The 56,937-nt window shown below is 63.7% G+C and carries 51 protein-coding genes (1 of these 51 only partly in view); 37 read left to right on the top strand and 14 right to left on the bottom strand.

All coding sequences use genetic code 11. The features are described 5' to 3' along the window. Window positions 1-1,067, bottom strand: the 5' portion of a protein-coding gene (locus tag C1H69_RS17350) for a TonB-dependent siderophore receptor (RefSeq protein WP_102654638.1). 1,036 nt of this gene lie to the left of the window's left edge; 1,067 of the gene's 2,103 nt are visible here — the first part of the coding sequence; the start codon lies at window positions 1,065-1,067; its stop codon lies off the left edge, out of view. 101 nt (window positions 1,068-1,168) lie between these two features. Then, window positions 1,169-2,107 (bottom strand): helix-turn-helix transcriptional regulator, encoded by a 939-nt coding sequence (locus tag C1H69_RS17345; protein ID WP_102654637.1) that lies wholly within the window; start codon window positions 2,105-2,107, stop codon window positions 1,169-1,171. Window positions 2,108-2,245: 138 nt separating this feature from the next. Here C1H69_RS17345 and ubiM point away from each other — a divergent pair, with 138 nt between their 5' ends. The 5 genes from ubiM (at window position 2,246) to nrdF (ending at window position 7,761) form a co-directional block, all read left to right on the top strand. Further along, complete coding sequence (gene ubiM, locus C1H69_RS17340) at window positions 2,246-3,457, top strand: 5-demethoxyubiquinol-8 5-hydroxylase UbiM (protein ID WP_205738532.1); 1,212 nt, start codon at window positions 2,246-2,248, stop codon at window positions 3,455-3,457. 229 nt (window positions 3,458-3,686) lie between these two features. Then, complete coding sequence (gene nrdH, locus C1H69_RS17335) at window positions 3,687-3,926, top strand: glutaredoxin-like protein NrdH (RefSeq protein WP_102654636.1); 240 nt, start codon at window positions 3,687-3,689, stop codon at window positions 3,924-3,926. Between the two features lie 15 nt (window positions 3,927-3,941). Continuing rightward, window positions 3,942-4,421, top strand: coding sequence for a class Ib ribonucleoside-diphosphate reductase assembly flavoprotein NrdI (gene nrdI, locus C1H69_RS17330; protein ID WP_102654635.1), 480 nt, complete (start codon window positions 3,942-3,944; stop codon window positions 4,419-4,421). Beyond that, a complete protein-coding gene (nrdE, locus tag C1H69_RS17325) occupies window positions 4,403-6,571 on the top strand; it encodes a class 1b ribonucleoside-diphosphate reductase subunit alpha (RefSeq protein WP_102654652.1) in 2,169 nt (722 codons plus the stop codon). The genes nrdI and nrdE overlap by 19 nt, the downstream gene beginning before the upstream one ends. 197 nt (window positions 6,572-6,768) lie before the next feature. Further along, complete coding sequence (gene nrdF, locus C1H69_RS17320) at window positions 6,769-7,761, top strand: class 1b ribonucleoside-diphosphate reductase subunit beta (protein ID WP_240609986.1); 993 nt, start codon at window positions 6,769-6,771, stop codon at window positions 7,759-7,761. A gap of 65 nt (window positions 7,762-7,826) precedes the next feature. Here nrdF and C1H69_RS17315 read toward each other — a convergent pair whose 3' ends face one another. After that, window positions 7,827-8,234, bottom strand: coding sequence for a hypothetical protein (locus C1H69_RS17315; RefSeq protein ID WP_102654633.1), 408 nt, complete (start codon window positions 8,232-8,234; stop codon window positions 7,827-7,829). A 315-nt stretch (window positions 8,235-8,549) separates the two neighbouring features. On the opposite strand from C1H69_RS17315, the gene C1H69_RS17310 reads away from it, so the two are divergent. The 6 genes from C1H69_RS17310 to C1H69_RS17285 are packed head-to-tail and all read left to right on the top strand — an operon-like array spanning window position 8,550 to window position 13,501. Next, window positions 8,550-9,335: a DUF3450 domain-containing protein gene (locus C1H69_RS17310; RefSeq protein WP_240609985.1), complete on the top strand. Its 786-nt coding sequence runs from the start codon at window positions 8,550-8,552 to the stop codon at window positions 9,333-9,335. Beyond that, window positions 9,332-10,705 carry a MotA/TolQ/ExbB proton channel family protein gene (locus C1H69_RS17305; RefSeq protein WP_102654631.1) on the top strand — a complete coding sequence of 458 codons (1,374 nt, stop codon included), beginning with the start codon at window positions 9,332-9,334 and terminating at the stop codon, window positions 10,703-10,705. Before C1H69_RS17310 ends, C1H69_RS17305 begins: the two co-directional genes overlap by 4 nt. Beyond that, entirely contained in the window at window positions 10,689-11,222 is a 534-nt protein-coding gene (locus C1H69_RS17300) for a MotA/TolQ/ExbB proton channel family protein (protein ID WP_102654651.1), read from the top strand. The genes C1H69_RS17305 and C1H69_RS17300 overlap by 17 nt, the downstream gene beginning before the upstream one ends. After that, complete coding sequence (locus tag C1H69_RS17295) at window positions 11,215-11,622, top strand: ExbD/TolR family protein (RefSeq protein WP_102654630.1); 408 nt, start codon at window positions 11,215-11,217, stop codon at window positions 11,620-11,622. Before C1H69_RS17300 ends, C1H69_RS17295 begins: the two co-directional genes overlap by 8 nt. Then, a complete protein-coding gene (locus tag C1H69_RS17290; RefSeq protein WP_102654629.1) occupies window positions 11,619-12,389 on the top strand; it encodes an energy transducer TonB in 771 nt (256 codons plus the stop codon). Before C1H69_RS17295 ends, C1H69_RS17290 begins: the two co-directional genes overlap by 4 nt. Before the next feature lie 5 nt (window positions 12,390-12,394). Further along, window positions 12,395-13,501, top strand: a complete 1,107-nt coding sequence (locus C1H69_RS17285) for a tetratricopeptide repeat protein (protein WP_240609984.1) — start codon at window positions 12,395-12,397, stop codon at window positions 13,499-13,501. Between the two features lie 5 nt (window positions 13,502-13,506). Here C1H69_RS17285 and xthA read toward each other — a convergent pair whose 3' ends face one another. Both xthA and C1H69_RS17275 read right to left on the bottom strand, forming a co-directional pair. Continuing rightward, on the bottom strand, window positions 13,507-14,337 hold the full coding sequence (xthA, locus tag C1H69_RS17280) for an exodeoxyribonuclease III (protein ID WP_102654628.1): 831 nt from the start codon (window positions 14,335-14,337) through the stop codon (window positions 13,507-13,509). Continuing rightward, entirely contained in the window at window positions 14,337-14,573 is a 237-nt protein-coding gene (locus C1H69_RS17275) for a hypothetical protein (RefSeq protein WP_102654627.1), read from the bottom strand. The genes xthA and C1H69_RS17275 overlap by 1 nt, the downstream gene beginning before the upstream one ends. Before the next feature lie 148 nt (window positions 14,574-14,721). Here C1H69_RS17275 and rhlB point away from each other — a divergent pair, with 148 nt between their 5' ends. Both rhlB and dinG read left to right on the top strand, forming a co-directional pair. After that, window positions 14,722-15,996 (top strand): ATP-dependent RNA helicase RhlB, encoded by a 1,275-nt coding sequence (gene rhlB, locus C1H69_RS17270; RefSeq protein ID WP_102654626.1) that lies wholly within the window; start codon window positions 14,722-14,724, stop codon window positions 15,994-15,996. 219 nt (window positions 15,997-16,215) lie between these two features. Next, window positions 16,216-18,360 carry an ATP-dependent DNA helicase DinG gene (dinG, locus tag C1H69_RS17265; protein WP_102654625.1) on the top strand — a complete coding sequence of 715 codons (2,145 nt, stop codon included), beginning with the start codon at window positions 16,216-16,218 and terminating at the stop codon, window positions 18,358-18,360. A gap of 111 nt (window positions 18,361-18,471) precedes the next feature. Here the strand turns inward: dinG and C1H69_RS17260 are convergent, their stop codons facing one another. Next, a complete protein-coding gene (locus C1H69_RS17260) occupies window positions 18,472-19,551 on the bottom strand; it encodes a 3-deoxy-7-phosphoheptulonate synthase (RefSeq protein WP_102654624.1) in 1,080 nt (359 codons plus the stop codon). A gap of 305 nt (window positions 19,552-19,856) precedes the next feature. Between C1H69_RS17260 and rpoE the strand changes: the two genes are divergently transcribed. The 11 genes from rpoE to acpS all read left to right on the top strand — a co-directional run bounded on the left by rpoE (window position 19,857) and on the right by acpS (window position 30,318). Next, the gene (gene rpoE, locus C1H69_RS17255) at window positions 19,857-20,462 is read left to right on the top strand and encodes an RNA polymerase sigma factor RpoE (protein ID WP_102654623.1); all 606 of its coding nucleotides are present in this window, start codon (window positions 19,857-19,859) and stop codon (window positions 20,460-20,462) included. Between the two features lie 190 nt (window positions 20,463-20,652). After that, window positions 20,653-21,351 (top strand): sigma-E factor negative regulatory protein, encoded by a 699-nt coding sequence (locus C1H69_RS17250; RefSeq protein WP_102654622.1) that lies wholly within the window; start codon window positions 20,653-20,655, stop codon window positions 21,349-21,351. Then, the gene (locus C1H69_RS17245) at window positions 21,348-22,364 is read left to right on the top strand and encodes a MucB/RseB C-terminal domain-containing protein (protein ID WP_240609983.1); all 1,017 of its coding nucleotides are present in this window, start codon (window positions 21,348-21,350) and stop codon (window positions 22,362-22,364) included. The genes C1H69_RS17250 and C1H69_RS17245 overlap by 4 nt, the downstream gene beginning before the upstream one ends. A gap of 76 nt (window positions 22,365-22,440) precedes the next feature. Next, window positions 22,441-23,865, top strand: a complete 1,425-nt coding sequence (locus C1H69_RS17240) for a DegQ family serine endoprotease (RefSeq protein WP_102654621.1) — start codon at window positions 22,441-22,443, stop codon at window positions 23,863-23,865. A gap of 209 nt (window positions 23,866-24,074) precedes the next feature. Further along, complete coding sequence (lepA, locus tag C1H69_RS17235; RefSeq protein WP_102654620.1) at window positions 24,075-25,892, top strand: translation elongation factor 4; 1,818 nt, start codon at window positions 24,075-24,077, stop codon at window positions 25,890-25,892. 14 nt (window positions 25,893-25,906) lie between these two features. Then, window positions 25,907-26,710: a signal peptidase I gene (lepB, locus tag C1H69_RS17230; protein WP_102654619.1), complete on the top strand. Its 804-nt coding sequence runs from the start codon at window positions 25,907-25,909 to the stop codon at window positions 26,708-26,710. A 57-nt stretch (window positions 26,711-26,767) separates the two neighbouring features. Continuing rightward, window positions 26,768-27,460: a ribonuclease III gene (rnc, locus tag C1H69_RS17225; RefSeq protein ID WP_102654618.1), complete on the top strand. Its 693-nt coding sequence runs from the start codon at window positions 26,768-26,770 to the stop codon at window positions 27,458-27,460. Beyond that, window positions 27,457-28,356, top strand: coding sequence for a GTPase Era (era, locus tag C1H69_RS17220; RefSeq protein WP_102654617.1), 900 nt, complete (start codon window positions 27,457-27,459; stop codon window positions 28,354-28,356). The genes rnc and era overlap by 4 nt, the downstream gene beginning before the upstream one ends. 54 nt (window positions 28,357-28,410) lie before the next feature. Beyond that, complete coding sequence (recO, locus tag C1H69_RS17215) at window positions 28,411-29,112, top strand: DNA repair protein RecO (protein ID WP_102654616.1); 702 nt, start codon at window positions 28,411-28,413, stop codon at window positions 29,110-29,112. 31 nt (window positions 29,113-29,143) lie between these two features. Next, the gene (gene pdxJ / locus C1H69_RS17210) at window positions 29,144-29,944 is read left to right on the top strand and encodes a pyridoxine 5'-phosphate synthase (protein WP_102654615.1); all 801 of its coding nucleotides are present in this window, start codon (window positions 29,144-29,146) and stop codon (window positions 29,942-29,944) included. Further along, window positions 29,941-30,318, top strand: a complete 378-nt coding sequence (gene acpS / locus C1H69_RS17205) for a holo-ACP synthase (RefSeq protein WP_102654614.1) — start codon at window positions 29,941-29,943, stop codon at window positions 30,316-30,318. Before pdxJ ends, acpS begins: the two co-directional genes overlap by 4 nt. Here acpS and C1H69_RS17200 read toward each other — a convergent pair. After that, a complete protein-coding gene (locus tag C1H69_RS17200) occupies window positions 30,258-32,966 on the bottom strand; it encodes a response regulator (protein WP_338066184.1) in 2,709 nt (902 codons plus the stop codon). The genes acpS and C1H69_RS17200 overlap by 61 nt on opposite strands. Window positions 32,967-33,102: 136 nt before the next feature. Between C1H69_RS17200 and cysM the strand changes: the two genes are divergently transcribed. Genes cysM through ppc form a run of 5 tightly spaced genes read left to right on the top strand, consistent with a single transcriptional unit; the run spans window position 33,103 to window position 41,217 of the window. Further along, on the top strand, window positions 33,103-33,999 hold the full coding sequence (gene cysM / locus C1H69_RS17195; protein WP_102654612.1) for a cysteine synthase CysM: 897 nt from the start codon (window positions 33,103-33,105) through the stop codon (window positions 33,997-33,999). Window position 34,000: 1 nt separating this feature from the next. Then, complete coding sequence (locus C1H69_RS17190) at window positions 34,001-35,398, top strand: TRAM domain-containing protein (protein WP_102654611.1); 1,398 nt, start codon at window positions 34,001-34,003, stop codon at window positions 35,396-35,398. Window positions 35,399-35,423: 25 nt separating this feature from the next. After that, the gene (gene relA / locus C1H69_RS17185) at window positions 35,424-37,700 is read left to right on the top strand and encodes a GTP diphosphokinase (protein ID WP_102654610.1); all 2,277 of its coding nucleotides are present in this window, start codon (window positions 35,424-35,426) and stop codon (window positions 37,698-37,700) included. After that, a complete protein-coding gene (gene mazG, locus C1H69_RS17180) occupies window positions 37,697-38,572 on the top strand; it encodes a nucleoside triphosphate pyrophosphohydrolase (protein WP_102654609.1) in 876 nt (291 codons plus the stop codon). Before relA ends, mazG begins: the two co-directional genes overlap by 4 nt. Then, window positions 38,569-41,217, top strand: a complete 2,649-nt coding sequence (gene ppc, locus C1H69_RS17175; protein WP_102654608.1) for a phosphoenolpyruvate carboxylase — start codon at window positions 38,569-38,571, stop codon at window positions 41,215-41,217. Before mazG ends, ppc begins: the two co-directional genes overlap by 4 nt. A gap of 89 nt (window positions 41,218-41,306) precedes the next feature. Here ppc and C1H69_RS17170 read toward each other — a convergent pair whose 3' ends face one another. The 4 genes from C1H69_RS17170 to C1H69_RS17155 form a co-directional block, all read right to left on the bottom strand. Then, complete coding sequence (locus tag C1H69_RS17170; protein WP_102654607.1) at window positions 41,307-41,966, bottom strand: peroxiredoxin; 660 nt, start codon at window positions 41,964-41,966, stop codon at window positions 41,307-41,309. A gap of 184 nt (window positions 41,967-42,150) precedes the next feature. After that, window positions 42,151-42,762, bottom strand: coding sequence for a hypothetical protein (locus C1H69_RS17165; RefSeq protein WP_102654606.1), 612 nt, complete (start codon window positions 42,760-42,762; stop codon window positions 42,151-42,153). Window positions 42,763-42,885: 123 nt separating this feature from the next. Next, window positions 42,886-43,776: a ketopantoate reductase family protein gene (locus C1H69_RS17160; protein ID WP_102654605.1), complete on the bottom strand. Its 891-nt coding sequence runs from the start codon at window positions 43,774-43,776 to the stop codon at window positions 42,886-42,888. After that, window positions 43,773-45,695, bottom strand: a complete 1,923-nt coding sequence (locus tag C1H69_RS17155) for a DNA topoisomerase III (RefSeq protein WP_102654604.1) — start codon at window positions 45,693-45,695, stop codon at window positions 43,773-43,775. Before C1H69_RS17155 ends, C1H69_RS17160 begins: the two co-directional genes overlap by 4 nt. Window positions 45,696-45,881: 186 nt before the next feature. Between C1H69_RS17155 and C1H69_RS17150 the strand changes: the two genes are divergently transcribed. Further along, window positions 45,882-47,126 (top strand): ABC1 kinase family protein, encoded by a 1,245-nt coding sequence (locus tag C1H69_RS17150; protein ID WP_102654603.1) that lies wholly within the window; start codon window positions 45,882-45,884, stop codon window positions 47,124-47,126. Between the two features lie 109 nt (window positions 47,127-47,235). After that, window positions 47,236-49,053, top strand: a complete 1,818-nt coding sequence (locus C1H69_RS17145) for an SEC-C domain-containing protein (RefSeq protein WP_102654602.1) — start codon at window positions 47,236-47,238, stop codon at window positions 49,051-49,053. 72 nt (window positions 49,054-49,125) lie between these two features. Here the strand turns inward: C1H69_RS17145 and C1H69_RS17140 are convergent, their stop codons facing one another. Beyond that, on the bottom strand, window positions 49,126-50,493 hold the full coding sequence (locus C1H69_RS17140) for an AmpG family muropeptide MFS transporter (RefSeq protein WP_102654601.1): 1,368 nt from the start codon (window positions 50,491-50,493) through the stop codon (window positions 49,126-49,128). Between the two features lie 184 nt (window positions 50,494-50,677). Here C1H69_RS17140 and rfaH point away from each other — a divergent pair, with 184 nt between their 5' ends. The 5 genes from rfaH (at window position 50,678) to C1H69_RS17120 (ending at window position 53,795) form a co-directional block, all read left to right on the top strand. Beyond that, a complete protein-coding gene (rfaH, locus tag C1H69_RS17135) occupies window positions 50,678-51,217 on the top strand; it encodes a transcription/translation regulatory transformer protein RfaH (protein WP_102654600.1) in 540 nt (179 codons plus the stop codon). Between the two features lie 11 nt (window positions 51,218-51,228). Beyond that, a complete protein-coding gene (locus tag C1H69_RS17130) occupies window positions 51,229-51,735 on the top strand; it encodes an FKBP-type peptidyl-prolyl cis-trans isomerase (RefSeq protein ID WP_102654599.1) in 507 nt (168 codons plus the stop codon). A 145-nt stretch (window positions 51,736-51,880) separates the two neighbouring features. Next, entirely contained in the window at window positions 51,881-51,994 is a 114-nt protein-coding gene (gene ccoM / locus C1H69_RS24465; protein WP_276308777.1) for a cytochrome c oxidase subunit CcoM, read from the top strand. A gap of 146 nt (window positions 51,995-52,140) precedes the next feature. Next, window positions 52,141-52,650, top strand: a complete 510-nt coding sequence (locus tag C1H69_RS24240; protein ID WP_240609981.1) for a hypothetical protein — start codon at window positions 52,141-52,143, stop codon at window positions 52,648-52,650. Then, window positions 52,617-53,795: a GGDEF domain-containing protein gene (locus C1H69_RS17120; protein ID WP_240609980.1), complete on the top strand. Its 1,179-nt coding sequence runs from the start codon at window positions 52,617-52,619 to the stop codon at window positions 53,793-53,795. Before C1H69_RS24240 ends, C1H69_RS17120 begins: the two co-directional genes overlap by 34 nt. Before the next feature lie 41 nt (window positions 53,796-53,836). On the opposite strand, the gene C1H69_RS17115 is transcribed toward C1H69_RS17120, so the two are convergent. Further along, window positions 53,837-55,558 carry a proline--tRNA ligase gene (locus tag C1H69_RS17115; RefSeq protein ID WP_102654597.1) on the bottom strand — a complete coding sequence of 574 codons (1,722 nt, stop codon included), beginning with the start codon at window positions 55,556-55,558 and terminating at the stop codon, window positions 53,837-53,839. A 128-nt stretch (window positions 55,559-55,686) separates the two neighbouring features. Then, window positions 55,687-56,280 carry a GNAT family N-acetyltransferase gene (locus tag C1H69_RS17110; protein WP_102654596.1) on the bottom strand — a complete coding sequence of 198 codons (594 nt, stop codon included), beginning with the start codon at window positions 56,278-56,280 and terminating at the stop codon, window positions 55,687-55,689. Between the two features lie 143 nt (window positions 56,281-56,423). Between C1H69_RS17110 and C1H69_RS17105 the strand changes: the two genes are divergently transcribed. After that, the gene (locus tag C1H69_RS17105) at window positions 56,424-56,858 is read left to right on the top strand and encodes a hypothetical protein (protein WP_102654595.1); all 435 of its coding nucleotides are present in this window, start codon (window positions 56,424-56,426) and stop codon (window positions 56,856-56,858) included. Window positions 56,859-56,937: the final 79 nt, after the last annotated feature.

Here is a 56,937-nt window from a genome sequence, read left to right as displayed (position 1 = left end):
TCGAGCTGGTTGTCGAGGGTCCAGGCCTCGAGTGACTCGTCGGCACCCGAGTAGTAGCGGGTCAGTTCGCTGTCGCTGCCGGGTGCCCAGCCGTAGGCATAGACCTGATTCAGCACCACGTCGGAATTGAGATAGTTCAGCCGCTGACGCCCCGTCCAGGCCTCGCTGAAGCGATGCTCCAGCTCGTAGCCCAGCATGCGCTGGGTGCGTTCGTAGCGGTCGTACTCGTCCTCGCCTTCGAAGAAATCGTTGGATATGCGCCGGCCGTTGCGGTCCACCACGGTGCCTTCATAGGGTAGCCCGGCATGATAGCCACCTTCCGGATCCTGCTGCAGGTAGGCCTTGAGCGTCAGGCTGGTGGCATCGTTGATGTCCCAGGTCAGCGAAGGGGCAATGGCGTAACGTTCTTCCTCGACGGGGCCGAACTGGGTGTCGGCGGCGCTGGCCAGGCCAACGAGTCGGTAGGCGACGCGCTGTTGCTCGCCCAGCGGACCGGTCAGGTCGAAGGCGACGCTGCGCTGGGCGTTGTTGCCCGCGGAGAGGCGCAGCTCGCCGCCTTGCTGGAACTGCGGACGCTTGCTGGTGAGCGCGACGACGCCGCCTGGTGAAGCCTGGCCATAGAGTACCGACGCCGGTCCGCGCACCACCTCGATGCTGTCGAGAAACCAGGGGTCGACGGTCATCGAGCTGTGCGAGTTGGTATCCCCCATCAGCTTGAGGCCATCGAGGAAGGTATTGCTCAGGCTGCCGTCGGAGAAGCCGCGCAGCACCAGGTAGTCGAAACGGTTGGAGGCGCCGATCTGGTTGGTGAAGACGCCCGGGCTATAATCCAGGGCGCGCTGAACCGTCCGTGCACCGCGGCTCTCCCACTCTTCACGCTCGATGGTGGAAGTCGATTGCGGCGTTTCGACGAACGGCGTCTCGGTCTTGGTCGCGGCCTGCCCGGTAATGGTCAGGCCCTCCAGGGTTTCGGCCTGTGTCTCCACAGGCTGTTGAGCCTGAGCATGGATTGTGACGAGGGCGGATACAAGCGAGATGCTCAGTGCCAGTGGGCGGGGTGTCGGCATGACGGTTCCTCTGCGGAATGATATCTCATCGGTAATGAGAATTATTCCTTCGCTGGGCGTTGCCGTCCTCTGCCGCCTGCTCAGCTTTCTCTGCGCGGCGCTCAGTCTGCGCGGCGCAGAGAACTTGGTGGGCAGCCGTAGCGCTGGCGGAAGGCCGTGGTGAAGTTGTTGGCATGCCGATAGCCGGCGCACTGGGCGGCGCGTTCGATACCGTGACCTTGCAGCAGCAGCTCGCGGGCGCGTTCGAGGCGCCGTTCGCGCAGAAAATCGAAGATGGAGCTGCCGTATGCCGCCTGGAACTTACGGCGCAGGGTGGCGGGGCTCATGGCGGCCAGTTCGGCCAGCGCTGACAGGCGATGCGAGCGTGCCGGACAGCGTTGAAGCTGTTCGCGGACACGCTCCAGGCGCTGCCACTCCCCGGGGGAAAGCCGGGCGGAGGATATGTCCAGCTCTGGTGGCAGGCCATGAGCCAACAGTTGAAGCGCCAGCCCTTCCCATTGCAAGCGCGATGCCATGCCGGCCAGAGGGGAATTCAGGGCCTGGTCCAGCAGTTGCTGCAAGCCGGGGGGCAACGTCCAGGCATGCAGGCTCGAGCCTGGCGGTTGCCGTCTGCCGCCAAGCGCATCGGCCAGGCGTGGCGTGTCCAGCGCCAGGGTCAGGGCGCGTATGCGTTGGTTGGGGAGCTGCATGGCCTGCAGGCCTTCGTGCTCGTCCAGCCGCACGCTCAGCGCCATGCCGGAGGTGAGCGCAAGGCGCTTTTCACCCAGTCCAATCTCCGCATGCCCCTCCAGCATGACGATGATCGACAGCGGGGCAGGGCGGTGCGAACGTGAATCGTAGCGCTGCAATACCTCGATGTCCGAAGCGACCAGCTGCATGCCGGCTGCCGGGGCGAGTTCGAGAATGCGCCCGCGCAGAACGGCCTGCCCAGCCGCTCCAGGGGGCTGCAGGGGAAAGCGGTAGTCGATACCGTAGCGCTCTCCATAGAGGGCAAGATCGCGCGGCGTGTGCTGACGGGCAGGGGCGAGGCTGACGTTCATGCGGTTTTCGGACGCGCTCTCGGTGAAGGACGCTTGCGTGCCACGCTGTGGCAGGAGGGATTTTCGAATAATAGAGATTGATTCGCAATCGTTTTTAGGTAAAGGTCGTCCCAAATTGCCGGTTGTCAGGAGGGAGTCTTGGAAGTAGGCGTGGAGGAGGGCGGAACGCGTGTTCAGGTGGCCATCATCGGTGCCGGGCCGGTGGGGCTGTGCTTCGCCCGGGCATTGGCCATGCACGGCGTGAAGGTGGCGCTGGTGGACAAACAGCCGCGCGAAGCGTTGCGTGAGGCGGCCTTCGATGGCCGCGAGATCGCGCTGTCGCATCCTTCTCAGGCGATTCTTGAACGCCTCGACATATGGCGGCGCATTTCCGCCGAGGAGCGCTCGCCGCTGCGTGACGCTCGCGTGTTCAACGGCGCTTCGCGCTTCGCCATGACCATCGCCAGCGGCCGCCATGAGCGACGCAAGCCCCTCGGGGTGTTGGTGCCCAATCACGCCATTCGCCGGGCTGCCTATCGAGCGGCGGAAGAGTGCGCGAACATCCACTGGTATCAGGCCGCCCTCGAACGCATCGAAAGCGCCGCCGATGGCGTGCGGCTGGCTCTCGACGACGGCAGCCGTATCGAAGCCGAGCTGGCGGTGGCCGCCGACAGCCGATTTTCCCAGACCCGGCGCCACCTGGGCATCGCCGCCGAGATGCGTGACAACGGCAGGACGATGCTGGTGTGTCGCATGCAGCACGACATGCCCAATGATCAGACCGCCTGGGAGTGGTTCGGCCACGGCCAGACCTTGGCCCTGCTGCCGCTGGATACGCACCTCTCCTCGGTGGTGCTGACCCTCCCAGCGCGCGAGATGGATAGTGTGCTGGCGCTGGACGAGGCGGCCTTCGCCACCGAGATGGAGCGGCGCTTCTCGCACCGTCTGGGAGCGATGGAGAAGCGCAGCAAGGCGCATCGCTATCCGTTGGTGAGCGTTTACGCCGAGCGCTTCGTCGCCCATCGTTTCGCCTTGATCGGTGATGCCGCCGTTGGCATGCATCCGGTCACCGCACATGGTTTCAACATCGGGTTGCAGGGACAGCAGCGCCTGGCGGAACGGCTTCTCGCCGCTCGACGCCGGGGGCAGGACATTGCCGCGCCCAATGTGCTGGAGAGCTACCAGCGCGACCACCGTCTGGCGACCCGCCCTCTCTATCTGGCGACTCAGGCCATCGTGTCGCTGTATACCGATGATCGCCTACCGGCGCGGCTCCTGCGTCATGTCGGTTTGAGGGTCGCTGAGCGAGCCGCACCCTTGAAAGGCGCCATTGCCCATCATTTGCTTCAGCGTCACTCACGTCTCCCCTGAGCGCCGGCGTGCATCCAGGGCTGGTTCACGGCTCTTCAACGTGTGCGTGGATGCGGCGCCTTGTCTCGGCCTTTACCATATGTAGATATTTCATTGGCCGACATCACCATATATGGTGTATCTTGCACGAAGCTCTTCGGCTACCTGCCGCTGCGAATGGCAGGGCTCGGAGGGCTTCTTCAGGTGACCATGAGCCATAACGGTCCATCTCTTTAGAGGAATGATAATCATGAAGATTGAGATTTACAGCAAGCCGTCATGCGTGCAGTGCACTGCCACTTACCGTGCCCTGGACAAGCAGGGTATTGCCTATACGGTCATCGATCTCACTGAAGATTCTGCTGCGCGCCAGACCGTGGAAGGGCTCGGGTATCGCCAGTTGCCGGTGGTGGTGGCCGGCGAAGAGCACTGGTCGGGCTTTCGTCCGGACCGGATCCAGGCGCTGGCCGCGCTGGCCGATCCGGCATAACAGGGAGGGCCGCTCATGTTGGCCACCCATCTGCATGAAGCCGATTCGGAAGTCCCATGCAAGGAGGGCGCCGCGAGTGGAGAGATCGTCTATTTCTCCACCAAGTCCGGCAATACCCATCGCTTCGTGGAAAAACTGGGGTTGCCGGCCACACGCATCCCCTTGAGCCGCGATGAGCCGCTGCTGAAGGTGGACGCGCCCTATATTCTGGTGGTGCCCACCTACGGAGGTGGCGGCGTCGAGGGAGCGGTGCCGGGCCAGGTGATCCGCTTTCTCAACGACGAGCACAACCGCAGCCTGATCCGTGGGGTGATCGCCTCCGGCAACACCAACTTCGGCACGGCCTACTGTCTCGGCGGACGCATCGTCGCCGACAAGTGCCGGGTGCCGCTACTGTATCGATTCGAATTGCTTGGTACCGCCGACGACGTGGCCAAGGTCCGCAAGGGAGTGAACACGTTTTGGAAACACGAAGCCTGGAAACGACAAGCGTAGCCGCGCCGTCGCGACATGCCGGAGGCGACTCCGCCGCCCGCGTCCTGGATTACCATGCGCTCAACGCCATGCTCAATCTCTATGGACCCGATGGCGAGCTGCAGCTCGGCCGCGACCGTGAGGCGGCACGCCAGTACTTCCTGCAGCACGTCAACCAGAACACCGTGTTCTTCCATTCGCTGGAGGAGAAACTCGGCTATCTGGTCGAAGAGGGCTACTACGAGACGGAAGTGCTCGAGCAGTACGATGCCGGTTTCATCAAGTCGCTCTTCGAGCAGGCCTATGCCTACAGGTTCCGCTTCCCGAGCTTCCTGGGCGCCTTCAAGTACTACACCAGCTACACGCTGAAGACCTTCGACGGCAAGCGCTATCTGGAGCGCTACGAGGATCGCGTGTGCATGGTGGCCCTGGCCCTGGCCCGCGGCGACGAGACCCTGGCCCGCTCGCTGGTGGACGAGATCGTCAGCGGTCGCTTCCAGCCGGCCACGCCGACCTTCCTCAACTGTGGCAAGCGTCAGCGCGGCGAGCTGGTGTCGTGCTTCCTGCTGCGTATCGAGGACAACATGGAGTCCATCGGCCGGGCGATCAACTCGGCGCTGCAGCTCTCCAAGCGCGGCGGCGGGGTGGCCTTCCTGCTCAGCAACATCCGCGAGTTCGGCGCGCCGATCAAGCGCATCGCGAACCAGTCCTCGGGCATCATCCCGATCATGAAGCTGCTCGAGGACGCCTTCTCCTACGCCAATCAGCTGGGTGCCCGCCAGGGGGCCGGGGCGGTCTATCTCAACGCCCACCATCCGGACATCCTGCGCTTCCTCGACACCAAGCGCGAGAACGCCGACGAGAAGATCCGCATCAAGACGCTGTCGCTCGGCGTGACGATTCCCGACATCACCTTCGAGCTGGCCAAGCGCAACGAGGACATGTACCTGTTCTCGCCCTATGACGTCGAGCGCGTCTACGGCGTGCCGTTCGGCGATATCAGCGTCACCGAGAAGTACCATGAGATGGTCGCCGATGGACGCATCCGCAAGAGCAAGATCAAGGCCCGCGAATTCTTCCAGATCCTGGCCGAGATCCAGTTCGAGTCCGGCTACCCTTACCTGATGTTCGAGGACACGGTGAATCGCGCCAATCCGATCAAGGGCCGCATCAACATGAGCAACCTCTGCTCGGAGATCCTGCAGGTCAATACCCCCACCGAGTATGACGAGGATCTCGGTTACCGGCACATGGGGGAGGATATCTCCTGCAACCTGGGCTCGATGAACATCGCCAAGGTCATGGATGCCGGCGACATCGGCACCAGCGTGGATATCGCCGTGCGTGGTCTGACCGCGGTCTCCGAGATGAGCGACCTGCGCTCGGTGCCGTCCGTCGCCCATGGCAATGCCCGCTCTCACGCCATTGGCCTGGGACAGATGAACCTGCATGGCTACCTGGCGCGGGAGAAAATCTTCTACGGCTCCGACGAGGGGCTGGACTTCACCAATATCTACTTCTATTGCGTGGTCTATCATGCGCTGCGCGCCTCGAACCGCCTGGCCATCGAACGCGGAACGAGCTTCGCCTGGTTCGAGAAGTCCAAGTACGCCAGCGGCGAGTTCTTCGACAAGTACACCGAGCGTGAATGGGCGCCGCGTACCGACAAGGTTCGCGGGCTGTTCGATCGCGCCGGTATCGCCATTCCCGGCCAGGACGACTGGCGCACGCTGAAGGCGTCGGTGATGAGCCAAGGGCTCTACAACCGCAACCTGCAGGCGGTGCCGCCAACCGGCTCGATCTCCTATATCAACCACTCCACCTCGAGCATTCACCCGGTGGCGGCCAAGATCGAGATCCGCAAGGAAGGCAAGCTGGGTCGTGTCTACTATCCGGCGCCCTACCTGAACGACGACAGCATCGAGTACTACCAGGATGCCTACGAGATCGGTGCCGAGAAGATCATCGATACCTATGCGGAAGCCTCTCAGCATGTCGATCAGGGGCTGTCGTTGACGCTGTTCTTTCCCGATACCGCGACGACGCGGGACATCAACCGCGCCCAGATCCATGCCTGGCGCAAGGGCATCAAGACGATCTACTACATTCGCCTGCGCCAGAGCGCCCTGGAAGGCACGGAGGTAGAGGGCTGCGTCTCCTGCAGCCTGTAAGGGGAGAGCACCCGGCTTAATGAGCGAGATGAGTGCCGGGGACAAGACGCAGCGAGGGTCTTTTGCCATGGATGGCAAAAGTAGCGCCCAGGGACGGGCTTACAGCGCCCTCGCGGAGGCTTGTTGCCGGGGTAGCTCATCGCCTGCAGACATGTGGGACGCCCCAGGCCTTGCCCCTTCCAACACGAGATTGAGATATGACTACCGCACAAACGATGCAAGACAAGGCGCCGCGCCTATCACGGGTCGATGCCATCAACTGGAACCGTCTCCAGGACGACAAGGACCTCGAAGTCTGGAACCGGCTGACCAGCAACTTCTGGCTGCCGGAAAAGGTCCCGCTGTCCAACGACATTCCTTCCTGGAATACATTGACGGCCCAGGAGCAGCAGTTGACCATTCGCGTCTTCACCGGCCTGACCCTGCTCGACACCATCCAGAGTAGCGTTGGTGCGCCGGTCTTGATGGAGGATGCGCGCACGCCTCATGAAGAGGCGGTCTATGCCAATATCGCCTTCATGGAAGCGGTGCATGCGCGCTCCTACAGCTCGATCTTTTCGACGCTGTGCGCCACGCGAGACGTGGACGATGCCTTCCGCTGGAGCGAGGAGAACCCGCCGCTGCAGGCAAAGGCCGAGCTGATCCTCGATCGCTATCGTGGCGACGATCCGCTGATGCGCAAGGTCGCCAGCGTGTTCCTGGAGTCATTCCTGTTCTATTCCGGCTTCTATCTGCCGATGTACTGGTCGAGCCACGCCAAGTTGACCAACACCGCCGACCTGATCCGCCTGATCATCCGCGATGAGGCAGTGCACGGCTACTACATCGGCTACAAGTTCCAGCAGGCCCTGGCCGAGGCGTCTTCGGAACGCCAGCAGGCGGTCAAGGACTACGCCTATGAACTGCTGCATGAGCTCTACGACAACGAAGTGAAGTACACCGAGTCACTCTACGATGCGGTGGGGTTGACCGAGGACGTCAAGAAGTTCCTGCATTACAACGCCAACAAGGCGTTGATGAACCTTGGCTTCGAAGCGCTGTTCCCCAGCAGTGTCACCGATGTCGACCCAACGATCATGGCCGCGTTGTCGCCGAGTGCCGATGAGAATCACGATTTCTTCTCGGGTTCCGGCTCTTCCTACGTGATCGGCAAGGCGGTTGCCACCGAAGACGAGGACTGGGCGTTCTGAGGCTTTCCGCCGCTACCGTTCCTGGACATTGGATCGAGAAGCGGTGGCCGCGTCGCAGGGGTGCATCAACTGTTCCGCCAGCCTTTGAATAGTTTGCGGGCGTAGGTCTGTAAAGTACCGGATGGCTGTGAATTCGGGGCCGGCGGCGCGAGGACGGCGATGGCGTCCTTGAGCGGTGTCATGATCGCATCGAGGTGATGGCGGCACAGCTGGCTGTTGAGCGCGCCGGGGCACTGGGCGAGCAGCAGGCCGCAGTGATAGATGGCGGTATCCAGTGCCTGCTTGACATCGCCGAAAGGCCGGGCGCTCATGCTGCACTCCTGCAACTCACGCGACAGCATCATGATCAGGTTGGTATCCAGCCAGCAGGGCATGGAATTCTCCTCCTTGCCGGCCATGGAGTGCTTGATGGCCTGGAAGGAGACATGCAGGAAGACGGTGGTGTAATACAGCTGGGATCGCTCGGTATTCATGGCGGCGAGACTCGAAGGTAGGGGAGCAATCAAATCTAAATGAAAGTCATTATCGAATATAGGCGGTGCCTTTGACCACTGTCAAATTCCGCCGACAGGCGACGTGAGAGCATTGCCATGGGTGATGATACGCCATGCTGATGCAAATGATAGGTATTGTCATTTGCTTTCTTGATGTTACCCTATACGGGTCTTGTTGAAGGCAAGGGTCATTCTCGTAGCTGGGGCGGCGGGTGCCTCTGGTTTGGCTCGCTCCCGTTATCCGAAGACCGTTAACCAATTTGGCAAACTGCTGGAATGTGCTGGAGAAGCCACGTGTGTAACAACTTCACCTACTCCTCCGCGTGTTGGCGCTGCCTGCTGTTCGGCGCTGCACTGCTGGCGTTGCCGGCTTCCGCCGAAACCCAGCTGCACCAGGAGGCTCGAGATTCGCAGCGCCAGCAGGCAGAGCTGCAGGCACATATCGATGAGGCCGATGACGAGGCGCGCGAGATGCTGCGTGAACTGCGCGCCCTGGAAGCGGAGACCCGTTACCTGGATGGCTACAGCGATGCGCTCGAGCCGCGGCTGGAGCGACAGGCGGAGAGCCTGGCGCGCCGCGAACAGGCGCTGGACAGCCTGGCAGCCACGCGAGATGCCCTGCCCGTGCTGGCCGAAGGAATGGTTGAGCGGCTTGCCCGCTGGGTGTCTCAGGATCTGCCCTTTCTGGTGGAAGAGCGTGAGGCCAGGATCGAGAGCCTCGGTGCATCGGACCTGCCTCCCCCGGAGCGTCTGGAACGCGCGCTGTCGGCCTGGCGGGCCGAGCTGGACTACGGCCGTGAGCTGGATGCCTGGCGCGGCTATCTGGACACGGAAGATTCACGTCGTGAAGTCGACTATCTCCGCGTAGGGCGGATCGGGCTTTACTTCCTGTCGCCGAACGGCCATGCGGGTGGCGTCTGGCTGGCGGATGAAGGGCGGTGGCAAGCGCTGGACGAGGCCGAACGCAGCGAAGTGCGCAAGGGATTGCGTATTTCTCGTGACCAGCGGGCCCCGGAGCTGCTGACGCTGCCGCTTTCCCGGCCGCTGGAGCAGGTCGCCGAGAGGGAGGTAAGCTCATGAAACGGAGTGGATGGCTGATGGGGTGGTTGCTGTGTGCCCTCGTGGCGGCGGTGCCGCTGGCTCAGGCTCAGCCGGAGCCGTTGACCACCCTGCGCACCGATCGCGAAAGCGCTGAAGCCCGTGACCAGGCACGGCTGATGGAGCTGCTGGATGATCGGGCGGCCCTCGAAGCGGCGCTGGAGGACGCGCGAGAGGTGCACGAAGCGGCCGAGCAGCGGCGTCAGGTGTTGGAGGCGCGTCAACAGGCGCTGGAGGAGGACAAGACCGAACTCGATGCACGACAGCAGGAGCAGGGCGATGACCTGACGGCACTGCTCGCGACGGTCGCGCGCCACAGCGGGGAGCTGCGTGATGCGTTGGGAGAAAGCTGGGTCGTGGTCGGCGGTGCCGGCCTTCCGCCGCGGCTCGATGACGTGGAGGTGCTGGAACTGGGGCAACTGGAAGCCTTCGCCGATACCCTGATGGCGCTGACGGCGGAAACCGGCCGGGTGATTCGATTTGAAACCCCCGTGGCTGATGCCGATGGGGAGGTTGCGCCACGCCAGGTGGTACGCCTGGGCGATCTGGCGGCTTTCAGCGGCGGGGAGTTGCTGCGTCGCGGTGCCGATGACAGCGCTCTGGCGGTGGTCGAGCGTACGCCACGGTCGGTGTCGGCGACCTTGAGAGCCTTCCATGAAGGCGACTCCCGCGTCATGGTGCTGGACCCGACCGGGGGGCAGGTTCTGGCGGCACTTGCCCAGAACCCCAGCCTGGTGGAGCGCTTCCATCAGGGAGGGGCGGTGGGCTATGTGATCGTGGCACTCGGCGTTGCAGGCTTGCTGGTGGCGCTGCTGCAGTATGGCTACCTGCTACGCGTGAGCTGGGCGGTGCGCCGGCAGCTCCAGGGCTTGGACCAGCTGCGCGGCGACAACCCCCTTGGCCGGGTACTGGCTCGTTTCCGTTCCCTGGAAGGCCAGCAGGTGCCCGAGGCGCTGGAGGCCCGCCTAGACGAGGCGGTGCTGGCTGAAATGCCGAAGCTGGAGCGTGGCCAGCCGCTGGTCAAGCTGATTGCGGCCATTGCGCCATTGTTGGGGCTGCTGGGCACCGTGACCGGCATGATCGTCACCTTCCAGGCGATTACCGTTTTCGGGACAGGTGACCCGCAATTGATGGCGGGTGGCATCAGCCAGGCGTTGGTGACCACGGTACTGGGCCTGATTGCCGCGGTACCCTTGCTCTTCGCCCACACGGCCTTGGCCGGACGCAGCCGCCATCTGGCAGGTGTGGTGGAAGGGCAGGCGAGTGCCGCCCTGGCCGAGCATCTCGAGCAGGGCCCGACAGCGCCAGGTTCCACAGCGGAGAGCCACGCTCGTGCTGCCGCTCTGGCTTGAGCCGCTCGAGCGGCTTGTCGAGGCGGGTGGTGTCATTCTGGTGGTCATTGCCGCGGTGGCGATGGTCCTGTTCAGCCTGGCGCTGGAGCGAGTGTGGTACTTCCGTATCACCTATCGCCGGGCTCGACGCGCCCTGGTCCGCCGCTGGGTCTTGCGCCAGGACCACCTGAGCTGGAGCGCCCGTACCCTGCGTGAGGTCTGGACCCGTGAACTCATCGCCCGGCTGCGCCGGCCGCTGCCCTGGTTGAAGCTGCTGGTGGCGCTCTGCCCCCTGCTGGGCCTGTTGGGTACCGTCACCGGCATGATCACCGTCTTCGATGGCCTGGCCATGAGCGAAACCAGCCAGGCCCGTGCCATGGCCGATGGCGTGGCCAGGGCCACGTTGCCTACCCTCACCGGCATGGCGGTGGCGGCGGTGGGAATGCTCTTCACCAGTCGCCTGGAACACATCATTCGGCGCGAGGATCAGCGGCTGCATGACCGCCTGGCCCGCGCCGTGGAGGATACCGATGCGTAGACGCCGGCTCAGCGCCGAGGATGGCGATGCCAACGAGGTCAACCTGACCCCCATGCTGGACGTGGTTTTCATCATGCTGATCTTCTTCATCGTCACCACCAGCTTCATCAAGGAGAGTGGGGTGGAGATCGAGCGCCCCGAGTCCAGCGCGGCGAGTCCACAACCGGAGGCACAGGTCATGGTGGCCCTGACCCCGGAAGGAGCCGTCTGGGTGGGGGGAGAGGCGGTTGACGCCCACCGCGTGGGCGAGCGGGTGGCATCCCTGGTCAGCGGCGACGGTTCGGTGGTGATCCAGGCCGACCGTGGTGCCACCACGGGGCTGCTGATCGAGGTCATGGACCGTATTCGTGAAGCCGGCGTGGAGCAGGTGGCGGTGGCCGCTAGCCGGAGAGCGCCATGAGTCGAATGCCGTTTTCGGTACTTGGGGGCTGCGCCCTGGCGTTGCTGCTGTTCTGGTTGTTGGCGCTATTGGTATCGCCACCCGAGGAGGAGTTCGACCTCCTCGATGCGGCCATGACCCTGACGATGGTGGAAGCTCCCGAACCGATCGAGGAAGAGCCCGCCGAGGCTCCGGCAGAGGCGCCACTGCCGCCGCCGACCGAAGCCGTCCAGCCACCGCTCCCCGAGCCGACGCCTCCCATGGAAAGCTCCATTACGCTACCGGAGCCGGAGTTGCCGCCGGAAGAGCGGGAGCCGGTGGAGCTCGATGAGTCCCTGCCGGAGCTGACAGAAGCGGTGGCCGAACCCGAGCCCGAACCAGAACCTCAACCGGAACCACAGCCTGAGCCAGCGCCTGCGCCCCAGCCGGATCCCCGCCCGGCCCCGGAGGCTCCGCCAGTCGAGTCGTCGGCACCTGCCGCACCCTCGCAGGCCGCGACAGAGCCGGCTCCTCAGGGTCCCGTGGATGTGGGGGAGGTTACGCCGACCAATCGCGTGCCGCCCGATTATCCCGCCCGGGCGCAGCGCCGTGGCATGGAAGGGCATGTGGAACTGCAGTTCGTGATTCGCCCCGATGGCAGCGTCGACCCCTCTTCCATACGAATCATCGACGCCCAGCCTCGCAGTGTCTTCGATACGGCGGCACAGCAGGCGGTGGCGCGCTGGCAGTTCGAGCCGGCCAACCAGCTGCGTCGTGCCCGGCAGCGCCTGGAATTTCAGCTGAGGTGATGGCCATGTCCACGAAGCATAGCGTGTTGACCGTCTGTCTTTGCATGATGCTGCTATCGGCCCCCGCCCTGGCCGCTACGCCAGCCTTGACCGGCGATATCATTGCCGACCTGCAGTCGCTGCAACAGCGCCTGCAGCAGGGTGATGCCGATGGGGTGAAGACACGGTCGCGGGCCCAGGCAGAGCGTCTGGCCGGGGGCAATGCGGCCGACCGTTGGGCAAGGGCACTCTATCTTCAACTGGCCGCGAATGCCGAAGCCCGTGGCGGTGATCGAGTGGCTGCCGCCGCTCTGTTGCGCGAGGCCCGGCAGATAGATGTCGTCGACCCTGCGCAGAGTGACCGCTGGTTGCGCGAAGAGGCCGGGCTGAGACTCTCGGCCGGTGAGGTCGAGCGAGGTGCCGAGCTGTTGGCCGACTGGTTCGAGCGCCATGGCGGTGAGGCGAGGGATCACTGGAGGATGGCCAGGGCAATGGCCGAACTCGAGCGCTGGCAGCAGGCGGCCACCTGGATCTCTCGTGCCCTGGCAGAGAACGATGTGATGGATGCTGGGCAGCGAAGGCTGGCGGAAACGGTTTACCAGCGTGCGGGGCGTGGCGACGAGGCCTTGGCCCTGCTGAGAAGCGGCCTGGATGGCGCCAGCGATCCCGCCGCCTGGAAGCGGACGGCGGCGCTTGCCCAGCAGCTTGGCGATCATGGACAGGCCGCCGCCATCTGGGAGGCAGGGTGGCGGCTGGGGGCGCTCTCCGGCGAGGAGGAACTGCTGCAGCTGGTACGCCTGCACCTGGCCGGCGGTACCCCGGCGCGAGCGGCAGAGAGGCTGCGCGATGCGCTGGAACAGGAGGTGGTTGCCGATACCACAGAGCATGGGCGCCTGCTGGCCCAGGCCTGGGAGGCCGCCCGGGATCGTGAGCTGGCGCTGGCCGCCTGGCAGGCGGTGGCACTCAAGAGCGATGAAGGTGAGGATTGGTTGAGGCTTGGCCAGCTCGCCCATGCCTGGGGCAGGGACGAGGAGGCCGTGGCGGCGCTGGAAAGAGCCCGGGAGCTTGGCGCCGAGCAGGCCGAACGCTGGCTGGCGCTGACCTTGGCCGATGATGCCGAGGTCGCGCGCTGAATGGGCTACAGGTCCAGCTCGGTCCACACAGGGGCATGGTCCGAAGGCCTTTCCATGCCGCGCAGCTCATAGTCGATACCGGCTTCCCTCACCTTGTCGGCCAAGGGCTTGGTGACCAGGATATAGTCGATGCGCAGGCCGCGCTTCGGCTCGCGCTCGAAACCGCGTGAGCGATAGTCGAACCAACTGAAGCGGTCGTTCACCTCGGGGTAGCGCAGCCGGTAGCTGTCGGCCAGCCCCCATCCCTTGACGCCCTCGAGCCACTCCCGCTCCACCGGCTGGAAACTGGTCTTGCCTTCACGCAGCCAGCGCTTGCGATTGGTCTCGCCTATGCCGATATCGATATCCTCGGGCGAGATGTTGAAATCGCCCATTATTGCCAGGTAGTCGTCGGGACGATGTTCTTCCTTCAATAGCCGCGTGAGCTGTTCATAGAATTGACGCTTGAGGGGGAACTTGGTGGGGTGGGCCATGTTCTCGCCCTGCGGGAAGTAGCCATTCCAGACGGTCAGATGTTCGCCTTCACCGATGCGCAGACGGACACCGATCATGCGGCGCTGGGATTCCTCGCCATCGTCGGGAAAGCCGTAATGCACGGCTTCGGGTATGCCGGGGCACAGTTCCTTGTGACACAGCAGTGCCACGCCATAGTGCCCCTTCTGGCCATGGAAATAGACGCGATAACCCATCGCCTCTATCGCCTCGCGAGGAAACTCGCTGTCCTGCACCTTGGTTTCCTGCAGGCCGATCACGGCCGGGCGGTGAGACTCGATCAGCGCCTCGAGCTGGTGTAGCCTGGCGCGCAATCCATTGATGTTGAAAGATACCAGGCGCATCAGTCCGGCGACTCCCCGCGGCTCTCGGGATGAATGGTGATGCCCTGGCCGGATTCCTGGCGGGCCTGCTTGCGAGCCGCCTGCAGCTTGCGCTGCTGGCGCTTCTTCTGGGTGAAGCGGCGCGACGAGGTCACCTGATCGGGATTCTCGTGGCGCCATTTCTTGAAATCCTTGCGCTTGCCGGTGCGGATAGTCACCTTGTCGGCCAGCGAGCGGGTCTTCTTGCGGCGTGTCATCAGGCCAGACTCCATTGGGTGTCGGTTGGCAGCGTGGATGGCTATTCTATCAGTCCAATGCAGCAGACGCGCCCTCATCGCCCGAGACTGGTACAATGCCTGCCTTACGAGGCTTCCCATCCACTGCTACGGAAAAACTACATAGCCTATGAGCGAGTCGGAACAGACCACAGCCCCGGCCGAGAACCGCAAGCCCAAGCGTCGTCGTCGCAAGCCGCGCCGCCGCCAGTCGAACTGGGATCTTCGCCAGTTTCAGGTGCCTGTCGAAGCGGGCAAGTGGCGCTTTCACGACTTCGACCTGCCGCTGCCGCTGATGCGTGCCATCCACGCCCTGGGATTCGAGTATTGCACCCCGATCCAGGCGGAGGCCCTTGGCCAGACCCTGCTGGGCGGCGATATCGTCGGCAAGGCCCAGACCGGTACCGGCAAGACAGCCGCCTTCCTGATCTCGATCCTGGCTTACTTCCTGGAGGAAGAAGAGCCGGACGGTCAGAAGGCCGGCGCTCCGCGTGCGCTGATCGTGGCGCCAACGCGTGAATTGGCGTTGCAGATAGAGAAGGATGCGAAGGCGCTGGCACGCTTCACGTCACTGAACGTGGCAAGCGTAGTGGGCGGCATGGATTACCAGAAACAGCGCGATGCCCTGGGGCGCAAGGTCGATCTCCTGGTGGCAACGCCGGGTCGTCTGCTGGACTTCCACGAGAAGCGCGATGTCGACCTGACCGAGGTCGAGGTTCTGGTGCTCGATGAAGCGGATCGAATGCTGTCGATGGGGTTCATCCCCGACGTCAAGCGCATCATTCGCCATACGCCGAAGAAGGAGGAGCGTCAGACCTTCCTGTTCTCCGCCACCTTCTCCCCGGACATCCTTGGCCTGGCCAGCCAGTGGACCCATGAGCCCGCTCATGTGGAGATCGAGGTGACGGTGGAAAACGCCGCCAATATCGATCAGCGCGTCTACATGGTCAGCGACGATGACAAGCAGCGGCTGCTGATCAACCTGCTGAAGCAGGAGAGCTTCGACCGGGTGATGGTGTTCGGCAATCGACGCGACCTGGTGCGCAAGCTCGATGAACTGCTGAAGAAGGCAGGGATCAACGCCGCCATGCTGTCTGGCGATGTGCCCCAGAATCAGCGCATCAAGACGCTGGAGCGGTTCCGTGAGGGTGAGATCCAGGTGCTGGTTGCCACCGATGTGGCTGGCCGCGGCATTCACATCGAGGATGTCAGCCATGTGATCAACTATACCCTGCCGGAAGATCCCGAAGATTACGTGCACCGTATCGGCCGTACGGGTCGTGCCGGAGCCAACGGGGTATCGATCAGCTTCGTCGGCGAAGAGGATGCCTTCTCGCTGCCGGAGATCGAGCGCTACATCAACGACAAGCTGCCCTGCGAGCATCCGCCCGAGGGGCTGCTGTAAACGCCTTGTTTTTCCACCGCGAGGCAGCCGGGGACAGGTTGGAGAGGAGGTCTTTTGCCAGGGATGGCAAAAGTAGCGCCCAGGGAAGGGTTTACAGCGCCTCCTCGTAAACCTGTCGACGGCGCCGAAGCCGCCGCCGCCACTAGGCGTTTCCCAGGCAGTCGCTGAAGGGCCGATGCGCTCAAGCCATTCCCCACAAGTTCTCTAGAGAGTGAGGCCATGCTGGACGAGGCCCTCAGGGGCGAGATACAGGGCGCCTACCGCCGGGTGCTGGAGGCTCAGGGGCTGACGCCACGCTACGGCCAGCGGCTGATGATCGCCGAGATCGCCCGCACGCTGGGTGGCATCGAGGCCGATGAGTCGGGCAAGCGCACCTCCGACGAGCACGTTTGCGTACTCGAGGCTGGCACGGGCACCGGCAAGACCCTGGCCTACCTGCTGGCTGCATTGCCGGTGGCCAAGGCGCGTGACAAGCGGCTGGTCATCGCCACCGCCACCGTGGCCCTGCAGGAGCAGGTGCTGCACCAGGACCTCCCGGCGCTCAAGGCCCATAGCGGTCTGGACTTTCACTACGCCCTGGCCAAGGGGCGTGGCCGCTACCTGTGCGTGGCTCGCCTGGAGCAGTCGATGGACGGCGTGGCCGACAATCCCACGCTATCCCTGTTCGAGCAGAGCCTGGTGCAGGAAAGCGGTGACAACTTCCAGGCGCTGGTTCAGGAGATGGCCGACGCCTATGGCAGCGGCCGTTGGGAAGGGGATCGTGAGAGCTGGTCCGACTCCATCGACGACACCGACTGGCGCCGCCTCACCATCGATCATCGACAGTGCACCAATCGGCGGTGCGGGCACTTTGCCGCCTGTGCTTTCTTTCGTGCCCGTCGCGACCTGGAAAGCGCCGATGTCATCGTGGCCAACCATGACCTGGTGCTGGCCGATCTCTCGCTGGGTGGCGGTGTGGTATTGCCGCCACCGGCTGACTGCATCTACGTCTTCGACGAGGGCCATCACCTGCCGGACAAGGCGCTCACGCACTTTGCCCATCGTGTCGGCGTGGGTGGGGCACTGCGCTGGCTGGGCAGCCTGAAGAAGTCTCTCACCGAATTGAACCAGGCCTTGGCGGTACAGCCCACCGTCGCCAGGTTGCTGGCGACCCTCCCGGAAGCCATTGCGGCGCTGGAACCGAGACTGGGCGAGGCCTTTGCCCTGGGCCACCAGTTGGCGGGCCGTCCCCGGGGGCTCGGCGACGACGAGGAGAATCACCAGTATCGGTTCGAGATGGGCCGAGTCCCCGATGGGCTGCGTGAGCATGCCGGGACGCTACTGGTCGCGTTTGCCGAGTTGACGCGAACTCTGGAAACCATGAGCGACATCCTGCGCGAGAGTCTCGACCCGGACAAGCACACGGGCCTCGCCCGTGAGCAGGCCGAGGCCTGGCTGCCGCTGCTGGCACTGCTTCACGGCCGTGCCCTCGAGGCTCACGGGCTATGGCAGGCCTATGCCGACGTCGATACCGAGGGTGAGCCGCCATACGCCCGCTGGATGACCCTCGAGCGTTTCGGCGGTGATGCCGAGCTGGTCTTTTCGGCCAGCCCGGTCTCCGCCGCGCCCACCCTGGCCAGGACCCTGTGGGGCAGCTGCTATGGGGCCGTGGTGACCTCGGCAACCCTGACGGCGCTGGGGCGTTTCGAGCGCTTGCAGGAGCGTGCCGGGCTGGCCAATCGCTATCGCTATCAGCGCTTGCCGAGCCCCTTCGATTACTCTCGTGCGGTCTTGAGTGTGCCCCGGGAGGCCGTCGACCCTGCCGACCGCGAGGCCCACGAGCGAGCCATCGTCGAGTTCGTCGGTGGGCTGGGGGAGCGGGAGGCGGTGCTGATGCTGTTCTCCTCCCGGATGCAGCTGCGGGCCGTCGAGAAGGCGCTGCCGGCGACGCAGCGCGAACGGGTTCTGGCACAGGATCGGCTTCCAAAGCGTGAACTGATCGAGCGGCATCGTGCCCGGGTGGACGCAGGCAAGGGCAGTATCATCTTTGGCCTGGCGAGCTTTGCCGAAGGCATCGACCTGCCCGGAGACTACCTGACCCATGTGGTCATTACCCGGCTGCCGTTCGCTGTCCCCGACGACCCGGTCGGCGCGACGCTGGCGGAGTGGATCGAGAGCCAGGGGGGGAACCCGTTCATGCGTATCAGCGTTCCGGATGCGTCGATCAAGCTGGTGCAGGCCTGCGGGCGTTTGATTCGCAAGGAGGCCGACCAGGGGCGCATCACACTGCTGGATCGCCGTGTGTTGACACGTCGTTATGGGCGGGCGCTGCTCGATGCCTTACCACCCTTCGTGCGTGAGATAGATGGCATGGTGGCCGGCTAGCCTAAGTCGTACAAGCCGATAGCGTAACGCATCGGGCCCGCCTGCATGAACCGCCCAGTTCTTGGGTCGGTTCAAGAATGACGGGCCCGATTTTCTGTCCACGACGACGGGTCACTCCGCGGCAGCACGCTTGCCGAGCACCGGTTCCAGTTTCTCCGCCATGCGGGTCATGGCTTCCTCGGTGGTTTTCCAATCGATGCAGGCATCGGTGACGGAAACGCCATATTGCATCTGGCGGTGGTCATCGAGGATCTTCTGGCTGCCCCAGCCGATATGGGATTCCACCATCAGCCCCATGATCGAGCGGTTGCCCTCGAGAATCTGATTGGTGACGTTGTCCATGACCAGCGGCTGCAGCGCCGGATCCTTGTTGGAGTTGGCATGCGAGCAGTCGATCATGATATTGGGCTTGATACTGGCCTTGCGCAGTTCCTGCTCGGCCAGCGCCACGCTGACACTGTCATAGTTCGGCTTGCCGTTGCCGCCACGCAGTACCACGTGGGCATAGGCGTTCCCGCGGGTACGGATGATCGCCACCTGGCCCGCCTGGTTGATTCCCAGGAAGTTGTGCGGGTGTGCCACGGACTGCAGGGCATTGACTGCCACGTCCAGGCTGCCATCGGTGCCATTCTTGAATCCGACGGGGCTGGATAGGCCGGAAGACATCTCGCGGTGGGTCTGGGACTCGGTGGTGCGCGCCCCGATCGCCGACCAGCTGATACAGTCCTGAAGGTACTGGGGCGAAATGGGGTCCAGCGCCTCGGTGGCCAGCGGAAGCCCGATTTCGGAGAGCTCGACCAGGAGCTTGCGGGCAATATGCAGTCCTTCCTCGATCTCGAAAGAGCCGTTGAGATGCGGGTCGTTGATCAGTCCCTTCCAGCCCACCGTCGTGCGAGGCTTCTCGAAGTAGACGCGCATCACCACGAACAGGGTATCCTTTACCTCGTCGGCCAGGCGACGGAGCCGCCGAGCATAATCCAGGGCGGCATCGATATCATGGATCGAGCAGGGGCCGATCACTACCAGCAACCGCGGGTCGGTGCCATCCAGGATATTCTGAATGGTCCGGCGCCCTTCGATCACCGTGCGCTCCGCGGTTTCGCTCAGGGGAATGTTGCTCTTGAGGGCTTCCGGCGTGATCAGGACGTCCTGTGAAAGAACGTTGAGGTTGCTGACCTGCTGATCTGACATGTTGCTACCTGTGTCGTGATGCGTTGAAGGCGAGGAGGATGATCTACTATACACCCGCGGGCGAGGAAAAAATCAATTGCGAGGGGAACCCGGGCCCCGTTTGTCGTGTCTCAGGCCCGGCGCCATGGCAGTCGGCTTGATGCGGGGCCAAGAAACAGGAACACTTGTCGCTTCGACAGGGACCAACATCTCCAGGGACACTCAGTTGCCACAGGCACCAGGTTGACACCATGCATGCAGAATTCGTTTCCACGCTTCGCTTATTCGCCAGTCAGCAGGGTCTCTCCCGGTCGGGGGGGGCGTGAATGGGCAACCGAGAAACCGATCAACAGCTCGTGGAGCGCGCCCAGAATGGTGACTCCCGTGCTTTTGATCTGCTGGTAAAGAAATACCAGCACAAGATCATCGGTTTGATAGGACGCTACGTTCAGGATCATGCCGAAGTGCAGGACGTGGCTCAGGAGGCTTTCATCAAGGCTTACCGGGCTCTGGGGAAGTTTCGTGCGGAAAGCGCCTTCTATACCTGGATGTACCGGATTGCCATCAATACGGCCAAGAACTACCTGGTTTCGAAGGGGCGGCGCCCGCCTGGCAGTGATCTCGATATCGCCGATGCCGAGATCCTCGACCACAGCGGACGCCTGGCCGATATCGAGACACCCGAGGCCGCCATGGCCCGCGATCAGCTCGAGGCGGCGGTGTTCGAGGCCATCGAGAACCTGCCCGACGACCTGCGCACGGCCATCACCCTGCGTGAGCTCGACGGGCTTTCCTACGAGGACATTGCCAACATCATGCAGTGTCCGGTAGGTACGGTGCGGTCACGAATATTTCGCGCGCGTGAAGCCGTGGACCAGCACATACAGCCGCTGGTGACCACCGCCCGAACTCGGGAGTCGATAACGGAATGAGCCGGCGAAGAAAGGTTTTTACGTTGGCGCTGAACTGTCTGCCGTCAATGGCGTCAGATGCAGTGATCGCAGTGTGCCAGCGTAACAGCGCGCAGGAATGGCTTATCGGTATTTCCGGTGTGGTGCGACAGGGAATGCCGGATTTCATTGGATGCAAGGCAGGGCGTCTTGCCAATGTGGGGGTGTGAGAATGAGTCAGAATGCACGGGAATCGCTTTCTGCCCTGATGGACAACGAAGGTGATGATCTCGAGCTGCGTCGGGTGCTGAAGTCCATAGAGGACGACCCCGGCGCCGCTGATGCATGGCGGCGCTATCATCTGATGCGCAGCATGTTGCATCGGGATCATGATGTCGATGTCAGCACGGACCTTTCCGCGGGCATTATGGCGCGGCTCGAGAACGAGCCGGTACCTGTCATGGAAGAGGCCCCTGTCGCACCGCGTCGCTCCCTGCCGTTTGCCCGAAGCGCTGGCATTGCAGCTGCCGTTTCGCTGATGGTAATCACCGGCGTACAGTTCTATAACGGCAGCGACTTTACCAGTGGTGGCGGTGCTCAGGTGGCAGACAGTGAGCCGCGGTCTCCTGCCGGCCAGCCACAGCGCAGCTTTGCCACGGTGTCCGGCGGCCAGGCTTCGCCCGTTGGAATGCCGCTGTTTTCTCCCACGGCTTCCGGTGGGCAATCGGGTATCATGCCGGTCAGCAACAGCTTCGAGAATCCGCTTTTCATGGCACCGAACCCGCGTCAGTCGCAAAGCACCGATCAGGAACAGGCCAGACTGCTGCAGTCCTACCTCGATAGGCATGCCGAGGGTGCCACCTATCGAAGTGGCGATGCCTGGATGCCGCTGTTGCGTGCTTCCGGCAGCGAGACACTGGGGCAGCGATGATGAGAGCGGGGCGCACGCTGAGTCGCCTGGTCGTACTGTGCGGTTTCGGTAGCCTGATGTACCTGACACCCGCTCTCGCCGAGACACAGCCTGGTTCCGATACCCAGGTCGATCGGTTCGATTGCCGCCAGGTAGCCGATTGGGAGGCCCCTGATTCAGCGCTGTCGTGGTTCGAACGCAGCCTGTGGGCCAGTCATTGCTACATCTTTCAGGCAAGGGCCGTACGCATCGGCGTCGATGGTGTACGGACCCTGGCGCTCTCCCATGACATCCAGGATGGGGTGGAACGAGAAGTGGCACGCTTTCTCGACGGCCCACCGGTATTTTTCGAGCGTCGCGGTCGCATCGGACGCTTGAGCTGGTCCGAAAATGCGAATGACATTCCTGCCTCTCCGGCTGGGATCGCACAGCATATCGACCGGTTCTACCGGTTGTCGCTGGGTGGTGGCGATCGCATTGCCAACCGTCGTGCGGTTCGCCTCGACATAGAACCACTGGATGGACTGCGCTTTGGGCAACGCATGTGGCTCGACGTGCAGACGGCCCTGCCGCTCAAGCGAGAGCTGCTCGACGACCGAGGCAGGGTGGTCGAGACGTTTCAGTTCACGGAGCTGCACCCACCCCGGCTGCATCAAGGCAGCGTATCCCTCGATACCCAGCGTGCTCCGCCACGGCAGCCGTGGAGCCCCGGCTGGCTGCCTGAGGGCTTCATCGACCAGCCGGTGGACACGCAGAGTGGCCAGCATGGTTCAGAGGTGGGGCATCGTATCTACAGCGACGGCCTTTCCACCCTGAGCCTGTTCGTCGAACCGATCCAGGAGGGACGGGAGCGTCTTATACCAGGCCTGCATCGTTTAGGCATCTCGCTTGCCGTCGTGCGTCATCTGACGGTGGAAGGGAGCCCCTATCAGGTGGTGGTCATGGGTGAATTGCCGCCCCGCGTACTGGCGGAGGTGGCGGAGAACCTGACTTGGACAGCGTCTCAGGGTGAGGCACCCGCTCCAGCCGAATGATCGGAATCCAGGGCCTTCCTTGTTGGCAAGAAACTCAATTGGCATGTAACACAGCAAGATGACGCAGGAGCTTTCCATGAAGCCAATGACCCGACACCTTTTTCTCTGGACTCTCATGTTCGCATTCTTGCTGCCTTGGCAAGGTGCCATGGCACGCGAGTTGCCGGACTTTACCGAATTGGTGGAACAGGCGGCGCCGGGGGTCGTCAATATTTCCACGACAAGGGTGGTGCCGGGTCGAAGCCAATCGTTCGAAGGCTTCGGTGGGCAGGAGATTCCCGATATCTTCCGTCACTTCTTCGGTGATCGCTTCCCCCCTCCCCAGGGCGGAGAGCCGGGGCGCGGGCAGGAGCGCCAGTCTCTGGGCTCCGGCTTCATCATCAGTCCGGATGGCTACATCTTGACCAACGCCCACGTGGTGGACGGTGCCGACGAGATCCTGGTACGACTGGCAGACCGGCGCGAACTGGAGGCCGAACTCGTGGGGTCGGATCCTCAGACCGATGTGGCGCTGCTCAAGGTGGCAGCCGAAGATCTCCCCATACTGCGTCTGGGTGATTCCGACGGTCTTCGGGTCGGCGAGTGGGTGGCGGCCATTGGCTCTCCTTTCGGTTTCGAGCATTCAGTGACGGCTGGGATCATCAGTGCGATCAATCGCACCTTGCCCCGGGACGCCTACGTGCCCTTCATCCAGACCGACGTGGCCATCAACCCGGGTAATTCCGGCGGGCCGTTGTTCAACCTCGATGGTGAAGTGGTGGGCATCAATGCGCAGATATTCACCCGTAGCGGCGGATTCATGGGCGTCTCCTTTGCCATCCCCATCAACGTGGCCATGGACGTGGCCGATCAGATTCGTGACGAGGGGCGTGTGCGCCGTGGCTGGCTTGGGGTGATGATCCAGCCGGTGTCCCGGGATCTGGCCGAGTCGTTCGGCATGGATAGCGCCAGCGGCGCCCTGATCGCCGACCTGGATCCGGAAGGCCCGGCGGCCCACGCCGGTCTCCGGGCGGGTGACATCGTGCTCGAGGTCGACGGCGAAGAGGTCGAGCGCTCGCGCAACCTGCCGCGGCTGATTGGCCGCGTGGCGCCGGGCAATGAAGCCGAATTGACGGTCATGCGTGACGGCGAACGCACCACGCAGTCCGTCACCATTGGCGACTGGCCGGATGCCGAGGGGGAGCAGCGTGCCGAGCGTCGTGAGGCCCCGAGTGGGCAGGCGCGCCTGGGCATCACGGTCAGTGAACTCGATGAGGCGGAGCGTCAGCGCCTGGGAATCGAAGCCGGCGTCCAGGTACGAGAGATCGATCCCCAGGGAGTTGCCGCCGACGCCGGCATCCGCCCGGGTGATGTCATCGTCAGTATCGACCACCATACCGTGGAGAGCCCGGAGCAGCTATCCGAAATGGCGCAGACACTGCCCGATGACCGAGCCATACCGGTACGCCTGTACCGTGAGGGCAGGTCCCTGTTCGTGGCGTTGAGGCTGGCCAGGGACTGACTCCTTCGGCAATATCTGAGCAACACGACTGTCGATGGCACCTCCCGCCCAGTAGCGGGAGGTGCCATTCTGCTATCGGCTCCTTGGCGACCGCGCTGTCCAACCCTCCGCCATGCCGGTACAATACCCGCTATCGAATTCATATGACGTGAACGGATGCGGACGACTTCGCCCCATCCGCGCTCGTGACGAACACCGGACTGGGCTAGATGAGCAACGACGCAAGCAACGAAAAGCTGAAGCATATTCGGAATTTCTCGATCATCGCCCATATCGACCATGGCAAGTCGACACTCGCAGACCGTTTGATCCAGAGCTGTGGTGGGCTCATGGAGCGGGAGTTGAAAGAGCAGGTGCTTGACTCGATGGACCTCGAGCGGGAACGGGGCATCACCATCAAGGCTCAGTCGGTGACGCTGGATTACCAGGCGAAGGACGGTAATACCTACCAGCTCAACTTTATCGATACGCCCGGACACGTGGACTTCTCCTACGAAGTTTCCCGGTCGCTCTATGCCTGTGAGGGTGCGCTGCTGGTGGTGGATGCCGCCCAGGGAGTCGAGGCGCAGTCGGTGGCCAACTGCTACACCGCCATCGAGCAGGGCCTCGAGGTCCTGCCGGTACTCAACAAGATGGATCTGCCCCAGGCCGACCCCGACAAGGTGGCCCACGAAATCGAGGAGATCATCGGTCTCGACGCCACCGATGCCTGTCAGGTTTCGGCCAAGAGCGGCCTTGGCATCGATGAATTGCTGGAACGCCTGGTGCGGGACATTCCGCATCCCAAGGGTGACCCGGCGGCCCCGCTGCAGGCGCTGATCATCGACTCCTGGTTCGACAATTACCTGGGCGTGGTGTCGCTGGTCAGGCTCTTCGACGGCACCCTGAAGAAGGGCGAGAAGATCCGCATCAAGTCCACCGGGCGTGACTGGCAGGCCAACGAAGTGGGCATCTTCACGCCGCTGCGCAAGGAGACCGGGGTCCTGCGTGCCGGTGAGGTAGGGTTCATCGTTGCGGGTATCAAGGAGATCCAGGGCGCGCCGGTAGGGGACACCATTACTCACGCCAAGACGCCGGATGTCGAACGCCTGCCGGGGTTCCAGCGGGTCAAGCCCCAGGTCTATGCCGGCATGTTCCCGGTCAGTGCCGACGATTACGAGGACTTCCGCGACGCCCTGGAGAAGCTGGCGCTCAACGACGCCTCCCTGGAATACGAGCCCGAGAATTCCGATGCCCTGGGCTTCGGCTTCCGGGTCGGCTTCCTCGGCACCCTCCATATGGAAATCGTCCAGGAGCGTCTCGAGCGCGAGTACAATCTGGATCTGCTCACCACGGCGCCCACCGTAGTCTACGAACTGGCGATGAAGAACGGTGAGCTCAGATATGTCTCGAACCCTTCCAAGCTGCCGGACATGGCCGATGTGGAGGAAATGCGCGAACCCATCGTACGTGCCAGTATCCTGGTTCCTCAGGAATTCGTCGGCAACGTCATCACCGAGTGTGAGGGACGTCGTGGCACCCAGCGTGACATGCAGTTCCTCGGCAGCCAGATTCAACTCGTCTATGAGCTGCCCATGAGCGAGGTGGTCATGGACTTCTTCGACCGACTGAAGTCGATCTCGAAGGGGTACGCCTCGCTGGACTACAGCTTCGAGCGTTTCCAGTCGGCAAAGCTGGTGCGTCTGGACGTATTGATCAATGGTGACAAGGTCGATGCGCTGGCCGTCATCATCCACCGCGATCATGCCCATGGGCGTGGGCGCCTGCTGGTGGAGAAAATGAAGGAATTGATTCCCCGTCAGATGTTCGACGTGGCGATTCAGGCTGCCATTGGTGGCCAGGTGGTGGCGCGTTCCACCGTCAAGGCGTTGCGCAAGAACGTCACCGCCAAATGCTATGGTGGCGACGTGTCCCGCAAGAAGAAACTGCTGGAAAAGCAGAAGGCGGGCAAGAAGCGCATGAAACAGGTCGGTCGGGTGGAAATTCCCCAGGATGCTTTCCTGGCCGTACTCAAGGTGAATGACTAGGGACCGACAACTATATGGATTTCTCTCTTTTGCTGGTGATTGCAGTGGCGATCACCGGTCTGATATGGCTGCTGGATCTTGTCTGGTTACGCCCGGGGCGGCGCAGGAACCTGGCCAACGCCGAAGCCGGAACGACCGAAGGGCTTGATGAGACGGCCCGCGCCAAGGTGCTCAAGGAGCCCTGGCCGGTGGATTACGCCCGCTCCTTCTTCCCGGTGCTGCTGGTGGTACTGCTGCTGAGGAGCTTTCTGGTCGAGCCATTCCAGATTCCTTCCGGCTCCATGCGTCCCACCCTGGAAGTCGGCGATTTCATCCTGGTCAACAAGTTCGCCTATGGATTGCGCTTGCCCGTGACGCATACCCGTTTCGTCGAGATTGACGATCCGCAGCGCGGTGATGTCATGGTGTTTCGTTTTCCCAACGAGCCGTCGGTGAATTTCATCAAGCGAGTGGTGGGTCTGCCGGGCGATACCGTGCGTTATGAAGACAAGCAGCTTTATGTCAACGGTGAGCCGGTACCCAAGCAACTGGTCGAGGAAGGGCCGGCCAGCGCACCCAACGAATGGCTGATGGAAGAGCGGTTGGGAGAGGTCAACCACCACATCTATAATAATCCACGCGACCCCGGCCCGCGGGTACGTGAACTGGTGGTGCCGGAAGGCCATTACTTCACGTTGGGCGACAACCGCGATCACTCCAACGACAGTCGTTATTGGGGCTTCGTACCCGAGGAGAACATCGTGGGGCGTGCCTTTGCCGTGTGGATGCATTGGGATGGCGGCTTGCCCAGCTTTACCAGCGTGCGCCGCATCCAATAACGATTTTTTTCGTTTTCCGACAGTCACCTTCATCCGTCAGTACATAGCAGGAGCTTCGTGAGCAACTCCCTCAATGCCTTCAGCCGACGCATCGGCCATACCTTCGGGGATAGCGCCCTGCTGGAGCTGGCCATGACCCATCGCAGCTTCGGAGGCCAGAACAACGAGCGTCTCGAATTTCTCGGTGATTCCATCGTCAATTTTGTGATTGCCGAAGCGCTCTATGAGCGCTTCCCTCAGGCACGCGAAGGTCAGCTGTCCCGCCTGCGTGCCCGGCTGGTGCGCGGCCAGACCTTGGCCGAACTGGCCCGGGAAATGTCCTTTGGTGAATGCTTGCGACTGGGCTCCGGTGAAATGAAGAGTGGTGGTCATCGCCGCGACTCGATCCTGGCCGATGCGGTGGAGGCCGTGCTGGGAGCAATCTATCTCGACGCCGGCATGGATACCGCCCGTACCCGGGTATTGGCATGGTATGCCGAGCGGCTCGAAGCGATCGACCTGCAGGACACCCAGAAGGATCCCAAGACCCGGCTCCAGGAATTCCTGCAGTCGCGTCAGGTATCACTGCCACGTTACGAAGTGGTGTCGGTGGAAGGCGAAGCCCACGAGCAGACCTTCACGATCGAGTGCCACGTTGAGCTGCTGGAGGCGTGCACCCTGGGTACCGGATCCAGCCGGCGCCATGCCGAACAGCAGGCTGCTGAAGAGGCCCTGTCCCAGCTCGAAACCCGGGGAGGGAAAAGCAAATGAGCCAGACCTGCGGCTTCGTGGCCATCGTTGGTCGACCCAACGTAGGCAAGTCCACCCTGATGAACCGTATTCTCGGCCAGAAGATCTCGATCACCTCGCGGCGTCCGCAAACGACCCGACACCAGGTGGTGGGGATCAAGACGGAAGGCGAGGCGCAGTTCATCTACGTCGACACTCCCGGCATTCATATCCTGTCGAAGGATCGCAACAAGGCGATCAATCGTTTCATGAACCAGGCGGCCACCCAGGCGCTGCGTGACGTGGACTGTGTGGTCTTCATCATCGACCGCACTCGCTGGAGCGACGAGGACCAGGTCGTACTGCAGCGTCTGGAGCACGTGCAGGCGCCGGTCATCCTCGCCGTCAACAAGGTCGACCGGATCGAGGACAAGAGCTCCCTGCTGCCGTGGCTTGGCGAGGTGGGGGCTCGGCGTGAGTTCGCCGCGATCATCCCGATTTCCGCCAAGCATGGGACCAACGTGCCGGAACTGGAGGCCGAGGTGGCCAAGCACTTGTCGGAAGGCGTGCACCATTTCCCCGATGACCAGGTCACTGACAAAAGTCAGCGTTTCCTCGCCGCCGAGCTTGTGCGCGAGAAAATCATGCGCCAGCTCGGTGACGAACTGCCTTACCAGGTGACGGTGGAAATAGAGGAGTTTCGCGACGAGGGGCGTGTGGTGCATATCAGCGCCCTGATCCTGGTCGAGCGCCCGGGCCAGAAGAAGATCCTGATCGGCGAGAACGGCGAACGCATCAAGAACATTGGCCGCGAGGCGCGCCTGGACATGGAGCGGGCATTCGATGCCAAGGTGATGCTCAATCTCTGGGTCAAGGTGAAGCGTGGCTGGTCCGACGATGAGCGGGCGCTGAAGAGCCTCGGCTACAACCTCGATTGATGGAGAAGCCATGCCATCGCTCGACGTGGCTCCCGCGAATGTCAGGTGCCTGACATGCTGCCGCAGCCGGCGTTCCTCCTGCACAAGCGTCCCTACCGGGAAACCAGTGCCCTGGTCGAGCTGCTGACGCTCGATCATGGCAGGGTGCGGGCCGTGGCACAGGGTGTGCAGCGCCCCGGCTCCCGCTCCCGGGGACGTCTGCAGCCGTTCGGCCCCTTGCATTTGACCTGGGTGGGAGAGGGGGAGCTCAAGCGGTTGCGCCTGATGGAAAGTCGTGGTGCAACGGCCCTGCTGGCGGGTGAGGGGCTGCTATGCGGGCTCTATGCCAACGAATTGCTGACCCGGACGCTGCCGGTGGAATTGCCGGTCCCCGACGTCTTTGCCTTCTATGCGGCTCTCATGGAGGCGCTGCCCCGTCCGGCTGGCCGTGCTGAAGCCTTGCGTTGCCTGGAAAGGGCGCTGCTCGAGGCACTCGATGCGGCGCCGCGCTTCACGGAAGCCGATGGTCGTGAGCTCGATCCCCAGTGCCGCTATCGCTTTGATGCCTCATCGCGGGCTTTCGTGCCCAGTGAGTCGGGAATCGACGGTCGCACCCTGCGCCTGCTGGCCAGCGGCGACTGGTCGACGCCAGGTCTCGGTGGGCCCGCCAAGGCGGTGATGCGTGCGGCCATGGCACCGCTGCTGGGCAGCCGGCCGCTGCGCTCGCGTGAGTTGATGCGCCAGCTTGCCGAACGACGGCGTATCGCCCCACACTGACCCCTTTCTTGTCCGCTACTGGAGAGAGACCATGCATCCCCCGCGCATACTGCTTGGCGTCAATATCGATCATATCGCCACGCTGCGACAGGCTCGTGGTACACGATATCCCGACCCGCTCCAGGCGGCGTTGCTGGCGGAAGAGGCAGGTGCCGACGGGATTACCGTACACCTGCGTGAGGACCGCCGTCATATCCAGGAGCGCGATGTCCGTCTGTTGGCCGAAGTGCTCAATACACGCATGAACCTGGAAATGGCGGTAGCGGATGAGATGCTGACCCTGGCTGGCGAGATACGGCCGGCTCATGTCTGCCTGGTGCCGGAAAAGCGCGAGGAACTCACCACCGAGGGCGGGCTCGACGTGGTCGGCGGCTTCGAGGCCGTGGAAGCTGCCTGTCGGCACCTCGCCTCGGCCGGCTGCGAGGTCTCGCTGTTCATCGATCCTGATCCGGCGCAGATCGAGGCGGCGGCAAGGGCGGGTGCCCCGGCGATCGAACTGCATACCGGTGCCTATGCCGAGCTGAGTGGCGCGGCGGCGCGGGTCGAGCACACGCGGCTTGCCGCCGCTGCCGACATGGCGCTTGAGCTCGGCTTGATCGTCAATGCCGGCCACGGGTTGCACTATCACAATGTCGAAGCGATTGCGGCGATTCCCGGCCTGAACGAGTTGAACATCGGCCACTCCATCATTGCCCGGGCGCTGTTCGTGGGCCTTCGGGAGGCCGTGGCCGAGATGAAACGATTGATCATCGCCGGCCAGGAGGCGGGGCTGCTGGCCGCCATCGAAGAACATGACCACCACCATCACGAGGACGACGGTGTCGCCGGATGATCATCGGCATTGGCACGGACATCGCCCGGGTAGCCCGGTTCGAAGCTGCCGTGGTGCGTCATGGCGAGCGGTTCGCCGAGCGCTTGCTCGGCGAACTGGAGCGTGAGCGCCTGGCCGGGCGCGCCGAAAAGGCCCCTTTCCTGGCCAAGCGATTCGCTGCCAAGGAGGCCTTCGTCAAGGCGCTGGGTGTTGGCCTGCGTCATGGCATGCGCTGGACCGACATCCAGGTGGTCAATGACGCCCTGGGCCGACCGTCCCTGTTACTGGCTGGGAAGGCTCAAGAGCTTGCCGATGCGGTGGGCGTCAAGACGATTCATTTGTCGTTGAGCGACGAGAACGAGTTGGCGCTGGCAATGGTGGTGCTCGAGGGCTGACCCTGTTGCTGGGCGTGCCATGCCTGGAGCCGGTCCATGGCCCGGAACAGTTCATCGACCAACGAGGCAATGTCGGTCGTGCCCCGGGAGCGTATCCGGGTTTCCAGCGTTTCTGCCACCAGGGCCAGTTCCGGTGCCCCGCAGTAGCGGCAAGCGCCATTCAGTGAATGCACGGCATCCAGCAGGGGCCCTTCCTCACCAGTTGCCAGGGCGGATCGCAACTCCGAGGCGCTGCTCGTCAGCGAGTTGGCGAGTTCTCCCAGCAGCTCCCGGGCCAATGATTCGTTGCCGTTGGCCAGCCGGGTGCCCAGCGCCATATCCACGACCGCCAGTTCACCGCTGGCCGCCGGTTCACTCCCTTTGGGGGCATCGGATTCCAACCTGGGAGGAGGAGCGATACGCAGGTGTCTCTGAAGAATGGCTTCCAGTTCGATGCTATCCACCGGCTTGATCAGGACTTCCTGCAGCCCTGAATCCAGCAGTTGCTGTCGGTCGTCCTCCAGGGCATGAGCCGTTACCGCAATGATCGGGCAGTGCGCCCAGTGTTTGCCCAGGCTGCGCAGCGCCCGAGTGGTTTCCACCCCATCCATGCCCGGCATGCGGATATCCATCAATACCAGGTCGAAGGGCTCGCTCTCGGCCAGCGCCATGGCTTCCTGTCCGCTCCCCGCCTCCTCGATGGAAAGGCCCGGACGCTGCAGCAGCTCTCTGAGCAGGCGGCGATTGCTGGCATTGTCATCCACGATGAGCAGTCGTGTGCCACTTCGTGGCTTTCTGCTCGCTGCCTGAGGCGAGCCACAGCGGCGTAGTGAGTCAGCCAGAAGCTGGCGTGACAGGGGCTTGCAGAGTATTTCCCCGCCCATTGGCAACGTCAGGTTCGGTAGTTCAAGAGGCGTTGCGTTCACCAGCAGCAGAGCGGGGCAGGGGCAGGTGTCAAGTCGAGTCTGCCACTCCTCGATGACCGTTTCCGACAGCACGGTTGGAAGGCCCGCCACCAGCAGGTTGGGAGGAGGCGCCGGCACCTCGGGGTGGGGAACCTCGAGCACCTGGGCACCCCAGCGGGTCAGCAGGTGGTTCAGGGCGTGCCGGGTAGGCGCATGGGGTTCATAGAGCGCTACACGTTCACCGTCCAGGATACGTTGCGGAGCCATCTCCACACCGCCGACCACGTCCAGGGGCAGCGTGAAGGAAAAGGTGGAGCCCTGGCTGGGCGCGCTTTCGACGCTCAGACGGCCACCCATCTGTTCCACCAGTTGACGGCTGATGGCCAGCCCCAGGCCGGAGCCGCCATACTGGCGTGGGTGCCCCGGCGTGGCTTGTCGAAATGCCTGAAACAATTCGTTCTGCTCCTGGGGGGTCAAGCCAACACCGGTATCACTGATGCTGATGCGAAGCAGTACCTGGCCATGGCCGGCGACTTCGTCGACCATCACCCGTACGATCACATCGCCCTGATCGGTGAACTTCAAGGCGTTGTGGATCAGGTTGGTCAGTACCTGTCGGATACGCAGTGGGTCCCCGCGCAGGGGGGAGGGAACGTCGTCATAGACCAGGCCCAGCAGATGCAGGCCCTTCTGATGGGCAAGCGGGGCCTGGAGTCCCAGGGCTTCATCGATCAGTGCCACCATGTCCAGCTCGGCACGGTCCAGCTCCAGCCGGCCGGCTTCCATGCGTGAGAAATCCAGTACGTCGTTCACCAATGCCAGAAGGTTGTCACAGGCGACCTGGACCTGGTCGAGCCATTCGCGTTGGCGTGGTTCCAGCCTGGATCGGCCAAGCAGGCGGCAGAAGCCGACGATGCCATTGAGCGGCGTGCGAATCTCGTGGCTCATGCTGGCCAGGAACTCCGACTTGACCCGGTTGGCTTCCAGCGCGCGGCGGTGAGCCAGGTCAAGTTCGATGTTCTTGATCTCGATGGTTTCCATCGATTCCTGCAGGTCAGCGGTAGTCTGCTCGATCTGACGCTGCATATTGTCCCGGGAGTGCTCCAGCTCGTCACCAAGGGCATTGACGTGCCAGGCGAGCCGTCTGAGCTCAGGGGGGCCATTCTCGGCCAGCCGAGCATGCAAGTCCCCATTTCTCAGCCGGCGCAGCGCTTCGGCGGCATCGTTCAGGTTGGCGTCGAGCCGTCGCCCCAGTGAAGAGGCCAGTACGAACAGCAGCAGTCCCAGGATCAGCAGTCCCAGGCCGGCGCTGGCCAGGCGCCGATAGTGACCCAAGGTCAATGCTCGGGTATCGATGTCGATTTCCAGCCAGACCTGACCCGCTGTTGCGTCGTTGTTCTCGCCCAGTCCCAGCGGTACCAGCAGACGCCACAGGTCCCCGCGGGTATCCAGCCGGGTCTCCTGTGGTGGTGCCAAGGCCACCTGGGCCCGGGCACGTCCCAGTTCCAGAATCGTCATGCCGGTGTCGGTATAGAGGCCGACTCCACGGGCCTCCTCGATGTTCAGAAGACGATGGGCGGTGCTCTCCAGGCGCTGCCCTTCTTCCTCCATGAGCGCGTGGGCCAGTACTGGCGCCTGTAGTTCGGCAGCTATTGTCAGGCGGTCACGCAGTGCCGATTTGCGCCACTCTGTATCCTGATACAGAGCGAGCACCGCCGCCGCCATGAGCACCAGTAGCGGCAGACACAGAATCCACAGTGTCAAGCGATTTCCGAGCGACATCGACAGTCCTTCATCACGACGAAACATGGCCCAGTATGCCACAGCAGAACGCGATGCCTGTCCAGTGGGTGGCGGCACGGATATAATGTTGAAAAGACGTTACCCTAAGGACGGTTACATGTATTTTCCCACCATCGAGGACGTCATCGGCAATACACCGCTGGTGCGCCTGAAGCGTATCGCGGCGGGTCGGAACAACACCCTGCTGGCCAAGCTGGAGGGGAACAACCCCGCCGGTTCCGTGAAGGATCGTCCGGCATTGTCGATGCTTGAACAGGCCGAGGCCAGGGGGGATATCTCACCGGGCGACACGCTGGTCGAAGCGACGTCGGGCAATACGGGCATCGCACTGGCCATGGCGGCAGCCATCAAGGGCTACCGAATGGTGTTGACGATGCCCGAGAGTGCCTCGAGCGAGCGCAAGCAGGCCATGGCGGCCTTCGGCGCCAAACTGATTACCGTCAGCAAGGAAGGCGGCATGGAAGAGGCCCGTGATCTGGCCGAAGCGATGATTGCCAGGGGGGAGGGCAAGCCGCTCAATCAGTTCGCCAACCCGGACAACCCCCTGGCCCACTACCGTGGTACCGGCCCGGAGATCTGGGAACAGACCGGCGGCTCCATCACTCATTTCGTCAGCTCCATGGGCACGACGGGCACCATCATGGGTGTGTCGCGCTACCTCAAGGAGCGCAACCCCGATGTGCAGATCGTGGGCCTGCAGCCGGAAGACGGGGCGAGTATTGCCGGCATTCGCCGCTGGCCCAGGGAGTACCTGCCGAGCATCTTCGATGCCACGCGGGTCGACCGGGTGCTCGATATCGGCCAGCACGAGGCCGAGGAGCATATGCGTCGCCTGGCCCGGGAGGAAGGCATCCTGGCCGGCGTGTCATCCGGTGGCGCCATGGCGGGCGCTCTGCGCATCGCCGAAGACGTGGAAAATGCCGTTATCGTGTTCATCGTCTGCGACCGTGGCGACCGTTATCTTTCCACCGGCCTCTTTGCCCCGGAGATGTGATGTGGCAATGCTTGGCAAACGCCGCCCACCGCGGCAGCGTTCCGGCGTTTCAGGCCTCCAGGGCCGCACGGCGGGAATGCCGGCCCATTCCCCCGGTCGTGACGGAGAGGCGGTCACGATCCAGCGCCTGGCCCATGATGGCCGCGGCGTGGCGCGGCTGACGAACGGCAAGGCACTATTCGTCGACGGCGCGCTGCCGGGTGAGCGGCTCGAAGTGGCCGTGCATCGCTCACGCAAGCGCTATGACGAAGCCCACGTGCGGGAGCTGCTGGAGGCCTCACCGGGTCGGGTCGTGCCCCCGTGTCCTCACTATGCACAGTGCGGGGGGTGTGATCTTCAGCACCTGGCGATACCGGGCCAGCGTGAACACAAGCAAGCCGTACTGGTCGACCTGCTGGGCCGGGAGGGTATTGTACTGCCTTCCCCACCGGAGCTTCTGGCGGGTGATTCGTTGCGATATCGCCGTCGAGCCCGGCTTGGCGTCAAGGTGGATGCCGAGGGCCAGGTACATCTGGGGTTTCGTGCCCGCCATGCAAGCCGCCTGGTGGACCTGGAAACCTGCACCGTTTTGGTGCTTCCTCTGTCCCGCTTGCTGGGTCCCCTGCGCGAGCTGCTGATGAGCCTGGATGCGCCGCGCCAGGTTGGTCACCTGGAGCTCGCCCATGGTGACGGAAGCGCGGTGGTGGTTGTCCGGCAACTGCGCGGGAACCCCGCCGACAGGCAGCGCTGGCAGGCCTTCGCCCAGTCTCACGATGTGGCGGTTGGGCATTTGTCAGGCCGCGATGCCCCGACCTTCGAATGGCTGTCCGACGAGCCGTTGCTCGCCTATCGCCTGCCGGGCGCCACGGGTGAGCTGCAGCTACGCTTCGCCCCCGGCGATTTCCTCCAGGTCAACGAGGAGGTCAATCGCACCATGGTGTCGATGGTGTGCGAGTGGCTGGCGCCGCTTCAGGAGCGGCGCGTACTGGATCTCTTCGCCGGGATCGGCAACTTCAGCCTGTCGCTGGCGGATGCGGGAGCCCGGGTCACGGCGGTCGAGGGAAGCCCCGGCATGGTCGGGCGGCTGAACGCCAATGCAGGACTCAATGGTCTGGCGGTGGAAGCCCGCCAGGCAGATCTGAACCATGAGACGGACGTGGCGGCGCTGCTGGCGAGACATGCGCCCGATGCCGTGGTTCTCGACCCGCCCCGTGACGGAGCAGATGCCGTCAGTCGCGCCCTGGTGGAACACCCCGTGGCGCGCCTGGTCTACATCGCTTGCGATCCTGCAACTCTGGCTCGTGATACGGCACGACTTGTGCATGGAGGTTATCGCATTACGCGGGCTGCGGTAGCCGACATGTTCGTGCACACCTCGCACCTGGAATCCATCCTGTTGTTCGAATACGGCGAACGGTAGCCGCCATCGCAAGGAGCCTAGAAAGATGGTGAAAGTGCGTGACGACCAGCCTTTGACGGATGCTGGCAAAGTCGATATCGGACATTGGCTTACCCGCCTGCAGGAAGGCGTCAAGCTGCGTGACCCTGAGGAAATGAGTGAGGCCTGCGAACTGGCCGAACGGCTGGCCCAGGAAGCGGAGCGCCCTCACAAGGCGTGGCTGCCGGGAGCCTCCAGCTTCCGGATGGGGCTCGAGATGGCCGACATCCTTGGCCAGCTCAAGCTCGACCAGTCGGCCCTCGAAGCCGCCGTGATGTACCGGGCGGTGCGTGAGGGGCTGGTGTCCACCGAGGCTGTCGCCAAGCGGTTCGGCAGTGAGGTGGCGGGGCTGATCGAAGGTGTGCTGCAGATGGCTGCGATCAGCAATGTCCAGACTCCGAGCCAGGGCATGGTGCAGCACGACCAGCAGGACAACCTGCGCAAGATGCTGGTCAACATGATCGACGATGTGCGCGTGGCGCTGATCAAGATCGCCGAACGTACCTGCGCCCTGCGCCAGGCGAAGGATGCCCCGCGGGAGAAGCGCCTGCAGGTGGCGCGCGAGGTGTTCGACATTTACGCGCCGCTGGCCCATCGCCTGGGTATCGGCCAGGTGAAATGGGAGCTGGAGGATCTCTCCTTCCGCTATCTTCATGAGGACGATTACAAGGCCATTGCCCACCAGCTGGCCGAAAAGCGACTGGATCGAGACCGCTATATTCATGACGTGGTCGAGACGCTCAATGGGCTGCTCGAGACCCAGGGCATCACCGAATACGAGGTGAATGGCCGCGCCAAGCATATCTACTCCATCTGGCGGAAGATGAAGCGCAAGCATATCGACTTCTCCCAGGTCAATGACGTGCGGGCGGTGCGCATCCTGGTACCGGAAGTGGCCGACTGCTATACCGTACTGGGGCTGGTGCACTCCCGCTGGCATCATGTGCCCAACGAGTTCGACGACTACATCGCCAACCCCAAGAAGAATGGCTATCAGTCCCTGCACACCGCCGTTCTCGGCCCCGAGAACAAGGTGCTCGAGATCCAGATCCGTACCTTCGCCATGCACGATGAGGCCGAGCTTGGCGTCTGTGCCCACTGGCGCTACAAGGGGCACGACACCGGGGGCAAGAGCTCGAGCTACGAGGAGAAGATCGCCTGGCTGCGCCAAGTGCTCGAGTGGCAGGAGGAGGTCGGCGACTTCAGCGACCTGCGCGAAGGGCTCTCCAGCGACGTGGCGCCAGACCGCATCTATGTGTTCACCCCCGATGGCCATGTCATCGACCTGCCACGCATCGCCACCCCGATCGATTTCGCCTACCGGGTGCATACCGAGGTGGGCCATCGCTGCCGCGGGGCCAAGGTCAACGGCCGTATCGTACCGCTCACCTACAAGCTGAAGACCGGCCAGCAGGTGGAGATACTGACTGCCAGCAAGGGTGGGCCGAGCCGCGACTGGCTCAACCCCAGCCTTGGCTACGTGCGCACCTCGCGGGCGCGCGCCAAGATCCAGTCGTGGTTCAAGCACCAGGCGCGCGAACAGAACCTCGAGGAAGGCAAGGCGCTGTTCGACCGTGAAATGAAGCGCCTCGACGTCGAGGACATGGACCTCGATACACTGGCCAACAAGGTCAACTACACCAGCCCCGAAGACATGTATGCGGCCCTGGGCGCGGGCGACCTGCGTATCGGCCAGGTGTTGCATCAGGCCCAGCAGCTGTTCGGCGAGACCGACGATCAGGAGCAGCTGGACCGACTGCTGGCCAAGCCGCGGCGAGATATCGGCAAGGGCGGCGGCAGTGATATCACCGTACTGGGTGTGGGCAATCTCAAGACCAGTATGGCCAATTGTTGCCACCCGGTGCCCGGTGAGCCCATTGTCGGCTTCATCACCCAGGGACGCGGGGTCACCGTGCATCGCCAGGAGTGCCCCAATATCCTCCAGCTTCGAGTGGACGAACCGCAGCGTGTGATCGAGGTGGAGTGGGGCGAGCGGGCCCGCACCCAGTACCCGGTGGATATCGAGATCCAGGCCTGGGACCGCTCCGGCCTGCTGCGGGACGTGACCGGCATCCTCAGTAATGACAAGGTCAACGTGCTGTCGGTCAATACCCTGACCGATACCCGGGACGGCATTGCCCGGATGCGTATCACCGTGGAGGTGGATGGTCTGGAGACTCTCGGTCGTCTCTTCTCCCGTATCCAGCAGCTCTCCAATGTGATCGAGGTCCAGCGCTTGCGCAGCGGTGCCAAGGGAACGAAACGCAAGGGAAAAAGCACATGAACCAGGCTCGTCATGGCATCGAGGATCTCCTTACCCTGATGGTGGTGCTGCGCGATCCTGAGGATGGATGCCCCTGGGACATCCGGCAGGATTGGGATTCGATCGTTCCCCATACGCTGGAGGAGGCCTACGAAGTGGCTGACGTCATCGAGCGGCGTGCCTACGATGAGCTACCCGGCGAGCTTGGCGATCTGCTGTTCCAGGTGATCTATTACAGTCAGTTTGCCGCCGAGGAAGGGCGTTTCGATTTCCACGACGTGGTGCACACCCTGACCGCCAAGATGCTGCGCCGTCATCCCCATGTGTTTCCCGAGGGCACCCTTGGCTCGCGTCGCCCGCCTGGCGTCGGTGCCGAGCAGGTGCAGGCGCGTCAGGTCAACAGCCACTGGGAGGCGCTCAAGGCCGAGGAGCGCGCCGAGCGTGCCTCGGATCAGGCGACCGTCTCGGTGCTCGATGACGTGCCACGCTCGCTGCCGGCGCTGTCGCGGGCGGCCAAGCTTTCCAAGCGTGCCGCAAGGGTCGGCTTCGACTGGCCCGATGCCCGCGGCGTCATCGCCAAGATCCGCGAAGAACTCGAGGAGGTCGAACAGGCGCTGGCCGAAGAGGACACCGCCCATGCGATAGAGGAAGTGGGCGACCTGTTGTTTGCGGTGACCAATCTGGCGCGGAGCCTCAAGGCCGACCCCGAACAGTGCCTGAGGCATACCAACGCCAAGTTCGAGCGGCGATTCCGCTTCGTGGAGACTGCCCTGGGCGAGCGCGGTGTCACTACCCGAGACGTGGATCTGGCAACCATGGAACGCTACTGGCAACAGGCCAAAGAGCACGATATCCCGTTACCCGAACCGCCTTCAGGAGGACGTCGGCCATGAGCGACGATCTGCACGAATCCCTGCGTGACAACGTACGCATTCTGGGTGACAGCCTGGGCCGCACCATTGGTGATGATCTCGGCGAAGGCTTCGTTGACCGGATCGAAACCATTCGCGCACTCGCCAAGAGCGGCCGCCAGGGCGAAGCCCAGAGCCGCCGAGAACTGATCGATTTTCTGCGCAAGCTGCCGGATTGCGACCTGCTACCGGTGACGCGTGCCTTCAACCAGTTCCTCAACCTGGCCAATATCGCCGAGCAGCATTACCGGGCCCGCTTCCGGCGGGTCGAGGATTACCGTCCCGGTAGCCAGCCCATGCTGGGCGACCTGCTGGCGCGGACCAGAGCCGCGGGACATACCCCGCGCAAGCTGGTCGAGAGCCTGGCCACCATGCGCGTGGAACTGGTGCTGACCGCGCACCCTACCGAGGTCATCCGTCGCACCCTGATCCAGAAGTACGACGCCATTGATGACTGTCTCTCGGTCATCGAGTCGTCCCACGATTACCCCGAGCGGGCGAGCCGCGCCCGTGGCCGTCTCGAGGAGTTGATCAGCCAGGCCTGGCACACCGATGAAATCCGTCACGAGCGCCCCACCCCGGTGGATGAAGCGAAGTGGGGGTTCGCCGTCATCGAGAACTCCCTATGGCAGGCGGTCCCCGCCTTCCATCGTGACCTGGACAATCTGCTGCTGGAATCGGCCGGTGAACGCCTGCCGCTGGATGCGGCGCCCATCGTCTTTGCCTCCTGGATGGGAGGGGATCGCGACGGCAACCCCAATGTCACGTCGCGGGTGACCCGTGAAGTGCTGCTGCTGGGGCGCTGGATGGCGGCCGATCTCTATCTGCGTGACCTGGAGCAGCTCAAGGCCGAGCTTTCCATGTGGAAGTCGAACAGCGCGCTGCGAGCCGAAGTGGGCGGCGTGGCCGAGCCCTACCGTGAACTGCTCAAGCGTCTGGTCAGCCGTGTCGAGGCGACGCGAGACTGGGCCAAGGCGGAGCTCGATGGTCGTAACGTCGAGGGCGGCTCCATCATCGAGAACAGCGATCAGCTCTATGCGCCGCTGCTCACCTGTTACCGCTCACTGTGCGATGTCGGCCTGGATACCATTGCCAACGGTGCCCTGCTGGATACCCTCCGCCGCGTGGCGGTCTTCGGCGTGACCCTGACCAAGCTCGACATCAGGCAGGAGGCCAGCCGCCATGCCCAGGTGATGGAAGAGCTCACCGAGACGCTGGCGCTAGGCCACTATCGTGACTGGAGCGAAGAACAGCGCCAAGCCTTCCTGCTGGCGGAGCTGGACTCGCGCCGCCCCCTGATTCCGCGGCGTTGGGAGTGCTCGGCAGAAAGCCGCGAAGTGCTGGATACCTTCCGCGTCATCGCCAACGAGCAGCCCGAGGCGCTGGGTACCTACATTATCTCCATGGCCGCGCAACCCTCCGATGTTCTGACCGTGGCGCTGCTGATGCAGGAAGTGGGCGGCGAAGTGCTGCTGCCCATTGCGCCGCTGTTCGAGACACTGGATGACCTCAACCGAGCGGGCGACGTGATCGACCGGTTGCTGGCCCTGCCCGGGTACCGGGCCCTGGCCGGCGAGTCCCAGGAGGTCATGATCGGCTATTCGGATTCGGCCAAGGATGCCGGGCAGCTGGCAGCGGCCTGGGCCCAGTACCGTGCCCAGGAGCGCCTGGTGGAGGTGTGTCGTCAGCATGGCGTGGCGCTTACCCTGTTCCACGGCCGCGGCGGCGCCGTGGGGCGCGGTGGCGGTCCAGCCCATGCGGCCATCCTTTCCCAGCCTCCGGGCTCGGTGAATGGCAGCCTGCGGGTCACCGAGCAGGGCGAGATGATCCGCTTCAAGTTCGGCCAGCCCGATATCGCCCTGCGCTCCATGGAGATCTACGCCTGCGCGGTACTGGAAGCGACGCTGCTGCCACCGCCATCCCCCGAGCCGCACTGGCGCGAGGAGATGGATCGCCTGGCGGAAATTGCCCATCGTGGCTACGTCAGCATCGTACGCGAGGATCCCGATTTCGTGCCCTACTTCCGGGCGGTCACCCCGGAAGGCGCCCTGGGTCGGCTCCCGCTGGGCTCGCGGCCGACCAAGCGGCGCCAGGATGGCGGCGTGGAAACCCTGCGCGCGATACCCTGGATATTTGCCTGGACGCAGATCCGGCTGATGCTGCCGGCATGGCTGGGCAGCGGCGAAGCCTTCGGCACGCGGCTCGATGAAGAGGGTGGCCTGGAGGTGCTGCGGGAAATGCGTGACAAATGGCCTTTCTTTGGCACCTATCTCGACATGTTGGAAATGCTGCTGGCAAAGGCCGACGTCGGTATCGCCACCTACTACGAGCGGCGCCTGGTGGACGAGCCGGCACTCAAGGCGTTGGGCGAACAGCTGCGGGAACGCTTTACCCGCCTGAACGAGGTGCTGTTGACCATTCTCGACCAGGAAGAGCTGCTGGAGCAGACGCCGTTGATTCGGCAGGCCATCGCGGTGCGCAACCCCTATATCGACCCCCTGCATGGCTTGCAGGCCGAACTGTTGCAACGTAACCGTGATGCGGACGGTGCCATCAGCGGTGAGCTGACTCGGGCGCTGATGGTGACCATGGCCGGTATTGCCGCGGGGCTGCGCAACACCGGGTGAAAAGTGACTGAGCGTGGCCATGGGGCGTCATCGCGGCAGAACGCTCCGGTATTGCCGGAGCGTTGTCGATATCGGCTGGGTGGTCGGGTTCAGGAAGGTTGCTTGACCGTGCGCAGGTAGGGCTTGAGCGTCTCGAATCCCTCGGGGTACTTCTTCTGCGCCTCCTCGTCGCTGACCGATGTGGGAATGATGACGTCGTCGCCGGGCCTCCAGTTGACCGGCGTGGCCACCGTATGCGCGGCAGAGAGCTGCAGGGAGTCGAGCAGTCGCAGTACCTCGTTGAAGTCGCGCCCGGCGGTCATCGGGTAGATCAGCATTGCCTTGATCTTCTTGTCCGGGCCGATCAGGAAGACGGCGCGTACCGTGGCATTGTCGGCGGGGGTGCGGCCCTCGGCGCTGCCTTCCAGTTCCGCCGGCAGCATGTCATAGAGCTTGGCCACCTCGAGCTTGTCGTCGCCGATCATCGGATAGTTGGGCGCAGTGCCCTGGGTCTCCTCGATATCGTTCGCCCAGGTGGCATGGTTGTCCACCGGGTCTACCGACAGGCCGATGATCTTGGTGTTGCGTTTGTCGAACTCGGGCTTGAGCTTGGCCATGTAGCCCAGCTCGGTGGTGCAGACAGGGGTGAAATCCTTGGGGTGCGAGAAGAGAATGCACCAGCTATCACCGATCCATTCGTGGAAATGCACTGTGCCCTGGGTGGTTTGCGCCGTGAAGTCGGGCGCGGTGTCGCCGATTCTGAGACTCATCGTCATGGCTCCAGGATCATGGGGTTCATGTGGCCGGCCGCACGTGGCGCATGCGGCCGGCTGAATGACTATAGAACATGCTGCTCCCGCCTGCCGACTGTCCGAAGGGGAATGGATGATCGTGATCGCAAGCCAGGATGGAAAGCCGCGAGAGCCGGCGGGAAAGCGCTGCGCGGATGAAGCGTCAGAATGGGTAATGCAGTGAGGCGGTGATCAGGTTGAGATGCGCCATGCTCGGTGCATCGAATTCCTCGAATTCCAGCCGACTGACCAGTCGGTTGTGTTGCAGGCGGGCTCCGAAGCCCTGAACGCGGGCAGTGCCGGTAGTGGCAATGAGCATGCCTTCGCTGCGGGTCACCGGGTCGCCTTCCCACTCCGTGAAGCCGGACTTGGCGTAGAGCCCCAACTGGCCGAGGCGGACACCGGCGACCAGGCTGCCGCCCAGGCTGGTCGTATTGAGGATCAAGGGCTGGTCGCCATGGCGGGTTGGCACTTCATCGCTCTCCCGGTAGGTGAACTCTGCCCCCAGATCGAGCTGTGGCAGGTTCAGCGGCGAAAAACCGGCGGTCAAGCGAAATCCGGACGTATAGCCATCCGGTGTCTCCAGTCCTCCACCCTCCAGAATCATGCCGTTGTCGAGATGCATCAGGTCCGTCGCCTTCCCGGCATAGGAGGGCGTCTGGGCGTAGGGGGATATGTCGAAATAGGAAGGAGCTTCGTCCTCCGCCAGAAGCGGTGACGATACGCCAAACAGACTGGTTGCCAGGGTAACGGCAAGGAGACGACCCGGTTTCATGATCCCTGACCTATGGCACGACGGCCTCACACGGCACGCCTGCTCGTTTTGGTGACCCCTATAGGCTAGCAGGCAGGATAGGAACCTGCCAGACAAGTCATCAACGGTTACCTTCGGTTTCCGTCACTTACCGCCAAACGGCGCATCAAGCCCGGCGAGGCAGGGAGATACGAGTCCATGGCGGCTGGCCGCATCGAGCAAAGGCCGCAAGATGGCTTCCCGCTCGGTGGGTCGATTGGCCAGCACATCCTGGAGCATCGAGGCTCGGTTGTTGGCCGTGGCCTCCACCACGTTCCATACCAGCCGATGCCAGCCCATGTCGGGCGCGGCAATGCCTTCGGCCTCCATGATGGCCGCGACTTCATTGATCACCCTGTCGACCATGACGCGAAACGGGCGGTCGCGCAGCTGGCCATTGCGAATACGAAAGCGAGCCGCCAGCGGGTTGATGGCAGCATTGATCGCCAGCTTGTGCCATAGCCGCGTACGAATGTCGTCGACCGCATGGGCCTCGAGTCCCACGCGAGTCAGACTCCCGGCGAGGATCCTGCACAGCCCGGCATGACGATTATCGAGATCGCCCACATAGGTGACCCCGCGGCCGGCATGCACCACGCCGTCATCACCGGCGAGCCAGGCTCCTTCGGTGGTGGAAGCGCAGAGCACCGGCCCCTCGTGGCGGCCCGCCAGCAGCGGCTGGACCGAATAGCCGTTCTGCCAGAGCACCAGGGCGGTGGAGGCGGGAATCGACCGCATGGCGGTCTCATAGGCCTCCTCGGTGGCATAGGCCTTGGTGGTCAGATGCAGGAAAGCGGGCGACAGCGGCGGCAAGTGGCCGACATCGAGCCAGACAAGCTGTCGCGTGCGTGACTCCCCTTCCGGGGTGGTCAGGGTCTGCCTGACGGGCAGCGGGCGACGTCCGGCCAGCATGACGGGGGCCTGAGCGGCCAGGTGAAGCGCCAGTAGCCGACCCACGGCGCCCGGGCCCACGACCAGGTGCGTCGAAGGGCTCATGATGAACGCCTGCGCCGACGGGTGGCCGTGGCCTTGCTACGCCTGCGGTTGGTGCCGGTCTTGCTGCGACGCGCCGACGGTACCGTCGCCTCTCCTTGGGCGGCTGCCAGGGCATGACGCAGTCGCTCGGTGTCGGCGCTGCCCAACAGCCCCTGCAGATCCTCGATCAACGAGGCGACGAAGGGGGCGGGATCGTCTCCCTGTTCGGCTATGCCGGCCAGGCGCTGTTCCCACAACGCGGTTCGTTCCGGCCGGGAGGCGGCGGCTGGCAGTGAAGCGATCAGGCCGCTGCCCAGTCGCGTGGCCCTCAGGGTCTTCTGCTGTCGGACAAGATAGTTGCGCTCCAGCAGGGTCTCGATGATACCGGCCCGGGTCGCCTCGGTGCCCAGCCCGTCGTGCTCGCGCAGCGTGCGCCTCACGGCGGGATCCTCCACATAGCGGGCGATGTTCATCATCGCCTTGATCAGGCTGGCATCGGTGAAGTGTTCCGGTGGCCGGGTTTCCCTGTCTTCGACGCCGCAGGCCTCGACCCGGCAGGCCTCGCCCTCGGTGAGCGGGGGCAGCGGGGGAGCGTCATCCCTGGTGGTGAAGAGCGGCTTCCAGCCGGGTTGGTGCAGCTCCTGTCCGCTGGCCCTGAATCGCTCATCGAGAATCCGGAACTCCGCCTTCACGTCGCGGGTGACGAGAGGCGGATAGAACTGCGCCAGTACGTTGCGGGCAATCAGGCGGAATACATTCGCCTCGGCCTTTTCCAGCCGGTCGAGATCGGCCGGCTTTCCCGTTGGGGCCAGGGCGTGGTGGGCCCCGACCTTCTTGTCGTTCCAGGCCTTGGAGCGCAGTGTGAAGTCGGCTCCCGCCAGCCACTTCGACAGGGTGGTATCGCTGCGGCAGGCGCTTTCCAGCGTTCTACCCGCCTGGGAAAAGTGCTCTTCGGGGAGATGGCGGCAGTCCGAGCGCGGATACGTGATCAGCTTGTGGCGTTCATAGAGGCGCTGGCAGATATCCAGCACGCCCTTCGCCGAGAGCCCGAATCGCCGAGCGGCATCAACCTGAAGGGCCGAGAGCGAGTAGGGCAGCGGGGCGGCCTGGCGCTTCTGGCGGCTCTCCAGTGACGTGAGGCGACCCTCGGCGCCTGGAAGACGTTCCGCCAATGCCTGGGCGGGGGCGGGATCGAGCAGTCGCCCCTGGCTGTCCAGCGGGTGAGTCTCGCCGGGTTGCCACCAGGCGCGCAGCTCTCCCTGTGATACCGCCAGATCGGCCCACAGCACATGAAAGGGGTAGGGGGTGAAATCACGAATCTCGGCGTCACGGCGCACCACCAGTCCCAGCACCGGCGTCTGCACGCGGCCGACGGAAAGCACTCCGTCATGGCCGGCCTGGCGTCCGATCAGGGTCCAGGCACGGGTCAGGTTGATCCCATAGAGCCAGTCAGCCCGCGCGCGGGACTCTGCCGCCCGGTAGAGAGGCTGGTAGTGCGCGTTGTCCTCCAGGCGATCGAGCGAGCGCTGTACCGCCGGACGGTTCAGGTCGCTGACCAGAAGGCGTGATACGGGCCCTTTCCAGCCCAGGTGTTCGATCACTTCCTGCACCAGCAGTTGGCCTTCGCGGTCCGGGTCGCCGGCATGCACGACCAGGTTCGCCTGCTTGAGCAGTTTGCGGATCACCGCCAACTGCCCCCGTGCCTTGGGTCGCGGTGTCAGCTTCCAGATTGCGGGCAGTATCGGCAGATGATCCAGCCGCCATTGCTTGAAGGCGGGATCGTAGGCATCCGGTGGGGCTTGTTCCAGCAGGTGTCCGAGACACCAGGTGACCACGGTGTCACCGACGTGAAGGGCGCCGTCATCACGGCGCGTGCTGCTTGGCAGTGCGTCGGCAATCGCACGAGCCAGGCTGGGTTTTTCGGCAATGATCAGGCGCATGTCACGGTCGCAGGGCTAAAGGATATGGACATTCTTACAGTAACAGACGGTGTCTGCCAGATGTCGCCGTGATTTCTCGTTGTACAATTCCCGTACCATCGAGCGTCTGTTCCGGGCGATCACTATAGCGGCACCGGTAAACCATGACGATAACCACATGACGGCAACCAGGAAGGGAGCAGCGACATGCGCGAGCGCGGAAGGACACGACGCCTGCTGGGTCTCGGGGCGCGAACCGGAGGTGCCATGATCCGGACGCGGCTCGGTGGCCAGGCCGACTGGCGAGCGCTCGGCGAGGCGCTGTTCGAAGGACTTTCCGAACTGAAGGGGCCCGCCATGAAGCTGGCCCAGATCATGGCCCAGTGGGATGACCTGCTGCCGTCGGACCTCGTCGACGAGCTGTCCCGGCTTCAGCGTCAGGCCGAGCCGATGCCCTGGGAGGGTATTCGCCGCACCCTGGTCGAGCAGTACGGCGATCTGGACGAGCGGTTTCGCGAGATCGAACAGCGTCCCTTCGCCAGTGCCTCCATGGGGCAGGTTCACCGGGCCGTAACGCATGACGGTGCCACCCTGGTATTGAAGGTGCAGTATCCGGGGCTGCCCGAGGTGCTCGAGGGAGACCTGGCTCAAGTGAGACGTATCCTGCGCCTGGGGCGCTGGCTGAAGGTGCCGCAGGCGCGCCTGGACACACTTTTCGAGGAGCTGGCCGCCAGCCTGCGCGGCGAGCTGGACTATCATGCCGAAGCCGAATCACTGACACGCTATCGTGATCGCTACGCCCACCTGGAGTCATTGGTCATCCCCGAGCCGTTGCCCGACCTGTGCGGTCCACGGGTACTTGCGATGCGCTACGTGGCGGGAACGCCCTTGCGTGACCTGGAAGGACTCGACGACTCTCTGCGCCAGCGTGTCGCCACCACGCTGGCCGATTGGCTGACCGAAGAGCTGTTCACCCACCGTGAGCTGCATGCCGACCCCCATGCCGGGAACTTTGCCGTCGATCCGGAGGGGCGGCTGGTGATCTACGATCTGGGCGCCATCATTCCCGTACCCGAAGAGCGGCTGAAAACCATGATGGCCTTGCTGGAGGCGACCCTGGCCGTCGACCCCATGGGCATGGACCGGGCGATGCTGGCGCTGGGGGGGAGGCAGGGACAGGGGGCACCGCTGGCGCTCTATCGCGAATCCGCCGAGGCGGTGGTACCGCTGTTCGAACCCGGCGTGCAGGATTTTGCCGACGTGCGGGTACATCGACGTCTGCGGGAGCTCAGCCCCAAGGTGTGGGCGGCCATGGATCGCCTGCAGCCACCGGCCGACACCCTGTTGCTCTCGCGTACTCTCAATGGCCACTACTGGAACCTGGTGCGGTTGGGGGCCCGGTTGGATATGCATGCCAGAACGGCCCCTCTGCTGGAGTGGGCACGCTGTTGACCCATGCCGTGCCTGGGGCAGGGCGTTCCGGCAGGCTGGCCAATACCATGCGACATAAGCCCGTGCTTCCCTGTTAGAATATTCCGTTTTCGGATTGGCGGAGACCGCGATGCTGGCAGTATGGGTGGAACAGCTGCTTGGCTTTGCTTCAGGGACGCTGGCGGCGATCCGTGAGGATGAGCAGTACCCGGAGCTCATGGCCTGGGCACGAAAGGAAGGTGCGGTGCTGATGGGTGGCGACCTGGCGATGGCCCAGGCACTGGCGCCAGAGCTATGGTGTCAGACACCCCTGGCGAGGGCCGGTTTTGCCTGCGAGCCGCTGGCCCGTCCCGGGCACAATGAACCCTGTTGGTGTGATTCCGGACGCAAGACCAAGCACTGCTGCGGAGCGGTCACGATGCCTGCCGAAGTGCCGGGCCATCTCATGTGGATGCTGTCGCTGCGCGACTGGAAGGGGCCGACCTTGAAGGCCGCCCTGGAAAGCGGCCGTGCGCCGGCCCAGGCGCTGTTGGAAGCCGGCCTGATCGCCGCCGAAACCGGCCAGCGCGGGCGTGCCCAGCAGATACTCGAGTCGTTGTTCCAGCGTGCCGACTGGTCGCGGCTGCCCGGCCAGGCCGAGCCGGCCTTCGAGCTGCTGATCGATCTCTACCAGGAGCGAGGCTTTACCCGCAAGCGGACGGAACTGCTCGACGAAGTGCTCGAGCGCGGCCCGCTGTTCCTGCGCGGCGTGGCCCTGGAGCGCCTTTGTCTGATGCATCTCGACAGTGACGACCTGGATAGTGCCCGCGCCGCTTTCGTGCGTGCCCAGCAGGCGCTGCCCGACTCGCCTACCCTGGCCTATATCGAAGCCATGCTGCTGCTTCATGAAGGCCATGAAGAGGAAGCCGCCGAGCGCGCCCGGTTCTGGTTTCGACGGCTGGAACGTCAGGGTGAGCTGGACCCCGAACAGATGCAGTTTCTGGCGGACCTGGCCGAGAACCCCGGCGCCACCCTGGCCGACCAACTGCTCAACGCCGAGGAAGACCTGGCGGAACCCCTGGCGGCGCTGCAAGCCCTGTTGGCGGAGCTGCCGCCGGCGCCGGGGCTGGACATCCGTTGCACCCCCGGCAAGGAGCTGGAGTATCACAGCAGCGCTCGCGAGGACACACTGTTCGCCGCCTGGCAGGTTCACTTCGAGGTTGCCGTGGACGAGGAGAGCGCGCTGGGTTTCGAAGGGGATCCCTGGACCAATGCCGGAACCTGGTTGCGCGAGCTGTGTGCTCACCCCGAATGGCTCGACTCCCCCCGTGTCGTCCAGTCCCTGGCCCTGGCCCTGACCAGCCGCTTCGGCAGCCTGCCCTGGATGTCGCCCAGCCTGTTCGAACCACTGTCCGATCGGCTGGAGCGCTGGCTGGAGCGCGTACACGGCGAGGGGGACGGGCCTTTCCTGTGGGACAGCGCCGACAATGCCGTGCTGCTGAGAACCGGACTGGCTCTGGTGGTTGGCATGGAGCGTGGCGCCAGGGAGCGCTCTCGACACCTGGCCGAACGGCTGTTGACCCTGGACGACCAGGACAGCCTGGGGCTGCAGGAACTGGTGCTCGATCAGTTGCTGCGTGAAGGTCGTGACCATGAAGCCCTGGAGTTGACCGAAACCCTGCGTGACGATTCGCAGGTGCTTGGCATGCTGATGGGGCGTGCCCTGGCCCTCTACCGGCTGTCGCGAGTCGCGGAAGCCGAGGCGGTTCTTGCCGAAGTGGCCCGCCACAACGCCCATGCTGCGGCCATGCTGTGTGCCGAAAGCCCCAGGCCCGTTCCCACGGGGCAGGATACTATTGCCGAGCCGGGCACCCGTGCCGAGGCCTGGCAGTACCGCATGCTGATGCGCGATCAATGGCGTGCCACTCCGGGCGCCCTGGAATGGCTACGAGGCAGCCTGTCCGATTGAGTGCCGTCCCCGGCCCGTTGTCCTTGCCTGTAAAAGTTGTCGGGCCGACGGGTGTTTGGGATCAGCTGTCACTCAGGTCGGGCGGGGTGCCGGACGCGGCACCAGTTCCTGGTCGCGGCTGATCCAGATCGCCAGCGCAATGGCTGGCAAGCCCAGGGCCGTGGCGATCACGAAGAAGATGGGATAGCCCTCGGCAGCCACCACCAGCCCACCGAAACCGCTCAGGAACTTGCCCGGCAACGTCATCAGCGACGAAAACAGCGCGTATTGGGTGGCGGTATAGGCTCGGGACGTCAGGCTCGACAGAAAGGCGATGAAGACCGCGCTGGCCAGACCATTCGCGAGATTGTCACCGACGATGGTCATGACCAGCATCGGCAGGTTCTGCCCAGCCAGGGCCAGGGCGGCGAACAGCAGGTTGGTCAGGGTCGCTGCCACCGCACCGAGCACCAGGATCGGCCCGATGCCGTAGCGTGCCACCAGCAAGCCGCCCAGAATGCCGCCACTGATGCTCATGGCGATGCCGAAGACGTTGGTGACATTGGCGATGGTGGCAAGAGAGAAGCCAAGATCGATATAGAGCGGGTTGGCCATGGATGCCATGGCAAGGTCGCTGATGCGGAACACCGCGATGAACAGCAGCAGCCACAGCGCCTTGAGCCGATGGCGCGAGATGAAGTCGGTGAAGGGGCAGACCACGGCACCGATCAGCCAGGCTCCCAGGCGGCGCAGGTGTCGTGGCTGGCCACGGCTGGCGCGTATGAAGGCACGCACCTTGGGTTCATGGATCAGCTGTGTGGTCAGCGACAGGCGCTCCGGCTCGGGTCGAACCAGAACGGTGATCACACCGATGCCGACCAGTGCCGCCATGGTCAGGTAGGCCGCTTCCCACGAGATCCATGACGCCACGTAGAGTGCACCCGCTCCGGCGGCCAGCAAGCCGCCACGGTAGCCGATGATGTAGGTGGATGCCATGGCCGCCTGGATGTCATCGGGGGCCGACTCGATGCGGAAGGCATCGATGGCGATGTCCTGGGTAGCGGAACCGAAGGCCACCAGTAGCGCAAAGGCCGCCACCAGCATCAGGTTCTGGTTGGGATCGAGACTGGCCAGCCCGATGAGGCCGGAGGCTATCATGGCCTGGGCCAGCAGCATCCAGCCGCGGCGCTGGCCGAAGGTGCGGGTCAGCACGGGCAACGCCAGGCGATCGACGATCGGTGCCCAGAAGAATTTTATCGAGTACAGGATCCCGATCCAGGAGAAGAATCCGATGGCGGCGACTTCCACGCCGTCACTGCGCAGCCAGGCGGAGAGGGTCGAAAACACCAGCAGGAAAGGCAGGCCGGCGGAAAAGCCCAGAAACAGCATGGTGATGACCGGCGCCCGCAGGTAGATAGCGAGTGCCTCCCGCCAACTTCGGCGAGCGATGGGAATGGACATTCGGTAAAGCGCTCCTTGCAGGTAGGAGGCGACAAGGCCTCCCGCTGCCTGTCATCGATGTTAGAATGGCCCACCGCCCGGCGGAGCGAGCGGCATGATGATGGCCGGCCGATTGTTGCAGAGCCCCGGCAGCGATGCCAGCAGGATATCTCTATCAGGAGCCCCAAATGGACAGGAGCCCCGCATGAGCCATTTCGAGCCCAAACCGAATGACATCGACGACGACCTGGCTCGCTGGTACGTCATCCAGTGCAAGGGGGGCGAATCCTTCCGTGCCACCGAGCATCTTGGCAACCAGGGCTATGAACTCTTCCTGCCCGTGCTGGAAGTGCAGAAAAAGCGCCAGGGCAGGTTGGTATGGGTGAACGAGCCGCTATTCCCCCATTATCTCTTCATTCGCCTGGACCGGGTGGCCAGCAACTGGCGACCGATTCGTTCGACCCGCGGCGTGCTGAGAATCGTGACCTTCGGCGACAAGCCGCTCCCGGTCGATGATGCGCTGGTCGATCTGCTGCGCGAGCAGGGCACCGACCGGGAAGGTGCCACCGCAAACGTCTACTTTCGTGCCGGCGAGACGGTGGAGATTACCGAGGGACCGTTCAAGGACCTGCAGGCCGTCTTCGCCAGCCACCGAGGCGAGGAGCGGGCCATCGTGTTGCTCAACCTTCTGAACCGGCAGCAGCGCCTGGAGATCCCCGTGGCTCAGTTGAAGCCGCAGCCGTAAGGAGACCCCTGATGAGAATCGCCCCGCAACGCGTCGTGACCCTGCACTATGTGCTCAGCGATGAGCAGGGCACCGTGCTGGACGACTCGCGTGCACGACAGGTGCCCCTGGAGTACCTGCATGGCCACGACAACATCATGGCCGGACTGGAGCACGCCCTGGAAGGGAGCGAAGCGGGAACCGAGTTCAGCGTGACCCTGGCGCCTGCCGAGGCTTACGGACCATACAATGAGGCACTGATCCAGGAGGTCGGCCGAGCCGCCTTTCCCATGGACGATCTGGCCCCGGGCATGCGCTTTCAGACACCCGGGGACGATGGCCCCCAGGTCGTCACCATTCTCGAGGTTCGCCCCGATACAGCCTTGGTCGATACCAACCACCCGCTGGCGGGAAAGACCCTGTGCTACCAGCTGGCAGTGCTGTCGGTGCGCGAGGCGAACCGGGCCGAGCTGGCCAAGGGGCATCCACTGCCGCCGCATGTCGATCCCTCCCAGGTAGAGGATCGCAAGGCTCCCTGAGCCGTTATTGCCCTGAAAAACTGATCTGCATCAATTCAGCGGCCATGTAGAGGGCCCCACGGCTACAAAATTGATACAGATCAGTTTTCCCCTGCTGATGACGCGCTACAGTTCAGTCATCGCATCGAGACGGGGAGAAGGCGCCATGTACTGGGATGACGCAGTAATTTTCGGACTGGTCACCGTCGCGATGATGATCGCATTTTTGTGCGGCTGGATCGGCTTCATCATCCGCGACCATCGCAAGAAGAAACACTGAGAAGGGAAGCGCTGAGCCAACCGTACATTCAAGTCGTCAGGGGAGGGGGGATCTTCCCCCCGGTAGCCGGCCCAATTGGGCCGGCATTTTTTCGTGGTAGACTCCCGCAAAATAACCAGAGCAACGGTATGAAGGGGACTTTGCACATGCTGCCATGCCATCTGACAACGCGCGTGCCTTGGGCACTGCTCGCACCCATCGTCGCCCTCATCTTCTCTCTCATCTTATCGTTCACCGCTACGCCGGCCCGGGCCGGCCCCGACCAGCTCATCTTGCGACACGACGGTGCCGAGACCTCTCTCGCCATTGCCGAACTGCGCGAACAGGCGGATGTGCAATTCACGTTCTTCGATCCCTACAAGGCCGAGGAAGTGAAGGTTCGGGGCCTGGTGTTCAGGGACCTGCTGGAACATCACTTCGGTCGTGTCCCGACTGAACTGCTTTTCCAGGCATGGGATGACTATGAAGTCAGCCTGGGGGGCTGGGATGATGCCAACTGGATACTGGTGACCCACCAGAACGGGAAACCGCTGTCGTTGCGCGAACGGGGCCCGATCCGTCTGGTCGAGCGTGACTACGGTGATCGGGATGCCACGAATCTGCGCAACTTCAATGACTGGGTATGGATGATAAGAAGCATCGAGGCGGTACGGTGAAGCCAGCCCCTCTCTGGAGGCGGCATCTGGGTTGGCTTTGGCTGAGCCTGATGAGCTTTACCGTGCTGTTGTTGCTGGTCACCTACCAGACTCGCTGGGTCTACCCCGATATTCACGCCTACTTCAGTCAGGCCGGCAACCTGACCGGGCAGCAGCTCGCCACCCGTTCACGCGATTATCTCCAGGAGAGCCTGGAGATCCTGCTGACGGAGCCGCTCGATGCAGCCGCCCGACAGCGGGCGCACTTCCAGATGGAACTCGCCTACAGCCTCTTCGACATCGGCCTCTACCGCAACGAATATACCTGTACGCGGCCGAGCCTTTCCGAACTGGATCGACTGAAAGCACGTCTGCAGGCGGGGGAAGCCATAACACCTGCCGATCTCAGGGAGGGGGTGTTGGGTCCGGTTCGTTGCCTCACCGAGATCGAGATGCACCAGTTGGATCGGCGTAGCACCGTTACTGCGGCCTTCGTGGAGGATACGCGTCGCCATCAAGGGCAGGTATTGATTGGTAGCCTGGTCATCTTCATCCTGGGCCTCGGGTTCTGGTGGATGCACGAGCGGCAGCGACGCCATGCCGAACGAGCCACCCAGGAAAGCCTGGAGTGGATGGCCCGTGCACTGCGAGACCCCCTGACCGGAGTGGGCAATCGTAGCGCCCTGCATGAGGATGTCCTGGCGTGCCAAGGTCAGCCCATGGGTTTGATACTGATCGATATCGACTTTTTCAAGCAGTACAACGACAGCCTGGGCCACCCCGATGGAGACTGGCTGTTGCGCCGCCTGGCCCTGCTGATCGACGAGACGCTGTCGGGCCAGGCCCGGCTCTATCGCATGGGGGGCGATGAGTTTGCCGCCCTGCTGGATTGCGACGACGACGATGTTCTGGTCGATCACTGCGAGCGTCTGGTACGCCGGCTGCGCGTGGCGGGTTTTCAACACCCATCCCACCCCGGGGCCACCCACGTCACCTTCAGTGTCGGGGCGGCGCGCTTCATCGCCGACCGTGCCGGCTTCGAAGCCGGCTATACTGCCGCCGATCAGGCGCTCTACCGGGTCAAGGCCAATGGCAGGGACGGGTGGATAGTGGCTGAAACGAAGCGGATGTCAGACAGCAGCGAGTTAGACCTCGAGAACGGCTGAGCACGTTGCCGAGTCGGATGTTTCTGACTCGCCGCAAATCACTAGCGGCCAATGCGCTCGCGCAGGAAGGCGAGGATACTCTCCGCCGGCACCATGGTCGCTTCGCTGTCGCGCCGCCCCTTGTACTCCAACTCGCCGTTGTCCAGGCCCCGGTCGCCTACCACCAGGCGGTGAGGGATGCCGGTCAACTCCTGGTCGGCGAACTTCACGCCCGGGCGCAGGTCGCGATCGTCCAGCAGCACGTCGAAACCGGCGGCGGTGAGTTCGGCATACAGGTGCTCGGATTCCTCGCGAACCCGCTGGGACTTGTGGGCATTCATCGGCACCAGGGTAATGTGGAAGGGGGCGATGGCGTCGGGCCAGATGATGCCGGCCTCGTCGTGGTTCTGCTCGATGGCGGCGGCTACCACCCGTGTCACGCCGATACCGTAGCAGCCCATCCAGGGGTGGGCTGCGCGGCCGGCGTCGTCGAGAACCGTGGCGTTCATGGCCTCGGAGTACTTCTTGCCGAGCTGGAAGACGTGGCCCACCTCGATGCCGCGCTTGATCGCGAGGAGCCCCTTGCCGTCCGGCGAGGGATCGCCCTCCACCACGTTGCGGATGTCCGCGACCTGGGGCAGGGGCGCGTCGCGCTCCCAGTTGATGCCGAAATAGTGCTTGCCGTCGACGTTGGCGCCGGCGCCGAAGTCGCTCATCAGCGCCACGCTACGATCGATGATGATCGGCATCTCCAGGCCCACCGGGCCCAGCGAGCCCGGGCCGGCGCCCACCGCGGCGCGAATCTCCTCTTCCGTTGCCATGGTCAACGGCTCGGCAACCTCGGGCAGGTGCTCGGCCTTCACCGTATTGAGTTCGTGGTCGCCGCGGACAAGCAGGGCGACAAGCCCACCGTCGGCGGCATGCACCATCAGGGTCTTGATGGTCTTCTCGATGGGCAGGCCGTGCTGTTCCACCAGGGCGGCAATGGTCCTGGCATGCGGGGTGTCGACCAGGCGCAGCTCTTCACCGGGGACGGGGCGCTCGGCCACGGTGCCCAGTGGCGCCGGCAGGGCTTCGGCCTTCTCGATATTGGCGGCGTAGTCGGATTCGGTGGAGAAGGCGATGGCGTCTTCGCCGGAGTCGGCCAATACGTGGAATTCGTGCGAGTCGGTGCCCCCGATGGCACCGGTGTCGGCCAGCACCGGGCGAAAGCCGAGCCCCAGGCGCGTGAAGATGCGGGTGTAGGCGTCGTACATCGCCTGGTAGGTCTCCTGCAGGGAGGCCTGGTCGAGGTGGAAGGAATAGGCGTCCTTCATGATGAACTCGCGGGAACGCATCACCCCGAAGCGCGGCCGGATCTCGTCGCGAAACTTGGTCTGGATCTGGTAGAAGTTGGCCGGCAACTGCTTGTAGCTGGAGAGTTCGCGGCGCATCAGGTCGGTGATCACCTCTTCGTGGGTGGGGCCGACACAGTAGTCGCGTTCATGGCGATCCTTGAGGCGCAGCAGCTCGGGGCCGAACTGTTCCCAGCGGCCCGACTCCTGCCACAGCTCGGCGGGCTGAACCGCCGGCATCAGCACTTCCTGGGCGCCGGCGCGGTCCATTTCCTCGCGCACGATGCGTTCCACCTTGCGCAGCGTGCGCAGGCCCACCGGCAGCCAGGTGTACAGGCCCGAGGTGAGGCGGCGGATCATGCCGGCACGCAGCATCAGTTGGTGACTGATCACTTCGGCGTCGGCGGGCGTTTCCTTGAGAGTGGCGATCAACAGTTGAGTGGCGCGCATGGGTCCGGCGTTTCCTTCCAGCATGGGCTTGACATGAGTCGGCGTGCCGCGACGAGCGGCGTTGGGGGCATTGTACGGGCAACGGGGAATGGCGGCAAAAGAGCGAGTTGATTAAGAAGCAGCGAACGTCATGCCAGCGACTTCAGCCAGAACACCATCGGCTTGTCGGTCTCGTGTTCCTCGCCGAGATCCTTCCAGCGGAAGGTGGTGGCAAGCTCCGGATGGTGCGCGTAGCCCCGCGAGTGCCAGAAGCCGTGCAGCGGCACGTAGCCCTCCGACTCGAGCGGATGGCCCTCGGGACGCTCCACGGCACAGAACGCCGCGGTGTCGAAGCCCTGCGCCGCCGCATGTTGCTCGCGTTCCCGCATGAAGGCCTTGCCGATGCCGCGGCCCCGATGGCCGGGCAGTAGCACCGACTCGCCATAATAGAAGACCGTGCCGGGATCGATGCCCGCCTGTTCGAAGGGCCCACGGAATGCCGCGATGTCCTCGGCCAGCGGCATGCCGGTGGCCGCGCCCACCAGTGCGTCCCCATCGAAGGCCAGCACGAACAGGCTCCGCGGGCACTCGGCGTAGCGACGCAGGTAGTCGGCTTCGTAGGTGAGGTTGCCATCGTAAAGATAGGGAAAATCGCGGAAGACGCGAATCCTCAGACGGGCCAGGTCGTCGAGGCGGGGCGTGATGGCGTCCCCCTGGCAGGTGCTGATGGAGATTTCGGCCATGCGTGCCTCCGTGAAAAAGGTAAACGCTTGTATGAAGTGAGGCTATGGTAGACTCGCCCCGATTCTGCATGTCGGTACCGTGGGCGGCAATGCCGCGGTGTCGACGACACCCCTATCCGGAGACCTCTGTCATGAGCCCTGCCATGAACCCCGGGCTTCGTCGCGCCCTGAACGGCCTGGTTGTCGGTATCACCATCACGGCGCTGTCAGGCTGTGGCACCCTTTTCCACCCCGAGCGAAAAGGCCAGATGGACGGGCGCATCGACCCCGTCGTGGCTATCGCCAATGGCGTGGGCCTGCTGTTCTTCATCCTGCCGGGTGTGATCGCCTACGCCGTGGACTTCTCCAATGGCACCATCTATCTGCCCGGGACCCAGACCGCCGGTGTGGATGCCATGCCGCTCGACAAGGACATGGACGTGGCGGCACTGGAAAAGCTGCTCTCCGCGAAGACCGGCAAGACGATCAGCCTCGATAGTGAACTGCTTCTCGTCGAGGAAGTGGATTCCCTCGATGAGGCCCTGGCCCTGGTGCGCATGTCGGGCATGGGTGACGCCGAGCGACTCGAGACGCTCTAGGCTCCTGTCCGAAAACTGACTGCGCTCGACCATACGGCGTTAAAAATCGGCTCAAAGTACTCATTTACACCCCGTAAAC

Origin of the sequence: Billgrantia endophytica (genome assembly GCF_002879615.1) — a bacterium.
Classification (GTDB): domain Bacteria; phylum Pseudomonadota; class Gammaproteobacteria; order Pseudomonadales; family Halomonadaceae; genus Halomonas; species Halomonas endophytica.
The sequence above is the reverse complement of the archived record's forward strand: the minus strand, read 5'-3'. Positions and strand labels throughout refer to the sequence as shown.

What these genes read in the sequence shown, in the direction of transcription:
- C1H69_RS17345 (WP_102654637.1), bottom strand. Translation starts at nt 2,107, where the DNA reads ATGAACGTCAGCCTCGCCCCTGCCCGTCAGCACACGCCGCGCGATCTT.
- nrdH (WP_102654636.1), top strand. Translation starts at nt 3,687, where the DNA reads ATGAAGATTGAGATTTACAGCAAGCCGTCATGCGTGCAGTGCACTGCC.
- nrdI (WP_102654635.1), top strand. Translation starts at nt 3,942, where the DNA reads ATGTTGGCCACCCATCTGCATGAAGCCGATTCGGAAGTCCCATGCAAG.
- nrdF (WP_240609986.1), top strand. Translation starts at nt 6,769, where the DNA reads ATGACTACCGCACAAACGATGCAAGACAAGGCGCCGCGCCTATCACGG.
- C1H69_RS17315 (WP_102654633.1), bottom strand. Translation starts at nt 8,234, where the DNA reads ATGAATACCGAGCGATCCCAGCTGTATTACACCACCGTCTTCCTGCAT.
- C1H69_RS17305 (WP_102654631.1), top strand. Translation starts at nt 9,332, where the DNA reads ATGAAACGGAGTGGATGGCTGATGGGGTGGTTGCTGTGTGCCCTCGTG.
- C1H69_RS17295 (WP_102654630.1), top strand. Translation starts at nt 11,215, where the DNA reads ATGCGTAGACGCCGGCTCAGCGCCGAGGATGGCGATGCCAACGAGGTC.
- C1H69_RS17290 (WP_102654629.1), top strand. Translation starts at nt 11,619, where the DNA reads ATGAGTCGAATGCCGTTTTCGGTACTTGGGGGCTGCGCCCTGGCGTTG.
- C1H69_RS17285 (WP_240609984.1), top strand. Translation starts at nt 12,395, where the DNA reads ATGTCCACGAAGCATAGCGTGTTGACCGTCTGTCTTTGCATGATGCTG.
- xthA (WP_102654628.1), bottom strand. Translation starts at nt 14,337, where the DNA reads ATGCGCCTGGTATCTTTCAACATCAATGGATTGCGCGCCAGGCTACAC.
- C1H69_RS17275 (WP_102654627.1), bottom strand. Translation starts at nt 14,573, where the DNA reads ATGACACGCCGCAAGAAGACCCGCTCGCTGGCCGACAAGGTGACTATC.
- rhlB (WP_102654626.1), top strand. Translation starts at nt 14,722, where the DNA reads ATGAGCGAGTCGGAACAGACCACAGCCCCGGCCGAGAACCGCAAGCCC.
- dinG (WP_102654625.1), top strand. Translation starts at nt 16,216, where the DNA reads ATGCTGGACGAGGCCCTCAGGGGCGAGATACAGGGCGCCTACCGCCGG.
- C1H69_RS17260 (WP_102654624.1), bottom strand. Translation starts at nt 19,551, where the DNA reads ATGTCAGATCAGCAGGTCAGCAACCTCAACGTTCTTTCACAGGACGTC.
- rpoE (WP_102654623.1), top strand. Translation starts at nt 19,857, where the DNA reads ATGGGCAACCGAGAAACCGATCAACAGCTCGTGGAGCGCGCCCAGAAT.
- C1H69_RS17250 (WP_102654622.1), top strand. Translation starts at nt 20,653, where the DNA reads ATGAGTCAGAATGCACGGGAATCGCTTTCTGCCCTGATGGACAACGAA.
- C1H69_RS17245 (WP_240609983.1), top strand. Translation starts at nt 21,348, where the DNA reads ATGATGAGAGCGGGGCGCACGCTGAGTCGCCTGGTCGTACTGTGCGGT.
- C1H69_RS17240 (WP_102654621.1), top strand. Translation starts at nt 22,441, where the DNA reads ATGAAGCCAATGACCCGACACCTTTTTCTCTGGACTCTCATGTTCGCA.
- lepA (WP_102654620.1), top strand. Translation starts at nt 24,075, where the DNA reads ATGAGCAACGACGCAAGCAACGAAAAGCTGAAGCATATTCGGAATTTC.
- lepB (WP_102654619.1), top strand. Translation starts at nt 25,907, where the DNA reads ATGGATTTCTCTCTTTTGCTGGTGATTGCAGTGGCGATCACCGGTCTG.
- era (WP_102654617.1), top strand. Translation starts at nt 27,457, where the DNA reads ATGAGCCAGACCTGCGGCTTCGTGGCCATCGTTGGTCGACCCAACGTA.
- recO (WP_102654616.1), top strand. Translation starts at nt 28,411, where the DNA reads ATGCTGCCGCAGCCGGCGTTCCTCCTGCACAAGCGTCCCTACCGGGAA.
- pdxJ (WP_102654615.1), top strand. Translation starts at nt 29,144, where the DNA reads ATGCATCCCCCGCGCATACTGCTTGGCGTCAATATCGATCATATCGCC.
- acpS (WP_102654614.1), top strand. Translation starts at nt 29,941, where the DNA reads ATGATCATCGGCATTGGCACGGACATCGCCCGGGTAGCCCGGTTCGAA.
- cysM (WP_102654612.1), top strand. Translation starts at nt 33,103, where the DNA reads ATGTATTTTCCCACCATCGAGGACGTCATCGGCAATACACCGCTGGTG.
- relA (WP_102654610.1), top strand. Translation starts at nt 35,424, where the DNA reads ATGGTGAAAGTGCGTGACGACCAGCCTTTGACGGATGCTGGCAAAGTC.
- mazG (WP_102654609.1), top strand. Translation starts at nt 37,697, where the DNA reads ATGAACCAGGCTCGTCATGGCATCGAGGATCTCCTTACCCTGATGGTG.
- ppc (WP_102654608.1), top strand. Translation starts at nt 38,569, where the DNA reads ATGAGCGACGATCTGCACGAATCCCTGCGTGACAACGTACGCATTCTG.
- C1H69_RS17170 (WP_102654607.1), bottom strand. Translation starts at nt 41,966, where the DNA reads ATGAGTCTCAGAATCGGCGACACCGCGCCCGACTTCACGGCGCAAACC.
- C1H69_RS17165 (WP_102654606.1), bottom strand. Translation starts at nt 42,762, where the DNA reads ATGAAACCGGGTCGTCTCCTTGCCGTTACCCTGGCAACCAGTCTGTTT.
- C1H69_RS17160 (WP_102654605.1), bottom strand. Translation starts at nt 43,776, where the DNA reads ATGAGCCCTTCGACGCACCTGGTCGTGGGCCCGGGCGCCGTGGGTCGG.
- C1H69_RS17155 (WP_102654604.1), bottom strand. Translation starts at nt 45,695, where the DNA reads ATGCGCCTGATCATTGCCGAAAAACCCAGCCTGGCTCGTGCGATTGCC.
- C1H69_RS17150 (WP_102654603.1), top strand. Translation starts at nt 45,882, where the DNA reads ATGCGCGAGCGCGGAAGGACACGACGCCTGCTGGGTCTCGGGGCGCGA.
- C1H69_RS17145 (WP_102654602.1), top strand. Translation starts at nt 47,236, where the DNA reads ATGCTGGCAGTATGGGTGGAACAGCTGCTTGGCTTTGCTTCAGGGACG.
- C1H69_RS17140 (WP_102654601.1), bottom strand. Translation starts at nt 50,493, where the DNA reads ATGTCCATTCCCATCGCTCGCCGAAGTTGGCGGGAGGCACTCGCTATC.
- rfaH (WP_102654600.1), top strand. Translation starts at nt 50,678, where the DNA reads ATGAGCCATTTCGAGCCCAAACCGAATGACATCGACGACGACCTGGCT.
- C1H69_RS17130 (WP_102654599.1), top strand. Translation starts at nt 51,229, where the DNA reads ATGAGAATCGCCCCGCAACGCGTCGTGACCCTGCACTATGTGCTCAGC.
- ccoM (WP_276308777.1), top strand. Translation starts at nt 51,881, where the DNA reads ATGTACTGGGATGACGCAGTAATTTTCGGACTGGTCACCGTCGCGATG.
- C1H69_RS24240 (WP_240609981.1), top strand. Translation starts at nt 52,141, where the DNA reads ATGCTGCCATGCCATCTGACAACGCGCGTGCCTTGGGCACTGCTCGCA.
- C1H69_RS17120 (WP_240609980.1), top strand. Translation starts at nt 52,617, where the DNA reads ATGGATGATAAGAAGCATCGAGGCGGTACGGTGAAGCCAGCCCCTCTC.
- C1H69_RS17115 (WP_102654597.1), bottom strand. Translation starts at nt 55,558, where the DNA reads ATGCGCGCCACTCAACTGTTGATCGCCACTCTCAAGGAAACGCCCGCC.
- C1H69_RS17110 (WP_102654596.1), bottom strand. Translation starts at nt 56,280, where the DNA reads ATGGCCGAAATCTCCATCAGCACCTGCCAGGGGGACGCCATCACGCCC.
- C1H69_RS17105 (WP_102654595.1), top strand. Translation starts at nt 56,424, where the DNA reads ATGAACCCCGGGCTTCGTCGCGCCCTGAACGGCCTGGTTGTCGGTATC.